The sequence below is a fragment of the Deltaproteobacteria bacterium genome (genome assembly GCA_029210625.1).
Lineage (GTDB): Bacteria > Myxococcota > Myxococcia > SLRQ01 > SLRQ01 > JARGFU01.
Window position 1 is genome coordinate 57672 of record JARGFU010000016.1, and the last position, 57671, is coordinate 115342.

The window sequence follows — 57671 nt, forward strand, 5'->3', positions numbered from 1 at the left end:
CGACGGGCGGCAAGAGCCGCAAGTCCTTCGCCTCGACCTCCATGATCCTCACCGGGGCGGTGCTGATCGTCTTCGTGATCCTCCACGTCGGCACCATGAAGTTCGGCTGGGGCTACACGATCACCGAGACCCCCGAGGGCATCCGCGACCTGGCCACCCAGATGCGGGCCGCCTTCTCGAGCCCCCTCGTCGTCCTCGCCTACGAGGTCGTGATGGTCCTGGTGGGCATGCACCTCTGGCATGGCTTCTCCAGCGCCTTCCAGTCGCTGGGCGTGAGCCACCCGAAGCTGGAGAAGGTGCTGCAGCCGGCGGGCTGGCTCTTCGCCATCTTCGTCGGTGGTGGCTTCCTCGCCATCCCCTTCGCCCTCTACCTGAACCTCTTTTAGAAAGCGCGATCAGCCATGCAACTCGATGGAAAGTGCCCCGATGGCCCGATGGCGACTCGCTGGAGCCGCTACAAGCAGTCCCTGAAGCTCGTCGCGCCCGCCAACCGGCGCAAGTACGAGGTCCTGGTGATCGGCACCGGCCTGGCCGGCGCATCGGCCGCCGCGACCCTGGCCGAGCAGGGCTACCACGTTACCGCGCTGACGATCCTCGACAGCCCCCGGCGGGCCCACAGCATCGCCGCCCAGGGCGGGATCAACGCCGCGAAGAACTACCAGAACGACAACGACTCGGTGTACCGGCTCTTCTACGACACCGTGAAGGGCGGCGATTACCGGGCGCGTGAGGCGAACGTCCACCGCCTGGCCGAGGTCAGCGCGAACATCATCGACCAGGCGGTCGCCCAGGGCGTGCCCTTCGCCCGGGAGTACGGCGGCACCCTGGCCAACCGCTCCTTCGGCGGCGTGCAGGTCTCCCGCACCTTCTACGCGCGGGGTCAGACCGGCCAGCAGCTCCTGCTGGGCGCCTACTCCTCGATGATGCGGATGGTGGGCACCGGCAAGGTGACCCTCAAGTGCCGCCGCGAGATGCTCGACCTCGTCGTCGCCGACGGCAAGGCCCGGGGCGTCATCGCCCGCAACCTCGTCACCGGTGAGCTCGAGCGCTACGTCGCCGACGCGGTGCTGCTCTGCACCGGCGGCTACGGCAACGTCTTCTACCTGTCGACGAACGCCAAGAACTGCAACGCCACCGCGGCCTGGCGCAGCTACAAGCGCGGCGCCTACATGGCCAACCCCTGCTACACGCAGATCCACCCCACCTGCATCCCGCAGGCGGGCGATCACCAGTCGAAGCTCACCCTGATGAGCGAGTCGCTGCGCAACGACGGCCGGGTGTGGGTGCCGAAGAAGGCGGGCGACAAGCGCCCGGCCACCGAGATCCCCGAGGAGGAGCGCGACTACTACCTCGAGCGCCGCTACCCGGGCTTCGCCAACCTCGTGCCTCGTGACGTGGCCTCCCGCGCCGCGAAGACCGAGTGCGACGCCGACAAGGGCGTGGGCGCCACCGGCCGGGCCGTCTACCTCGACTTCGAGGAGGCCATCGGCCGCCTCGGCGAGGACGTCGTGCGCGATCGCTACGGCAACCTCTTCGACATGTACGAGCGGATCACCGCCGAGAACCCCTACAAGACGCCGATGCGGATCTACCCCGCCTCCCACTACACGATGGGCGGCCTCTGGGTGGACTACGACCTGCAGAGCACCATCCCCGGGCTCTTCGTCCTCGGCGAGGCGAACTTCTCGGACCACGGCGCGAACCGCCTCGGCGCGAGCGCCCTGATGCAGGGGGTGGCCGACGGCTACTTCGTCATCCCCTACACCCTCCCGCACTACCTGGCCCAGCAGAAGGCGGGCGGGATGGACGACGCCCACCCGGCCTTCGAGGAGGCCGAGGGCGACGTGCGCGAGAACGTCGAGAAGCTGCTCTCGATCCAGGGCCAGACCACCGTCCTCGAGCTCCACCGGGATCTGGGCAAGATCATGTGGAACAAGGTCGGCATGTCCCGGAACGCGGAGGGGCTCACCGAGGCCATCTCCGAGATCCAGGACATCAAGAAGACCTTCTGGAGCGACGTGCGGGTCCCCGGCACGAAGGGTGAGTTCAACAAGGAGCTCGAGTTCGCCGGCCGGGTCGCCGACTACATCGAGGTCGGTGAGCTGCTCGCCCGCGACGCCCTGGCCCGCGAGGAGTCGTGCGGCGCCCACTTCCGCGAGGAGCACCAGACGGAAGACGGCGAGGCCAAGCGCGACGACGAGAACTTCATGTACACCGCCGCCTGGGAGTTCAAGGGCGACGGAGTCGAGCCGGCCCTCCACAAGGAGACGCTGACCTTCGACGAGTGCAAGCCCACCCAGCGCAGCTACAAGTAGGCGAGGACGACATCATGGAGACCACGATGAACCTGAAGCTTCTCGTCTGGCGCCAGCCGGGGCCCGACGCCCCGGGCAAGATGGAGGAGTACGACGCGAAGGAGATCTCTTCGGACTGCTCCTTCCTCGAGATGCTGGACCTCGTGAACGAGGACCTGATCAAGGCTGGCAAGCAGCCCATCGTCTTCGACAACGACTGTCGCGAGGGCATCTGCGGGTGCTGCGGCATGATGGTCGACGGCGTGGCCCACGGCCCGGATCACGGCATCACCATCTGCCAGCTGCACATGCGGCACTTCCACGACGGCGCGACGATCGTCATCGAGCCCTTCCGCTCGCGGGCCTTCGCCGTGATCAAGGACCTCGTCGTCGACCGGACGGCCTTCGACATGATCCAGGCCGCCGGCGGCTACGTGTCCTTCCAGACCGGCTCCGCCCAGGACGCCAACGCGATCCTGGTGCCGAAGGAGAAGGCGGACCTCGCGATGGACGCCGCCGCCTGCATCGGCTGCGGCGCCTGCGTCGCCCAGTGCAAGAACGCCTCGGCGCTCCTCTTCACCTCGGCCAAGGTCTCGCAGTTCGCCCTGCTTCCCCAGGGCGATCCCGAGCGCAAGGCCCGGGTGAAGAACATGCTGGCCGCCCACGACGCCGCGGGCTTCGGCTCCTGCAGCAACGAGGGTGAGTGCGAGGCGGTCTGCCCGAAGGAGATCTCGATCTCCAACATCGCGCGCCTCAACCGCGAGCTCATCCGCTCGAACTTCTAGGGCTGGGTGATTCCCCCGCTTCCCGCCGGGGCGATTCGATGGGGTTCGTTTATTTGCGAACCCCTGTCTCACTCATGGCCTGATAGGGCCACCGTAGAAGACGAAGACGGTCGAATTCATGACGAGAGGGTGCGTTGCACCGACACCGCTGATGAGGCCACCTCACCGTGAGGGCATTCGAGGGCCTCGGCGACTGGTGTGAAGCCGAGGGCGCCGATCAGAACTGCCAGAAGAAGCGAGAGTCGTCGGGGGGGGGGCAAATGCCATGCCATGACCTTTCCTCGTGCTGGGTGGGAGCGATCGACCAGGCGCAGTAGCCGGGTCGAAGAAAGGCAAGGCGTGGGTCCCCCCGACGTGCAGAAAGAGTCTAGGAGATCGAGATCGGCCTCGTCAAAGCGGACCTAGGCGAGCAGGGTAACCGCGGCCCGGGCGATCACCTCGGGCTCGCTCATCCGGCCGACGGCGCTGTAGCCCTCGGCGAGCTCGCCCTCCTCGGGGCCGACGAGGGTCGCGCCGCGCTCCTTCAGGAGCGCGAGGTTCGCCACGGTGGCCGGGTGCGCCCACATCGCGTCGTTCATGGCCGGCGCCACCAGCACCGGGGCCCGGGTGGCCAGCGCCATCGTCGAGGCCGCGTCGTCGGCCAGGCCGTGGGCCATCTTGGCCAGGAAGTTGGCCGTCGCCGGGGCGACGAGGAGCAGGTCGGCCCACTGGCCCCAGCTCACGTGATCGATCCCCTGCTCGTCGGCGGCGAAGAGGTCGAGGAGCACCGGGGAGCCGGAGGCCGCCTCCAGGCTGGCCGCGCCGATGAAGTGGGTGGCGTTGTGGGTCATGGCGCAGCGCACCTCGGCGCCGCCGGCCCGCAGGGCGCCGACCAGCCCCGGGGTCTTGTAGGCGGCGATGCCGCCGGTGACGATCAGCAGGATCTTCTTCTCGCCCTCGGCCATGGCCCCTTCTACTCCTTTTCGCGCCGGGAGGCGTAGGCCTCGACCTCGGCGAGGAAGGCCCGGCAGGCGGCGGCGCCCGGAAGATCGGTGTCCTCCCGCACGGGCAGGCCGGGGTGCGTCGCCAGGAGGACCTCGGCGAAGAGGCCCGTGCCGTCCCGCAAGGGCTCGCTCTCCCGGCGCTCCCGGCGCCAGCAGCTGCCCACGCCGCAGCTCGGGGAGCGGGACTGGAGCACGAAGCCGTGGAGCTCTCCCACCCCCAGCAGCCACCCCCGGGCGAAGGTGCGCAGCCGCTCTCCGAAGGTGCGGCCGCTCTCCTCGCCGAGGACCTCGGGGGCCTCCCGGGGGCCCACGAGGAGGATCTTCTCCCGGGGGACGGGCAGCCCGATCTCGACCTCGGGGCAGACCGGGATCAGGACGCAGCGGGCGCCGAGGATCTCCTCGAGGAGGCGAAGCTCGGCGCTGCCCCCGTCGTAGCGGCAGGCGGCGCCGAGGAGGCAGTGGGAGACCCCGACCCTGAGACGATCCGCGCTCTTCATCATCACCCTCGAGGAGAAGAGGGTAGACGCGAAGCCCGCCGCCTTGCCAGCCGGCCGGGATGCGGGCTAATCGAACTCCTCGTGGCCGTCGTCGACGCGCAGAGGGGCGCACTGCAGCTCTCCCGCTATGAGGCGGTGAAGCTCGCCTTCCACCGCTGGCTCCACCGGCCCACGACCGACCTGCTGGTGGCGGTGCTGATCCTGGTCTCGGTGGTGCTCATCGTCCTGGAGACCGTGGAGGGGCGCGACAGCCCCCTGCGGGTCACCCTCGAGGAGCTCTCCGACCTCATCACCTGGGCCTTCATCGTCGAGCTCTCCCTGCGCTTCTGGGTCGCGCCGAAGAAGTCGGTCTACTTCCGGCGCTACTGGATCGACCTCCTCTCGGTCCTGCCGGTCATCCGGCCCCTGCGCCTCTTGCGGGTGCTGCGCCTGCTGCGCCTCTTCCGGCTCGGCCTGATCCTCAACCGCCGCTTCTCGCTCCTGCGCGGCGCCATCTCCGGGGCCACCACCGAGCTGATGCTCCTCGGGACGGTCACGACGGTGCTGGTCCTGGCCGGCGCGATCACCCTCTATCTGGCCGAGCGGACGGTGGGGACGGGCTTCGCGAGCCTGCCCCAGGCCACCTGGTTCTCGATCTACTCCCTCATCGCCGGCGAGCCGGTGGGCGGTGAGCCGGTCACCCTGCTGGGCCGCGTGATCACCCTGACCCTGATGCTCGGCGGGCTGACGGTCTTCGGCATGTTCGTCGGCACGATCTCGGCGACCATGGTCGGCCGGCTCTCCCAGCGCATGGAGGTGAACCCCATGGACGTGGACGATCTCTCCGGACACATCATCATCTGCGGCTGGAACCACGCCGGACCCCTCGTCGTCGAGGAGATGATGGTGGGGGAGGGGGCCGAGGACCTCCCGGTGGTGATCATCACCGAGGCCGAGGGCCTGCCCGAGGACCTCCCCCTCGACCGGCTGCGGCGCGAGCTGCTCTACCACGTCTCCGGGGACTACACCCGGGTGGAGGTCCTGGAGCAGGCCGCCGTCTCCCGGGCCTCCAAGGCCATCCTCCTCTCCGACAAGACCCAGCCCCGCTCGGACCAGGATCGGGATGCCCGCACGGTGCTGGCGGCGCTGACCGTCGAGCGCCTCTGCCCGGGGATCTTCACCTGCGCGGAGCTGCGCAGCCGGCAGAACGAGGGCCTGCTGCGCCGCTCCGGGGTCGAGGAGATCGTGATCGCCGACGAGTACAGCGGCTTCATCCTCGGCTCGGTGGGGCGCACCTCGGGGCTGGTGGCCACCTTCGACGAGATCCTCTCGGCGCGCTACGGCAACGCCTTCCACAAGGTGACGGTGGGGGAGGCGCAGGCCGGCCAGAGCATCGGTGACCTGCACCGCTCCCTGAAGAAGGAGCACGACGCGGTGCTCGTCTCCCTCGAGCGGATGGAGGCGGGCTCACCGAAGGTCACGGTGAACCCCCCCTCGGAGCTCGTGGTGAACGCGGGCGACGCCCTGGTGGTCATCGCCCGGCGCCCGGTGAAGCTCTAGCTAGCCTCGCAGCAGGTCGTTCCCCTCGCGCTGGAGCTCGAGGGTGCGCTGCACGTAGTCCCGCCCGCGATCGACCCACTCGCGGTCGACCTTCAGGGCGTCGGCGACCGCCAGGATGGCCTTGACCTCGGCCTCGTGGAGGTTGTTGTCGGCCAGGGCCACGCCCATCATCTCCAGGAGGAGGGAGTGCCGGGCCACCGGGGTGTCGAAGCGGTCGAGGAGGGCCTCGACGGCGTCCTGATCGTCGGCGGTCGCCGGCATCGTGTCGAGGGAGGTCTCGGCGAGCAGGGCCGAGATGAGCAGCTCCTCACGGGCGTCGTCCGCGCCATCGATCTTGGCGACGAACTGGATGATCGAGCAGAGCGCTTCCTGCTGCTCCTTGTTCAGAAGTCCGATGAACATGCGGCCTCTCCTCTGGCTGATGGGCGTTGGGTCTATTTCCGGTCGTAGCCGACCCGGTAGTAGGGCAGCTCCAGGGGGCCAAAGCTACAGTGATCCTCCTCGAAGGTCACCCCCGGAACCTTGTCGCCGATGGCCCGGTGGGCCTCCTCGGTGAGCAGGATCTCGTCGGCCCGGGCGATGTCCTCGCCGAGCTTGGAGGCGTAGTTCACCTCCCGGCCCCAGACGTCGTCGTCGCCGATCTTCAGGGTGGGACCGAAGCCGATGCCCACGCAGAGCTCGACCTTGTCCTCGGGGCGGGCGCCCTCGTTGTAGGCCTGGCAGGCGTGCTGGCAGGCGATGATGGCCTTCAGCGCCGTCTCGGGCTTGCGGAAGATGACGATCCACGAGTCGGCCTCCTCCTTGAGGATCAGGCCGCCGTGCTCGTCGACGATGGGCCGGCAGAGCACGCCCTTCTGATAGATGATCCCGAGGAAGTGGACGATTCCGAAATCACGGGTCGTCTTGGAAAAACCGACCAGGTCGGTGAAGACGATGGTCCACTCCTCCTCGAAGCGCTCCCGGATGGCCTCGTCGATGGCCTGGCGATCCTCTCCGGGGGTATTCCTGCGCTCGAGAAGCCGCTCGAGGGCTCGCTGCGATGCTCCAGACACTTGACTCTCCCTTCCAAAAGAGATTTGTCACTCAATTATCGATTGGGAACGGGGGGGAAAACCCGTACAGGAACATATAAAAAATGCCGAAAACCTATATCATCATCGACGGCCGGGGCCGGGCCACCCTCCACGACGAGCGCGAGGTGCGCAGGGAGATTACCACGCGCCTCGGCTCGGGCGAGAGCTACCAGCTCTTCGAGGCCCAGGCCCTCGAGGTCAAGATCGACTTCGGGGCGGCCAGCGGCCCGGCCCGGATCGGTGGTGGCAAGAAGCGCGGCCGCCCTGCCAGCCGGAAGAAGGGAGCCGCCCGGCGGGGCGGCACCAAGGCTGCGAAGCGGGCCGGCAAGAAGACCGGCAAGGTCGGCCGCCCCCGCCTCAACGTCGGGGACTGCACCCAGGAGGGCTGCAAGAACCCCTCGAAGACCCGGGGCCTCTGCTCGGCGCACTACCAGAAGCACCGCCGGCTGGTGCAGGAAGGCAAGACCGGCCTGATCTCCAGCGGGGTGACCCCGAAGAAGGCCGGCCGCCCGGCGAAGAAGAAGGCGGCCCCGAAGACCGCGCGCAAGGCCGGCAAGAAGGCCGCGAAGAAGGCCGCCGTGAAGAAGCCGGCCGCCAAGAAGGCCGCGAAGAAGACGGCCGCGAAGAAGAGCGTGCGCAAGGCCAACAAGCAGGCCGCGCCCCAGGCCGAGGCCAAGTAGCGGCGCGCCTCTTTCAGTCCTCGCCGAGTGACCTGGCGTCGAGGTCGTACTTCTTCGCCAGGCGCTCGATGGACTTGCGGTGGAGCCCGCTGCGGCGGGCCGCCTCGGAGATGTTGCCTCCACAGGCCTTGAGGATGTTTCGGATGTAGTCCCGCTCGAAGTCCTCGAGCAGGGCCTCCTTGGCCTCCTTGAAGGAGACCTCGGGCATCGCCTCGACGTCCCCCTCGATGGGCGGGCCCTCGGGGGTGTCCACCTGGACGATCCGCTCCGGGAGATCCTCGAGTCCGATGATCTCCCCCCGGTTCAGGGTGGTGGCCCGCTCGAGGACGTTGAGCAGCTCCCGCACGTTCCCGGGCCAGTCGTAGGTCTTCAGGGCCGAGAGGGCCTCGTCGGAGATATCGATCCGGCCCCGGCTGGCGATGACCCGGGGGCTCTCGAGGAAGTGCCGGGCGAGGACCTCGATGTCCCCCCTCCGCTCGCGCAGCGGCGGGATGGCGACGTTGATCACCGAGAGGCGGAAGAAGAGATCCTCGCGGAAGTTCGAGGCCTGGATCTCCTTCTGCAGGTCCCGGTTCGTCGCGGCGATCACGCGGACGTCGATCTCTCTGACCTTGTTGCCGCCCACCCGGCGGATCTCGCGGTTCTCGAGGACCCGCAGGAGGCGCGGCTGGAGATCCAGGCGCAGCTCGCCGAGCTCGTCGAGGAAGATCGTCCCTCCATCGGCGCGCTCGAAGGCGCCGGCCCGGGCCTTCTCGGCCCCGGTGAAGGCGCCCCGCTCGTGCCCGAAGATCTCCGACTCGATGAGGTTCGGAGGGATCGCGCCGCAGTCGAGCACCACGAAGGGGCCGTCCTTGCGGGTCGAGTAGTCGTGGAGGGCGCGGGCGACCAGCTCCTTGCCGGTGCCGGTCTCGCCGGTGACCAGCACCGTCACGTCCATCGGGGCGATCTTCTGGATCAGCCCGAAGGCCTGCCGCATCGCCAGGGACTCGCCGACCATGGCGCCCAGGCGGCCCTCGTGGCCGGCCTCGATGGGGATCTCCTCGTCGACCGCGTTGAAGGTGAGGATCGTGGCCCCGATCTTGATGTTGCTGCCCGGGGCCAGGTAGGCGCGCTCGACGCGCTGCCCGTCGAGGACCGTACCGTTGGTGCTCTCCACGTCGACCAGGAGGTAGCCCCGCTCGGTGAGCTGGATCTCGGCGTGGGTCCGGCTGACCGTCTGGTCGCGCAGCACCAGATCGGACTGCGGGTGAGAGCCGATCCGGATCCGCTCCCGCTCGCTGACCAGCTCCCGGCCCTGCTCCGGACCGGCGACCACCGTGAGCCGGACCCGCCTCACCCGCAGCATGGTGCGGGTCTCGACGATCATGGTCTGGGTGCGGGTGGCCTCGCGCTCGCCCGAGAACTCGAGGCTGTGCTCGTCGGAGCCGGGGTTGGTGACGATGTCGTCTTCGGTGTCGTAGCGGCGGACCATGCAGCCTGGGACTATACCCGCGTCCGCTGGTGAAGCCACCGGATCCTCGCCAGGTCCCGGAGCATCTGGGCGCTGTGGACGACCGGGTTCACCGAGCTGACCTCGTCGTTGACCCAGCGCACCGGCACCTCGGCGATGGAGAGGCCCGCCTTCCGGGCGAGGAAGAGGACCTCGACGTCGAAGGCGAAGCCGTCGATGAGCGAGGCGGCGAAGAGCCGCGCGGAGGCCTCCCGGCGAAAGAGCTTGAAGCCGCACTGGGAGTCGACCACCGGCAGGAAGGTCATCAGCCGCATGATCTTGTTGAAGGTCTTCCCCATGGCCATCCGGTAGAGGGGCTGGCGCTTCTCCACCCGGGCCCCGGAGATGGAGCGCGACCCGATGGCCAGGTCGGCGCCGGCCTCGATGGCGGCGGCGAGCTTCGGGAGCTCCTCGAGGTCGGTCGAGAGATCGGCGTCGCAGAAGAGCACCAGGGGGGCCTCGGCCGCCAGGACCCCGAGGCGCACGGCGTGGCCCTTGCCGCGGTTCGGGGGGCCGCCCAGGAGCTGGAAGCGCACGCCCTCCGGCAGCCCGGCGCCGGCGGCCCGGGCCACCCCGGCGGTGTCGTCCCGGGAGCCATCGTCCACCACGCAGAGGGTCGAGCCCGGCCGGTGATCGGCCAGGTAGCGGCCGGCCCGCTCCACCGTCCTGCCGATCAGGCGGGCCTCGTCGAAAGCCGGGATCACGACGTGGACCGGGGTAGAAGAGTTGATCATCGGGGTGGGCCCTTGTACCACGGTGGCAGACGGGGGGATCATCGAAGGACATGGATCTCGAGCGTCTAGCCTCAGCCTGGGAGCGCTTCCACCGGGAGGCCCGCGGCAGTGCGCGCGTGCTCATCGTGGACGACGAGCCCTCGGTCTGCATGACCCTCTCGGCGATCCTGGGCGCCGCCGGCCTGGAGTCGGACTCGGCCGGCAGCCTGGCCGACGCTCGCTCCCTCCTGGGGGCTCGCAGCTACGACCTGATGGTGATCGACAAGAACCTGCCGGACGGGTCGGGGGTGGTCCTCATCGAGGAGGTCTGCTCGGGCGCCGACTACGTGCCCTCCGTGATGATCACCGGCTTCCCCTCGGCCTCCACCGTGGTGGACGCGCTCACCGCCGGCGCGGCGGACTACATCGCCAAGCCCTTCGATCACCTCGACGTGGTCACGGGGAGGCTGATCTCGGTGATGGAGCGGCACATCTCCCGGCGCCTCTCCGATCAGATGGTCGCCGATCTCTCCCGGGAGCTCGCCGCCGGCGAGGCCGGACAGGAGGTCGTGACCTGGGTCGCCCGCCAGCTCTTCGGCTTCAAGAAGGACCTGGCCCGCCGCCCCTCGGTCCTCGTGGTGGAGGACAACCTCGCGGTCGCCTCGGTGATCGAGCAGACCCTGGAGGAGAGCCGCCTGCGCTGCGAGGTGGCCCACCACCTCGAAACGGCGCGCAGCTGGCTCGGGCGCCCCGACAGCCCGCTGGCCGCCCTGGTGAGCGTGGATCTGCCCGAGGCCCTGACCCTGGTGCGCACCCTCAAGGGGATCGATCCCCGGGTGGAGATCGTCGTCACCAGCGGTGGCTCGGACACCCGGATCGCGCTGGAGGCCGTCCGGGCCGGCGCCTCCGACTACGTGGTGCGCAGCCTGGAGAGCGTCGAGGTCCTGCGGACCCGGATGCAGCGGGCCGTGGGGCGCTCCCGGCGCCGCCACCTGCACCTGCACCTCTTCGGCACCCTCTACCGGGCCGCCCAGCAGGTGGGCGTCACCCTCTCCTCGGAGCTCTTCGCCGCGGCCAACGCCCGGGCGGGCAAGGCGAACTGGGTCGAGTCGGACGAGGGCTTCCCGATCGAGATCGAGGGCGAGGAGCACCTGCCCCCCGAGGAGATCGATCTCTCCGATCTCTTCGACGGCGAGGAGGAGCTCAGCACCCAGGTCGTCCGTGGCGCCCGGCCCGGCCTCTCGGTCACCGTGCGCCCGGCCGCCCCCGGGGACGAGACCCTGCCCCTGGTGGAGGTCGAGGACCTCGGTGACGACCGGCGCCGGGCGGAGCGGCTCGCGGCGAACCTCGAGGTGCGCTTCCAGGTGGGCGGCGGCGCGGACATCGTCTACGGCCACCTCAAGGACGTCTCCACCGGGGGGCTCTTCCTGCCCATGCGGGAGCCCCTCGCCATCGGCTCCCGCCTCTCCATCGAGATCCGCCCCGGCTGGAACGTCGAGCCCATCCAGGTGGTCGGGGAGGTGGTCCGTCAGGTCCACGCCGCCGGCGACGCCGGAGCCCAGTCTGGCGTCGGGGTGCGGCTGATCGCCGGCCAGACCGAGCTGCAGCGGGTGATCGAGGGGCTGGCCGCGCGCCGCCCGGCCGGAGGACGTGGGTGAGCGTCGGCTCGCGCCTCTTCCGCGCCCTGCGAGCCAACGTGGGCCACGCCGTCCGGCGCCTCGGCCGCGACCGGCTCGAGGCGGATCCGGAGCTCGAGCTCCCGGAGCTCGACGCGGAGGGCCCCTCCGCCGAGGAGCGGGCGCACTACCAGCGGCAGCGCCAGAGGGCCGCCGCGGCCCGTAGCCGCCGGGACGAGCTGGAGAAGGCCTACCGGGCCCTCGAGCTGGACTGGGGAGCGGACGCCGCGGCGATCAAGCAGGCCCACCGCCGGCTGCTGCGGCAGTTCCACCCCGATCGCTTCGCCAACGATCCCGAGCGCCTCGAGGACGCCACCCGGCTCTCCCAGGAGCTGACGATCGCGCGGGACACCCTCCTCGATGCGATCGAGAAGGGTGTGATCAGCCCGAGCTGACTACCAGCGGGCGCCGAGGGAGAGGGCGAGGCCCTTCTCGGTCGGGACCGCGCCGAGGACGAAGGCGCCCTCGGCGTTGGCCGGCACGCCGTTGAGGTAGGCGTCGAGCAGGTTGTAGGCCCAGAGGCCGCCCGCGATGATCAGGAAGGTGTTGCGGGTGCGGTAGTTCTGGGCGGCCGAGGTGCGCAGGTTCTCGGCGATCTCCGAGAGGGTGAGGCCCGAGCTGTCGTTGGCGAACTTCGTCTCGAACTGGTCGCGGGGCAGGTGGTAGTCGCTCTCGTCCTGCATGCCGAGCAGGTGGAAGGTGGTGGCCACGCCGAAGAGGGCGAGCTCCGCGCCGAGGAAGACCGAGCCCTTCACCGGCTCGCGGTTGTAGAACTGGCCCCAGCCGGGGATCAGGATCGAGCGGAAGGCCGCGCCCGAGCGGGAGCGCAGCACCACGGCGTCCGCGGAGAGGGCGATCAGGCTCGCCGAGGGCAGCGAGCGGTTGTCCGAGGCGACGACCTTGCCGTTCTCGGCGCTGACCACCTTCGCGTCGACCCGGAAGTGGTCGCCCACCTCACCCACGGTGCCGAGCACGAGGTAGTCGACGCCGAGGATCTTGCCCATCTCGGCCGCGGTGTTCTCGTCGATGAGGCCGCTCTGGCCGCGGGCCTGCTCGTCCACGACCTTGCCGATCTGCTGCCGCTCGACCAGGAGGACGCCGTGGTCCCGGCGCAGGATGGTCGAGATCTCGGAGGCGACGACCGCGCCGAGCTCCTTGGACTTGGTGCTCTTGCCCTTCTCCTCGAAGGGGATCACGCCGGCCCGCAGGTAGCGCAGATCCACGTCGGGCAGGGCCTTGCGCAGCTGGATCACCAGGCCGTCGGTGAGGCGCCGCAGGGCGACCTCCACCCGCTCGTCACTCGCGCCGCCGGTGTAGGCCTTGGTGGAGGGCTGCTTCTTGCTGGCGAAGAGCGAGAGGGGGAGCTTCTGGTCGGTGGCGCCGACCACCTGGGCGGTGGAGGGATCGAGGGCCTTCACGTCCAGCACCAGGGTCTCGCCCAGCGCGCCGAGCTGGGTCACCAGGATGGTCTTCGCGCCGAGGGACTGCTGGATCTTCTCGAGCTTGTCCGAGTCACCGCCGAGGGTCTCGGACATCGCCGCCTCACCCAGGAGGTCCTTGATCGTCGACTCGTCCCTCACCTCGAAGTCCGCCTTGCGCAGGGCGTCGACCAGCGCCGCGCCGAAGGAGGCGCCGAGATCGAAGGGCTTCGCGTCTCCCATCGAGACCACCGGCGCCACGGCGATCACGCCGCCGCGCTTCTTGAGGCCGGCCCGGAGGGACTCGACCGCGAGCTCGGCCTTGGCGGAGATGGCCGCCGAGCCGTCGTCGGCGCGGGCGGAGGTGGCGGGCAGGAGGGCGGCGAGGCCCAGGGCCAGAAGAGCGAAGGTGAGGCGCTTCACGAAATGATCCTCTCTAGACACCGCTGAACCCCCTTCCATGCCCTCGGCGTTCGCGAGGGCCCCCGCGGGGCCAGCATGGGTCCCCACGTCGTAGCACCCCCGGCCCCTCCCGAACAAGGCAGGAGGTCACCCCCCGGACCCCCCCGAGGGGCCCCCGGGGGTTTGCCCTGGGTCGGGGGCGAAAACTACAATGACTTCGGGCATTTCTTTGCCCGGGAGGCAGCGATGAGGAAGCTCGGGGCGAGTCTCGCGATCGTGTTCTTCGCCGGCATGGGCTGCGTGACCGACGTGGGTGGTGAGCCGGCGCCGGTGGCGGTGGTGGGAGCGGACGGAAACGTCGCGCTGGAGACCGAGGTCACCCTCGACGGCAGCGGCAGCCACGTCCCCGGCAACCCCGGGGCCGTCCTCTCCTATGCGTGGAGCATCTCGGTGGAGCCGAGCCCGGGAGCGGGCACCCTCGGCACGCCGGCCGCGGCGACCACCTCCTTCCTCGCCAGCGCACCCGGCCACTACGTCGTCCGGCTGGTGGTGAGCCACGAGGGCCGCGACTCGAAGCCGGACTACGGCAACGTGCGAGTCTTCGAGCTCGCCCTGCCCCCGGCCGCCAACGCCGGCCCCGACCAGACCGTGGATCCGGGGGTGACGGTCACCCTCGACGGCACGGGCAGCGCGGACCCCAACGGCGGCGCCCTGACCTACGCCTGGACCCAGACCACCGGCGACCCCGTGACCCTCTCCGACCCGGCCGCGGCCCAGCCCACCTTCACCTCGCCGCAGCCCGCCGGGACCCTCTCCTTCTCCCTGGTCGTCACCGACAACACCGCCCTCGCCAGCCAGCCCGACACCGTGGTGGTCACCGTCTCCGACCTGCCGCCGGTCGCCGTGATCACCGCCCCCGCCACCGGGGACGAGGGCGCCGCCGTCGCCCTGGACGGCACGAGCTCCTACGATCCGAACGGCGATCCGGGCACGGCCTTCACCTACGCCTGGACCGTGCAGTCGAACCTCGGGATCACCCTCACCGATCCGGCCGTCGCCCGTCCGGCCTTCACGGTGCCCAGCTTCTGCGGCGCCGAGCAGGTCACCGTCGGCCTCACGGTCACCGTCGGCGGGCAGGCCTCGGCGCCGGTCAGCGCCGTCGTCGATCTGCAGGACATCGTGAACAACGCGCCGACAGCCAACGCCGGCGGCACCCAGACGGTGGGAGAGGGCGACACGGTCACCCTCGATGGCAGCGGCTCGGCCGACTGCAACGGCGACGCCCTGACCTACGCCTGGACCCAGACCTCGGGGCCGGCGGTCACGCTCTCCGACACCACCGCGGCGCAGCCCACCTTCACCGCGCCGACGGTCCTCGCCGACACCTTCCTCGGCTTCCTGATCACGGTCACCGACCCCGCCGGCCTCACCGACACCGCCGCGGTCACCGTGAGCGTGCGGAACAGCGTGAACGAGCCGCCGATCGCGAACGCCGGTCCGCCCCAGTCGGTGCAGGTGGTGGCCACCGTCACCCTCGACGGCTCCGGCTCCAGCGACCCCAACGGGGATGCGCTCACCTACGCCTGGACCCAGCTCGCCGGCACCGGCGTGACCCTCTCCGACGCCACCGCCGTCCAGCCGACCTTCACCGCCCCGACCACCCCGGGCGACCTCGAGTTCCAGCTGGTGGTGAACGACGGCGCGGCGGACTCGGCGCCGGCGAGCGTGACCATCGTCGTCAACCCGGCGGGGCCGGACCTGACGGCCTCGACCATCACCACCGCCGATCCCTCGCTGGTGGCGGACGGCGCCGCGACCACCGGCGTGACGGTGAGCGTGGTGGACGGAGTGGGCAACGCGCTCATCGGCCAGGCCGTGGTGATCGGCACCACCGCCGGCACGCTCCTCGGCTCGGTCGTCGATCAGGGCGACGGCACCTACACCCAGGTCCTCCGGGCGCCGACCACCACCGGCCAGGCCCTCCTCGACTTCACCATCGGGGGGCAGGCGGCCAGCGACACCGCCACCGTCGACTTCGTGCCCGGGACGCCCTCCGGCACCATCGACCTCTTCCCGGCGCCCTCCGCCATCCCCGCCGACGGCAGCAGCACCTCCACCATCACCAGCGGGACCATCACCGACGACAACGGCAACGCCGTGGCCGACGGCACCCTGGTTACGGTGAGCACCGATCTGGGCACCATCACCACCGTCGACGCCGACGCCGGCTTGCCGGGGATCCAGGTGGCCACCAGCGGCGGGGTCATCGTCTTCGTGCTCCGGTCCCAGGTGGGCGTGGGCACCGCCAACCTCCAGGCGAACTCCGTCACCGGCACCGCCTCGGGGAGCGCGACCGTGCCCTTCCAGACCGGCCTGCCCGAGGGCACCATCGCGGTGGTGGTGGCCAGCCCGATCCGGGTCGCCGACGGCAGCTCCACCACCCAGGTCACCGGCGGCCCGGTGACCGACGCCTCCGGCAACACGGTGCCCGACGGCACCCTGATCACCGTGACGATCGACGGGGTCGGCGCTCCGGGGACCCTCCTCGACGCCGACGAGGATCCGGGCACGCCCGGCCTCCAGGTGAGCACCACCGGCGGGACCTTCGTGATCACCGTCCAGTCCGGCACCCAGGCGGGCACCCTCACCGTGAACGTGGCCAGCGCGCAGGGGAGCGCCACCGGCAGCGCCGACGTCACCCTGATCCCCGGCCCGGCCGCCGGGACCATCACCCTGACGGCCTCGCCCGATCCCATCGCCGTGAGCGGCACGACCTCTCCGCTGCCCACCACCACCACCGTGACCAGCGGGGTGATCACCGACCTCAACGGTAACCCGGTTCCCGACGGCACCCTGGTGACCGTCACCGCCGATCTCGGGAGCACCATCAGCACCCTCGACGCGGACCTGGGCCAGGCCGGGATCCAGGTCGCCACTGTGGGCGGAGTCATCGCCTTCGACATCGACTCCGGCACCCTGGCCGGCACCCTCACCGCCGGCGCCTCGGTGGACGGCGCCACCGGCAGCACCACCCTCACCGTCGCCCCCGGCCCGGCGACGAGCATCGTCTACGTGAGCGGGAGCGGGCAGAGCGGGACCGTGGGGTCGGCGCTCACCGGTCAGCTGGTCGTCCGCACCGAGGACGCGAACCTCAACCCGGTCCCGGGAGAGAGCGTCGCCTTCGCCGCCACCGCGGGCGGGGGCGGGGTCTCGTCCCCCACCGTCACCACCGACGCCGCCGGCGAGGCGAGCGTCACGGCGACCCTCGGCACCACCGCGGGGACGGACAACAACACCTACGAGGCCACCGCGGCCCTGAGCGGCTCGCCGATCACCTTCACCGCCTCGGCGGATCCCGACGTGGCGGTGAGCCTCGAGGTCACCGGGCACCCCTCGCCGAGCACGGCGGGCACCAGCCAGACGGTGACGATCACCGCCCGGGACCAGTACGGCAACGTGGCCACCGGCTACACCGGCACCGTCACCTTCACCTCCAGTGACGGCTCGGCGGTGCTGCCGGGGAACACCACCTTCACCGGCGGCGACGCCGGGGTGATCACCGCCAGCGTCGAGCTGCGCACCGCCGGCAGCCAGAGCGTGACGGCCACCGACACCGTCACCGGCAGCATCACCGGCAGCCAGACCGGCATCACCATCCAGGCGGCGGCGGCGGACGTGATCGTCTACGTCAGCGGCGACGGGCAGAGCGGGCAGATCTCCAGCGCCCTGGGGCAGCCCCTGGTCGTGCGGGTGGACGACGCCTTCGGCAACCCGGTCGCGGGAGAGACCGTGAGCTTCGCGGCGACCGCCGGCGGTGGTGGGGTCTCGCCGGCCAGCGCTTCCACCGACGCGGCGGGCCTGGCCCAGACCACGGCCACCGTGGGCAGCACGGTGGGCACCGACAACAACACCTTCGAGGCGACGGCGGCCCTGACCGGCTCGCCGATCACCTTCACCGCCTCGGTGACCTCCGGCCCCGCCGACCACCTCGTCTACGTCAGCGGCGACGCCCAGACCGGCACCGTGGGCGCGGCGCTCACCTCCGAGCTGGTGGTGCGGGTCGAGGACGCCGGCAACAACCCGGTGACCGGCTACACGGTCGCCTTCGCGGCCACCGCCGGCGGCGGTAGCGTCCTGCCCACCTCGATCGCCACCGACGCGGCGGGTGAGGCTCGGACCACCGCGACCCTCGGCACCCTCGCTGGCACCGACAACAACACCTACGAGGCGACGGCGGCCCTGACCGGCTCGCCGATCACCTTCACCGCCTCGGCGGATCCCGACGTGGCGGTGAGCCTCGAGGTCACCGGGCACCCCTCGCCGAGCACGGCGGGCACCAGCCAGACGGTGACGATCACCGCCCGGGACCAGTACGGCAACGTGGCCACCGGCTACACCGGCACCGTCACCTTCACCTCCAGTGACGGCTCGGCGGTGCTGCCGGGGAACACCACCTTCACCGGCGGCGACGCCGGGGTGATCACCGCCAGCGTCGAGCTGCGCACCGCCGGCAGCCAGAGCGTGACGGCCACCGACACCGTCACCGGCAGCATCACCGGCAGCCAGACCGGCATCACGGTCGATCCGGGCGCCGCGAACAAGCTGGCCATGGCCGTCGAGCCCAGCAACGTCGCCTCCGGCGCCAGCATCTCGCCGGCCATCGAGGTCGAGGTCCAGGATCAGTTCGGCAACCGGGTCACGACCGGCAGCCACGACGTCACCATCGCCTTCGCCAACGACGCCTCCGGGGGGAGCGCGAACCTCACGGCCAGCAGCCCGGTCGCCACGGTCTCCGGCGTCGCGACCTTCAGCGGGGTCAGCGTCGACGTCGCGGCCTCGGGCTACACCCTGCAGTTCACCGCCCCGACCCTGACCGCCGTCGTCTCCGCGGCCTTCGACGTCGTGGCCGGGGCGCCCGCCTCCCTGGCCTTCGACGTCCAGCCCTCGAACACGAGCGCCAGCGGCACGATCACCCCGGCGGTGACCGTCCGGATCCTCGACGCCAACGGCAACCTCTGCGCGACCGCCACCCACTCGGTGACGATGGCCATCGACAACGATCCCAACGGCAGCTCCGTCCTCTCGGGCACCCTCTCGGTCTCCGCGGTGAGCGGCGTGGCCACCTTCGCGGACCTCTCCATCGACCTCTCGGGCACGGGCTTCACCCTCCTGGCCACCGCCACCGGGCTGGCCTCGGCCACCAGCGGCGCCTTCGACATCGGCGGCTGCACGCTGGCGGCCCTGGCCTCGGCCAGCGGGGTCGGGGCGGCCACGACCGCCTTCCCCTGGGACACCATCGTCCTCGACGGCACCGGCAGCACCGACTGCGGGGCCAGCGTCACCTACAGCTGGTCGGTGGCGGTGACGGCCACCGACGGCACCGCCGATCAGGTCGGCGGCTTCGCCCCCTGGGCCACCCTGCCCACCACCGGCGCCGGCGGCACCACGATCTACTACGTGCAGGAGCCGGGCTCCTACGTCTTCACCCTCACCATGGACGACGCGGGTACCCCCTACACTTCCGACGCCACCATCACCGTGGCGAGCTTCGCCCAGATCCCCTACGGGGGCGCGAACGAGGCCGCGGCGGACTCCCGGAGCCTCAAGTTCGATCCGGTCTCGGGGCGTCTCTTCATCGGTACCGAGGGGGGCGGAATGGTCTACGACCAGGTCGCGGGGACCATCCAGAACCTCCCCTGCATCCCCGGCAGCCAGGTGAGGACACTGGCCGTGAGCCCCGGGGGGGTGCCACACTTCGGGCACGCCAACGCGCGCACGATCGAGCGGGTCGACGACGTGGCGGCCTGCATCGCCGACACCGGCGGCGTCACCACCCTCGATCCGAACGGGGTGGCCGCCAGCAACCCGGCCCGGACCCGGGACATCTTGTTCCCGGACGGCAGCGAGGACTTCTTCTTCGCCACCGACAACGACATCTTCTTCTGGGACGACTCGGCCACGAGCTTCACCGAGTACGCCTACGCCACCAACGGCGACAACGCGGAGTACCGCGCCCTGGGGCGGGATCACGACGGCGACTACTGGTTCGCCTCCTGGGAGAACGCCAACTCCGACCGCACGGTGAAGACCGCCGATCCGAGCACCGAGACCGCGACCCTCGACCTCTTCACGAGCGCCAACGACAAGGCTCGCTGCATCGTGCGCGGGCTGCTGATCCCCAGCTTCGTCAACGAGATGTGGGTGGGGACCGACATCAACGGCATCGCCTACTATCCCGACGCCGCCACCGCCTCGAGCGGCGGGGCGACGGTCTTCGACCTGGCCAGCGGGGATCTGCTGAGCAACGAGGTCTGGGGCGGCGTGCTGGAGAACGGCACCGGGGACCTCTGGTTCGTCACCAACAACGGGATCGCCCGCTACAAGAGGGACGTCGGCGACTTCGCGACGGTGGCCATGGGTGGCTTCGGCCTCCCCGCGTTCGGGGGCGGGCGCGAGTTCCAGGGTGTGGCCATCGACGAAGGCACGGCCCGCGGCCGGATCCTCTTCTTCTCCCTGCGCTCGGACGGAATCTACGAGATCGTCGCCCCCTAGAGCGCCGTTGACAGCGGGGGAGGGGGGCGCTACTTGCCCCACCCCCGATGTCCGCCCCGACCTCCATCTTCGAGCGCATCGCGAGGCGCGCCGGAGCCCTCGCGCCCGGTGAGTCCCTCTCGGCCTCCGGCTTCGCCGGGGACGCCGAGGCCCTCGCCCTCGCCCGCCTCTCGGTGGAGCGGCCGGTGGTGGCGGTCTGCCCGGACGGCACCCAGGCCGACGCCCTCTACCGGGCCCTGCGGGCCTTCCTCCCCGGCGGGACGGCCGACGCGCCGCGGGTGCTGCGCCTGCCCGCCGACGAGATCCTCCCCTACGACGCCCTCTCGCCGGATCCCCAGGTGGCCCAGGCCCGCCTCGGCGCCCTCTTCCACCTGCGCTTCGAGACCGGGGCGCGGGTGCTGGTCCTCTCGGTGGCCTCCCTCTACGGGCGGGTGCTCGCCCCGGCCACCCTCGACCGTCACGCCCGGGCGATCGCCCTGAAGGACCTCATCGACCGGGACGAGCTGGCCCACGCCCTGCTCGAGGCGGGCTACCACAACGTCCCCCTGTGCGAGGACCCGGGGACCTACGCCCTGCGCGGCGGCATCCTCGATTGCTTCTCGCCCCTCTACCGCTGGCCCCTGCGCATCGAGTTCTTCGGGGACGAGATCGACTCCCTGCGCTTCTACGACCCCGCCACTCAGCGCACGGTCGAGACGGTGGCCGACGCCTTCCTGCCTCCGGCGCGGGAGGTCCTCTTCGACGCCCGCTCGATCCGCAACGCCACCCTGGCGGCGCGGGAGCTGGCCGACGAGATGGACCGCCCCTCCCGCCAGATCCGCGGCCTCCTCGACGAGATCGAGCGGGGCCAGGCCGGCTTCGGCATCGAGGCCCTCCTGCCGGGCTTCTACGACGAGGGCCTGGTCTCCCTGGGGGAGTACCTGCCCGAGGGCGCGGTGCTCGCGCTGGTGCGCGCCGACGCCTGCGAGGAGGCGGCCGCCTCCCTCGATGCGCACCTCGAGCAGGAGTACGCGGCGGCCCGCGATCGCAGCGAACTGGTCTACCCCCCGCAGGGCTACTTCATCGGGGGCGAGGAGCGCGAGGCCCTCCACGCCTCCCTGCCCACCCTGCGCCTGGGTGAGCTGATCCTCGCCGGCGACGCCCTGCATCAGGAGGTCGAGGAGGCGGCGGACGAGGACGAGGGCGTTTCGCCGGCGCGGGTCCCGGAGGGGGAGCGCCCCCTCAAGGCCAACCAGCAGCCCACCGCCCTCCTGCGCCAGGAGATCCTCGCCGGCCGCGATCCCGAGGGCGCGCTCGCCCCCCTGGTGAGCCGGCTGAAGCGCTGGCGGGACGCCGGCCACACCGTGATCCTGAGCGCCTCCAGCGCCGGCCGGGCCGATCGCCTCAAGCAGCTCCTCCTGGGCCGGGCCCTGATGGTGAAGACCCTGGCCTCCAGCGAGGAGGCGCCGGCCTTCGATCCGGCCCGCCCCCGGGCCTTCCACGACCCTTCCGTCCACGCCCACCTCCTGCGCGGAGAGCTGGAGGGGGGCTTCGTCGACGGCGAGGCCGGGCTGGTGGTCCTCAGCGACGCCGAGATCCTGGGCAAGCCGAAGGAGGGTCGGCACCAGAAGAAGGCCGGCGCCAAGCCCGAGGAGATCTTCGCCGAGCGCTTCCGGGACCTGGCCGAGGGCGACCTGGTCATCCACGTCGAGCACGGCATCGCCCGCTACGGCGGCCTGACCCGGCTCTCCCTGCGGGGGGTGGAGGGCGACTTCCTCGAGCTCCACTTCGCCGGCAAGGACAAGATCTACCTGCCGGTGCACCGCCTCGGCCTCGTCCAGAAGTACGTGGGGGGCAAGGAGGAGGCGACCCGCCTCGACAAGCTCGGCAGCCAGGCCTTCGCCGTCCGCAAGAAGAAGGTGAAGGAGGAGCTGCTGAAGATGGCGGCCGAGCTCCTCGAGATCTACGCCGCCCGCAAGGCCCACCCGGGCACGGCCTTCTCGCCCCCCGACACCGCCTTCCGTCACTTCGAGACCGGCTTCGCCTACGAGGAGACCAACGACCAGGCGCGGGCGATCCACGAGGTGATCGTGGACATGCAGCGCGATCAGCCCATGGACCGGCTGGTCTGCGGCGACGTGGGCTTCGGCAAGACCGAGGTCGCCATGCGGGCGGCGATGAAGGCGGTGATCGACGGCAAGCAGGTGGCGGTGCTGGTGCCCACCACCGTGCTGGCCGCCCAGCACGAGAGCAGCTTCAAGGAGCGCTTCGCCGGCTTCCCGGTCAGCGTGGAGGGGGTGAGCCGCTTCCGCCCGAAGGAGGAGATCCGGGACGTCCTCGCCCGGGCCAAGGAGGGGAAGGTCGACATCCTCATCGGCACCCACCGGCTGCTCTCCAAGGACGTGGGCTTCAAGGATCTCGGCCTCCTCGTCGTGGACGAGGAGCAGCGCTTCGGGGTGAAGCAGAAGGAGGCCCTGAAGAGGCTGCGCAAGCAGGTGGACGTCCTCACCCTCACCGCCACCCCCATCCCCCGCACCCTGAACATGTCCCTCTCGGGGATCCGGGACCTCTCGATCATCGCCACGCCCCCGATGGATCGGCGGGCGATCCGCACCTTCGTCACCCGCTTCGACGGGCCGACGATCAAGGAGGCCGTCGAGCGCGAGCTCGCCCGGGGCGGGCAGGTCTTCTTCGTCCACAACCGGGTGAAGTCCATCGGCGGCGTGTACCGCTACCTGCGGGAGCTGCTCCCGGACGTGAAGATCGAGGTCGCCCACGGTCAGATGACCGAGACCAAGCTCGAGACGGCGATGACCCGCTTCGTGAAGCGCGAGGCGGACCTGCTGCTCTGCACCGCGATCATCGAGTCGGGCCTCGACATCCCCTCGGTGAACACCATCCTCATCTCCCGCTCGGACATGTTCGGGCTGGCGCAGCTCTACCAGCTGCGCGGGCGGGTCGGCCGCAGCCGGGAGCGGGCCTACTGCTACCTCCTGGTCCCCGCCCGCCGGCCGATCACCCCCGACGCCCGCAAGCGCCTCACGGTCCTGCAGGAGCTCGGCGAGCTGGGGGCGGGCTTCCGCCTGGCCAGCCACGACCTCGAGATCCGGGGGGCGGGCAACCTCCTGGGCCACCACCAGTCCGGGCAGATCGAGGCGGTCGGCTTCGACCTCTACAGCCAGATGCTCGACGACGCCGTGAGGGAGCTGCGGGGGCAGCCGCCCCGGGAGCACTTCGAGCCGGAGGTCACCCTGCCGGTGCCGGCCTTCCTCCCCGACGACTACATCCCCGACATCCACCAGCGCCTGACCCTCTACAAGCGAGCGACCTCGCTGGAGGGCGAGGAGGAGATCGCTGCGTTCCGCGAGGAGCTGGTGGACCGCTACGGCCACCTCCCCGGGGAGGCCGAGAACCTGCTGGCCATCAGCCGGATCCGCCACCACCTGGCCCGCCTCCACCTGCGGAGCCTGGAGAGCGGCCCGGGGCGGCTCGTCATCACCCTGGGGGACGAGGCCCGGCTGGACCCCCTGCGGCTGGCCGCCCACATCGAGAAGGTCGACAAGGGGCACCGGGGGCGCCTGAGGCTCTCGCCGGAGCTGCGCCTCTCCCTGAAGCTGCCCGGGGTCCTGGAGGGGGAGGCCCTCTTCGAGGCCGCCGTGGCCTTCATCGAGGAAATCGATCGGGCCGCCGGAGGTTGAGGCCCTGCGACCGGCGCGGATCGGCCCTTCCTTGCCGCCCTGGCTCGGGGTGGTGTAAACCCCTGATTCCGTTTCGATAACCGGTAGGCCCGGAGGCCCAAGAGCCCGATGAAATCCACGATCCTCACCAGCTTCTTCGCCCTGATGCTCTCCCTCACCCTGACCGGCTGCCCGCCGAAGAAGGATGGCGGCAAGACCGACGGCAAGGGCGGCGAGTCCGGCGGTGTCACCCAGACCGAGAAGGCCGGCCCGGCGCTGGCGACCATCGGCGACACCAAGATCACCGTCGACGAGTTCAAGGAGCGCCTCATGCGCCAGAGCCCCTTCCTGCGGGCTCGCTACAACACCACCGAGCGCAAGAAGCAGTTCCTGGACAACATGGTGCGCTTCGAGCTGCTGGCCCGCGAGGCCGAGCGGCGGGGCCTGCAGCAGGACCCCGACGTTCAGGAGACCATGAAGAAGGTCATGGTGCAGAAGCTCATCCGCCAGCTCAACGAGGACGACCAGGCCGCGCTGCCCGACGCGGAGCTCAAGGCCTTCTACGACGCGCACCTCACCGACTACGTGAAGCCCGAGCGGGTGCGCCTGGCCCACATCCTGGTGCAGGCCGAGGACCCGGCGAAGAAGGGTGAGGCCAAGAAGAAGATCCAGGCCATCGGCAAGGAGCTGGCCAAGCGCAGCGCCGAGGCGACCGCCTTCCAGATGATCGCCCGGGAGAAGAGCGACGACGCCGGCACCCGCTCGGTGGGTGGTGACCTGGGCTACCACACCAAGGAGGAGCTGGCCGACATCTGGGGTGGGGCCCTGGCGGACGCCGCCTTCGCCATGGAGAAGGTGGGCGACGTGAGCACCGTCGTGGAGAGCGAGAAGGGCCTCCACCTCCTGAAGCTCACCGGCAAGCAGAAGGCCCTGGATCGCAGCTTCGACCAGGTGAAGATGCAGATCGAGGGGCGCGTACGCCGCGAGAAGCGCACCACCCTCTTCGACGACTTCGTCGACGGGCTGCGCACCAAGGAGGCGGTCAAGGTCGACGAGGCCCTCCTCGAGAGCATCGAGGTCAGCGCCTCGGGCGTCGACGGCGAGGCCGGCCCCGAAGGAATGGCGGGCCCCGGCGGCATGCCTGGCCCCGGGGGCGCCCCGGGCGGCCTGAACCCCCCGATGCCCATGGGCGAGGGCGACGAGCCGCCGCACGTCATCCCCTCCCAGCCCGCGGACCAGTAGGCTCGCCCGCTCGCGACGATGGTGGTCCTTCCCTCAGCGCGGTGGCTCCGGAGGAGCCTCTCCCCCGGCGCCACCGCTGCGCTCCTCTCGCTCGCGCTCCTCGCCGGGGGCTGCCCCGAGGGGAGCGAGGGCAAGGCCCCGGCCGATCCGGTGGTCGCCAGCGTGAGCGGCCAGGAGGTCCCGGCCTCCGAGCTCGCCCGGCTGATGGATCGCTTCCGGCAGGAGCACGGTGACCTGGCCTTCCGCTCCGACTCCGACCGGGTGCAGGTGCGCGACCAGCTCCTGAAGGATCGCATCCAGGAGCTGCTGCTCCTGCAGGCGGCCGAGGCCCGGAAGATCGAGATCTCCGAGGAGAAGATCGACCGCGCGATGATGCGGCTGCGGGCCGGCTACCCCGAGCGCTCCTTCGAGGAGCACCTGGCGGAGGAGGGGCTCCCCGAGAGCCAGGTCCGCCGGGACCTGCGGGACCGCCTCATGATCCGGGAGCTGCTGCGCACGGAGGTCAACGCGCGGGTCGCCGTCTCCGAGCAGGAGATCGAGACCTACTTCCAGGAGAACGAGAAGAAGCTCGAGCGCCCGGAGGAGGTGCGCGCCTCGCAGATCGTGGTGCGCACCGAGGAGGAGGCCCAGCGGATCCGCCGGGACCTGCAGCGCGGAGAGGACTTCGCCGAGCTGGCCCGCCAGCACAGCGTCGCCCCCGAGGCCGCCTCGGGCGGGGATCTGGGCTTCTTCGCCCGGGGCATCATGCCCAACCCCATCGACTCGAGCTGCTTCTCCCTGGGCACCGGCAAGGTCTCCGAGGTGGTCGAGAGCCCCTACGGCTACCACCTCTTCATGGTGCACGAGCGCCGCGGGGCCGAGGCCCGCAAGCTCGACGACGCGCTGCGAGAGAAGATCGAGCTCGAGCTGCGTCAGGAGAAGGAGGCCGCCGCTCAGCAGCGCTTCATCGAGGAGCTCCAGAAGGCGGCCAAGATCACCATCGACGACACGCGTCTGGCGGAGGTCCACTGATGACGACCTGGAATCAACGGCTGCTCTGCCTCGCTCTGGCGCTCGGCCTGGGGCTCCCTGCGGCCGCGAGCGCGGAGCAGGTCATCGACCGGGTGGTCGCGGTGGTGGGTAGGAAGGTCGTGACCCTCTCCGAGGTCGAGACCCGGGTGCAGCTCTCCCGTCAGCTCGGCACCATGGCGGGCAGCGACACGAAGGCGCAGCAGCGCCGCGCCCTCCAGGAGCTGATCGACGAGGCCCTGCTGGAGGCCGAGGTCGAGGGGATGCAGATCGAGGTCGCCGACGCCGAGGTGGAGGCCGCCATCACCGAGCTGCGCCGCCAGAACGGCCTGGACGAGGCCTCCTTCGCCCGGGCGATCGCCATGCAGGGCTACACCCTCGACGCCTACCGCAAGGAGGTCGCGGCCCAGCTGCGGCGCGCGCGCCTGATCAACTCCGAGGTGCGCTCCAAGGTCCAGATCAGCGACGCCGACATCGACGGCGTCCTCCGGCAGCGGGGCACGAAGGAGAGCTTCGAGATCCGGGCGCGCCACATCCTCCTGAAGGTCGACGAGGACGCCCCGGCGGCCGAGGCCAAGGCGGTCGAGGAGAAGCTCCTCGGGCTCCTCGCGAAGGTGCGGGCCGAGGAGGTCCCCTTCGACGAGCTCGCCCGGGCCGAGTCCCAGGACGGCACCGCCAAGGACGGCGGTGATCTGGGCTGGTTCGGCCGGGGCCTGATGGTCCCCCCCTTCGAGGAGGCCGCCTTCGGCGCGGAGCCGGGCACGATCGTCGGCCCGGTGCGCACCCGCTTCGGCTACCACCTCATCCAGGTGCTCGCGCGCCGGGAGAAGGCGGCGAAGAGCAAGGACGCCGAGCGCCAGGCCGCCCGGGCCGAGCTCTACGGCAAGGCCTTCGAGGCCGAGATGCAGCGCTACCTCGAGCACCTGCGTGAGGGCGCGGTGATCGAGATCAAGGTCGCCGAGCTGGCGACGCCGTGAGCCCGGAGCGCCCGCTCGTCGCCATCTCCCTGGGGGACCCCTGCGGCATCGGCTGCGAGGTCACCCTGCGGGCGCTGCTGCACCCCGAGGTGCAGGCCTCCCTGCGTCCCCTGGTCTTCGGGGACGCCTTCCTCTGGCGCCGGGCCGAGGAGGCCCTCGCTCGGCGCCTCGATCCCGCCTCGCTCGGCGGTGCGCTGCGGGAGGTCACCTCCCTGGCGCCGGGAGACGCGCCCCTCGGCGGCGCGAGCCCGGCCTCGGATCGGGCCCAGAAGGCCTACCTCGAGGCCGCGACCGCGTCCGTGCTCGCCGGCGAGGCGCGCGCCCTGTGCACGGCGCCGATCACCAAGGCCGCCGCCGCCCGCGCCGGCTTCCACCACCCCGGACAGACCGAGTACCTGGCGGAGGCCGCCGGGGTCGAGCAGGTGACGATGATGCTCGCCGGGCCGCGCCTGAAGGTGGCGCTGGTCACCACCCACCTCGCCCTCGCCGAGGTCTCCGGCGCCCTCGAGGAGGCGACGGTGATCGCCACGGTGCGCCGCACCGCGGCGGCGCTGCGCGACTGGTTCGGCGTCGCCGAGCTGAAGATCGCGGTCTGCGGCCTGAACCCCCACGCCGGAGAGGGCGGGCGCTTCGGCCGGGAGGAGCTGGAGCTCCTCGGACCGGCGGTGGAGAAGATGAAGGCCGAGGGGCTGCCCGTGGAGGGGCCGAAGGCCGCCGACGCCGCGCTCGCGCAGGCGGCGATGGGTGCCTACAGTGCGGTCGTGGCGATGTACCACGACCAGGGGCTGACCGCGGCCAAGGCCGTGGATCAGGCCGAGAGCGTCAACCTCACCCTGGGGCTTCCCTTCGTCCGCAGCAGCCCCGATCATGGCTCGGCCCTCGACATCGCCGGGCGCTTCGCCGCCGATGAGGGCTCGATGGTCGCGGCCCTGCTCCAGGCCGCCCGGCTCTCCGCCTGAACAGGAGGTTCGACATGCCTCGTCTCCCGCTCCGCTCCGCTCGCCGAGGGTCGATCTCCCTGTTCGCCGCCGCGCTCCTCCTCGGGGGCGCCGCCTGCAAGGACGAGCCGGCCCCGAAGCCCGCCCCGGCGCCGACCCCCTCCGCGCCCGCGCCCGCGCCCGCCGCGAGGCCCGCGACGGGAGCCGAGCCCGCGCCGGTGGTGCCCGCCCTCTCCGGCCTCGACCTGGAGGCCTTCCTCGAGGATCACGTGCGCCGCTGGGCGCTGAAGGATCCGAAGAACCCCTGGGCCCTGGCCCACGCCCTCCCCATCACCGGCCCCGAGGTCGAGCTCGCCGACGGCCAGACCCTCCTCGAGGCCATCCTCGCCAACGCCAGCTGGCGCACCGAGAAGGGGCGCACCTTCCCGGCCTTCGTCGGCAAGGCCCCGGACGGCACCCCCCGCGAGCCCCACCGCAACCTCACCATCGCGGCCCTCTACCTCGCCGGCGTCGACCCCGAGACCGCCTTCACGATCGACGACGAGCCGGCCACGGTGGGCGAGATCTACCGCGGCGCCCTCTGGCTCTTCGAGGAGCCCAAGGACGGCCACTTCGGCCCCGACGCCTGGACCCTCTCGGCGATGGCCGTCGCCCCGGGCAAGCCCGAGAAGCTGATCAACCTGCGAGGGGTCACGGTGAAGGTCCGCGACCTGCCCGCGCGGGCGGCCGAGGACTTCGAGACCCAGAACGCCTTCCTCCACCAAGTGCGGGCCAGCGGCGAGCCGCTGGTGAAGCAGCGCCAGGGGGTCTTCTCCGAGCCCTGCGGGGGCTGGCACTACTACGAGGGCCTCGCCCGCTGGCTGCCCGACAAGCACGCTGGCAAGAAGGTGCGGCCGATCCTCCAGCGGATCACCGAGCTCTCGGCCTTCCGGATCCGGGCCGAGGCCGAGCTCTACGACCGGACCCACGAGCGGGCCCCGGCGCACCTCCAGCGTCTGCTCTGGATCCAGGAGCTGAAGTTCTTCGGGCACTACCTCGAGGCCATGAGCATCGGCCGGGACGGCGGCATCGCGGTGCGCCCCGAGGACGTCGACTTCGCCCGCCGCCGCCTGCATCAGGCGATCGAGAAGCTGCGGGAGCTGAAGGCCTTCGAGGAGATGGAGCAGGTGAACGCCGAGCGGCACCAGTCCTACCTCGACCTGATCGGCGACTCCTCGCACGCCCTCCAGGGCCTGCGCGCCTGGCGCTGACCGGGCCCCGCCTTCAGATCCCGGCGGGGGTCTCGCTCGCGCCCGGGGCCTCCTCCTCGCCCTCCGGGGCGCCGGCCGGCGGCTCGGGGGAGAGCAGGGGCGGGCGGCCCCGCTCGAGGGCCTCGGCGGAGAGGCTCGCCTTGTCCATCACCTGCCGGGCCACGAAGATCGGCGCCCGGGAGCTCACGGCCAGGGCGATGGCGTCGGAGGGCCGCACGTCGAGGCGGGTCGACCCTCGATCGGAGAGCAGGGTGAGGGTGGCCACGAAGGTGCCGTCGTGGACGGCGTCCACCCGCACCTCCCGCACCCGGGCGTCGAAGAGCTCCAGGAGCTGATCGATCAGGTCGTGGGTGAGGGGTCGCTCGAAGCGGCGCCGGTCCAGCCGCAGCTGGATCGACATGGCCTCGGTCTGCCCGATCCAGATCGGCAGCAGCCGGCGGGTGAGCGGCTCGACCAGGAAGAGGGCGTGCCCCTCCGGGCCCGGGATCACCCCGAGGATGTCCACCCGGAAGAAGCCCTCCGGGGTGGGGATGGCCCCCTCGTCGGCCTCCGCGCTGGCGGCCGTCGCCGGCTCCGTGGCGGCGGGGGCGCTGGAGGTGTGAGCGCAGCCCACCGGGAGGGTCACGAGCGCCAGGGAGAGGAGGAGGGACCTCACCACTTCACGTTAGCACGCAAAAGAAAGAGGCCGGCGCCAGGATTCATCGAATCCCGCGCCGGCCTCGAGAGAGACGTGAGGGCGCTGGCAGGGCCTTCGCGTCAGGCCTCGGCCGAGGGCAGCTCCTTCAGGTAGGCCTCGACCAGCTCCCGCTGGCGGGCCTCGTCCATCTGGCTCTTCAGGAGATGCCCGGCGGCGCCGATGGCGAGATCGACGGCCACCTTGCGGACCTCGGCGAGGGCCTGCTTCTTCTCCTCCTCGATCTGGGATCGAGCGGAGGCGATGAGCTTGTCGGCCTCTTCCCTGGCCTTGGCCAGCTGCTCCTCGCGCGCCTTGCCCACCTCCGCCTTGGTCTGGCGAACCACCTCGGCGGACTCCTTGCGGGCCGCCTCGAGGGCGGCCTGGTTGTCGGCCATCATCTTCTCGACCTCGGCCTGACCTTGCTCGGCCGCGTCGAGGGCGTCCCGGATGCGCTTCTCCCGGGCCTCGATGGTGGAGAGGATCGGACCCCAGGCCTTCCACCGCAGGATCGCGAGCAGCAGGCCGAAGGTGACCAGTGTCCAGATGATGAGGCCGGGCTCGACGTCGACCAGGCCACCAGCACCCAGCAGGATGGGCAGGGCGTTCATGGGTACAGCCTTCCTACTTCAGGGCGAGGAGGATGCAGATAACCTCGGCGAAGAGGGTCACGCCCTCGATGAGGGCCGCGGCGATGATCATCGAGGTCCGGACGTCGCCGGCGACGGAGGGCTGCCGGCCCGTGGCGTCCATGGCAGAGGCGGCGAGACGGCCGATGCCGTAACCACCACCGACGACCGCGAGACCGGCCCCGAGGCCAGCGGCGAGATAAGCGAGTGCGAGCTCCATGATGAGTTGCTCCTTCCCCTGTGGGGAGATCAGTGGTCGTGGGAAGCCAGGCCGATGAACAGCGCGGTCAGCATGGCGAAGATGTAGGCCTGCAGGAGAGCGACCAGGATCTCCAGCAGGTAGATGAACAGCGCGAAGGGGACCGACACCGGCACCCACACCAGGCTCTTCTGCACGAAGATGAGCCCGAGGAGGGAGAGGATGACCACGTGGCCCGCGGTCATGTTGGCGAAGAGCCGCACGGTGAGGGCGAAGGGCTTGGTGAAGAGGCCGACGAACTCGATGGGCCACATCAGGGGCCAGAGGGCCGCCGGCACGCCGGAGGGCACCAGGGCCTTCCAGTAGCCGAGGGTGCCGTGGGCCCGCATCCCGGCCAGGGTCGTCATGAAGAAGGCGATCAGCGCCAGGGCGCCGGTCACCGCCAGGTTGCTGGTGGCGGTGGACATGTAGGGGATGAGCCCCACGAAGTTCATGACCAGGATGAAGAGGAAGAGGGTGAGGAGGAAGGGCACGTAGCGCGGCCCGTCCTTCTTGCCGATGTTCGCGATCGCGATCTCGTCGCGCACGAAGATCACCAGCACCTCGAGGAGGTTGCCGAAGCCCCTCGGCACGCCGCGCTCGTCGTACTTCCTCGGGGCGATGACGCCGTAGAGCACGAAGAGGATGAACGCCGAGAGCCAGAGGAAGAGGACCAGCTTCGACGGGGTCATGTCGATGGTGGTCTCGCCGAGCTGGAAGCTCCAGGTGCCGAAGGTCTCGCGCAGGTCGATCTTGTGGCCGAGGTGCCCGTTCGGCGCCGGCACCTCCACGTCGTAGCCGTTGGTGATGTGGTGCATCATCACGTCGGCGTAGGGCGTCTCCTCGCCGGCCGCGCCGTGACCCTCGCCGGGGGCGTCACCGTGGGTGTCACCGGACGCGAAGGCCGGGGCGCCCAGCAGCAGGGCGGCGAGAGCGACGGAGGTCGTCAGCAGGCGCGCGAGCTTCATTTCAGTTCCCCTCGGCGGGCTGGATGGACCGGGTGCGCAGGGCGAGCCGGACCTCCAGGGCCTGGGCGATGACGTAGAGAGCGAAGAAGGAGATGACGATCCAGGCCGGCGCGACGCCGAGGACCTTGACCCCGAGGATCAGGCCGGCGCCCAGGACGATGGCGCGCCCCAGGAAGGTGCCGACGATGGCGCCCATCACGGCGTTCTGGGCAGCGGTGGGGTTGAGCCCCGGCGCCCGGGCGATCGCCTCGGAGACCTTGAGCAGCCCGTAGAGCCCGCCCGAGAGGCCGAGGAAGGTGCCCAGGCCCACGGCGGTCCACTCGCCGGAGAGCCCGCCGAGGAGGGCGAGGACCAGGGCAGAGGCGGCGGTCAGCACGATGGTGTCGTTGCGGCTCATCTACAGTCGTTTCACGGTTCGGAAGAGCTCCACCATGCCGCTCGTGATGCCCAGCAGCGCGCCGGTGATCGTGAGCCAGGGGGTGGTGCCCCACTTTTTGTCCAGCCAGTAGCCGCCCAGGGTGAAGATCGTGAGGGCCCCTGCCATCGTCCAGCCCAGGTGGAGGAAGGGGCCCACCGAGCGGTAGGCCTTGGCGAGCTCGGAGAGACCCTCTTCAGGGTCCGCCGGCTCACCCTTCTCCCCTCTGGGATCATCGGGGGCAGAAGGCATCAAAAACTCTAGTTATAACGAGCGCTTAGGTACTGCTTCCGCGTCGGCGGGCCGCATACGTAGCATGGGGCCGCGCAAACGGTCAAGCGAGGGGGAATCGGGCCCCGGAGGGCCCGGATCCGGCCTTTTCGGGCCCCTCTAGGCGAGGGTCTTCATGACCTCCCGGGCGGCCGCGATCGTCGCGTCGATCGTCGCGTCGTCGTGGGCCAGGGAGACGAAGCCGGCCTCGAACTGGGAGGGGGCCACGTAGACGCCCTTCTCGAGCATGGCGGCGTGCCACTTGCCGAAGCGCCCGGTGTCGCTCTTGCGGGCATCGTCGCCGTTCAGGACGGGGCCCTCCTGGAAGTAGAAGCCGAACATGGCCCCCACCCGGGCGGTGCAGATGGGGATGCCGGCCTCGGCGGCGGCGGCCTCGAGGCCGTCCACGAGGCGGTCGCAGGTCTTGCCGAGCCGCTCGAAGACCCCCGGCTCGGCCAGCTTCTTCAGGGTGGCGATGCCCGCAGCCATGGCCAGCGGATTCCCGGAGAGGGTGCCGGCCTGGTAGATGGGGCCGGCCGGGGCCATCTGGTCCATCAGGTCGGCCCGGCCGCCGTAGGCGCCCACCGGCAGGCCGCCGCCGATGACCTTGCCGAAGCAGGTGAGGTCGGGGCGGATGTCGAAGCGGGCCTGGGCGCCGCCGAGGGCGACCCGGAAGCCCGTCATGACCTCGTCGAAGATGAGGATCGCGCCGTGGGCGTCGCAGAGCTCGCGCAGGCCCTCGAGGAAGCCCTCCACCGGCGGGATGCAGCCCATGTTGCCCACGACCGGCTCGAGGATCACGCAGGCGATCTCCTTCCCCTTCTGCTCGAAGAGGGCCTTCGCGGCCGCGAGGTCGTTGTAGGGGAGGGTGAGGGTGTGCTTCGCGAAGTCGGCGGGCACGCCGGGGGAGTCGGGGAGGCCGAGGGTCTCGACCCCCGAGCCGGCCTTCACCAGCAGGCTGTCCGCGTGGCCGTGGTAGCAGCCGTCGAACTTCACGATGTCGTCCCGGCCGGTGGCGCCCCGGGCCAGACGCAGGGCGCTCATGGTGGCCTCGGTGCCGCTGTTCACGAAGCGCACCTTCTCGAGGGAGGGCATCAGCTCGATGACCAGCTCGGCCAGCTCGTTCTCCCGCACGCTGGGCGCGCCGAAGCTCGTCCCCTGCTGCGCCGCGGCGGTGATGGCCGCGATGACGTCGGGGTCGGCGTGGCCGAGGATGGCCGGGCCCCAGGTGCCGACGTAGTCGATGTAGCTGTTGCCGTCGACGTCGGTCATCCGGGCGCCGGAGGCGCTGGCGATGACCAGGGGGTTGCCGCCGACGGCCTTGAAGGCGCGCACCGGCGAGTTGACCCCGCCGGGCATCAGCTGGCGGGCGCGGTCCATGATCTCCTGGCTGCGGCTGTGATCGAGCAAGGTGGTCTCCTAGTGGCCGGGGCGTTGATAGGACTCCTCGTCGGGGACGAGGGCCTTCTTGCGGGTCTTGAGGCGGGCGATCTTCACCTGCACCGCCCGGGGGTCGGGGTGGGTCTCGAGGGCCCGGATGTAGGCGGCGATGGCCTCGTCGGTCTTGCCCTGGCGGGCGAGGCAGTTGCCCTCCTCGACCCAGGCGCGGGGGACGAGGATGGAGGAGGCGTGCTCCTCGTGGAGGCGGGAGTAGGCCTTCAGGGCCTCGTCCAGCTTCTCCTCGGCCTGGAAGGCGCCGCCGATGAGGAAGAGGGCGTCGTCCACGTACTCCGAGTCCTCGTGCTTCTCGAGGAGGACCTGGGCCTCGGTGCGGGCCTGGGTCCAGTTGCCCTGGGCGTAGTAGCCCAGCGCCACCTCGTGCTGCCAGCGAGGGGCCTCCGGGGAGTCGGTGTCGGTGGCGATCAGCGCCTGGTAGAGGCCGACCGAGGCCGGCCGGTCGTCGAGGTCCTCGACGTGGATCCGGGCCATCCGCTCCCGGGCCCGCAGGGCCTCGGGGGAGGTCGGGTAGTCCTCGACCAGGGTCTGGTAGTAGCGCAGGGCCACCCGGGGCTGGTGGAGGTAGAGGTGGGTGAGCCGGCCGGCGGTCCAGAGAGCCTCGATGCGCAGGGGCCGGGCCTCGGCGCTGTTGTCTCCGCGGAGCGACTCGAGGGCCTTCTCGACCTGCGACATGGCGGCCTCGTGCCTCCCCTTGAAGGAGAGGTCGTCCGCCCGATCGAGGCACTGCCTCGCCTCGGGCTCACAGGAGGCCCCGCCGACAGCGAGCACGAGGAGGAGGGTCAGGCTGACGAGCCCGGCGCGCTTCACGCGCCCTCCTCCTCGCCGCCCTCGTCGCCCTCGTCGTCCATCTCGGTCTCCACCACCGGGGCCACGCCGGTGACCTTCTCCTCCCGGGAGCCCAGGGAGATCAGCCGCACCCCCTGGGTGTTGCGGCCGATGATCGAGATGTCGGCGGTGGCCATGCGGATCAGCATGCCGGTGTTGGTGATGAGGATGATCTCGGCGTCCTCCTTCACCTGCACGGCGCCCACCACCGGGCCGTTCCGGTCGGTGGTCTTGATGGTGATGATGCCCTTCCCGCCCCGGGACTGCGTCCGGTACTCGTCCAGGGCGGTGCGCTTGCCGTAGCCGTTCTCGGTGATCGAGAGGATGGGGTCGTCCGAGCGCAGCACCTCGGCGCTGACCACCTGGTCTCCCGTGCCCAGGGCGATGGCGCGGACCCCGCGGGCGGTGCGGCCCATGGGGCGCACCTGATCCTCGGAGAAGCGGATGGAGAGCCCCCCGGCGGTGGTCACCAGCATCTCGCTCTTGCCGTCGGAGATCTGGGCGGTGATGAGGTCGTCGCCCTCGTCGATCGTCAGGGCGATGATGCCGCCCTGCCGCTGGTTGGCGAAGGCCGAGAGCGCCGTCTTCTTCACGTAGCCGCCGTGGGTGAACATGGCGATGAAGTGCTCGTCGTCGAAGCTCTCGATGGGCAGCACGGTGCGCAGCCGCTCGTCGCCGCGCATGGAGATGAGGTTCACCACCGGCTTGCCCCGGGCGGCCCGGCTGGCCGCGGGGATCTCGTGGACCTTCAGCCAGTGGCAGCGGCCGTGGGAGGTGAAGAGCAAGAGCTGGGTGTGGGTCGAGGCGACGATCAGCTGCTCGACGAAGTCCTCTTGCTTCACCGAGGCGCCGGTCTTGCCGCGCCCGCCCCGCTTCTGGGAGCGGTACTCGTCCAGCGGGATGCGCTTGATGTAGCCGGCGTGGCTGACGGTGACGACCATGTCCTCGTCGGCGATCAGGTCCTCGATGGCGATCTCGCCCACGTCGGCCTTGATCTGGGTGCGGCGCTCGTCGCCGTACTGCTCGCGGACCACCTTCAGCTCGCCGATGATCTCGTTGAGGAGGAGGCGGTCGTGGGCCAGGATCTCCTTGAGGCGGACGATCTCGTCGCGCAGGGTGAGCATCTCCGCCTCGAGCTTCTCGCGCTCGAGGCCGGTGAGGCGGGAGAGGCGCATCTCGAGGATGGCCTGGGCCTGGATGGCGTCGAGCTGGAAGATGCCGCTCGCGATGGCGGCGTCGATCTGGGCGTCGTGGGCGTCGACCAGCTGGGCGAAGCGGGGCTCGAAGCCCTTGAACTTCTCGGCGACCAGGAGGGCCTTGGCCTCGTCGGGGTCCCTCGACCCGCGGATGATCTCCACGACGCGGTCGATGTGGTCGGTGGCGACCACCAGGCCGGCCAGGACGTGGAAGCGGGCCTCGGCCTTCTCCAGCTCGAAGCGGCAGCGCCGGGTGACCACCTCGCGGCGGTGGTCGATGAAGCGCGCGATGCACTCCTTGAGGGTGAGCACCTTCGGCTGGCCCTGATCGATGGCCAGCATGGTGATGCCGAAGGTGGTCTGGAGCTGGGTCTGCTTGAAGAGGTTGTTGCGGACCACGTCGGCCATCGCGTCGCGCTTGAGCTCGATGACGATGCGCATGCCGTCGCGATCGGACTCGTCGCGAAGATCGGAGATGCCGGTGAGCTTCTTGTCGCGGACCAGCTCGGCGATCTTCTCGATGAGCTTGGCCTTGTTGACGTAGTAGGGGATCTCGGTGACCACGATCCGCTCGCGGTCCTCCTTCTTGCCGTAGATCTCCACCTCGGTCTTGGCGCGCACCTTTACGCTGCCCCGGCCGGTCTCGTAGGCCTGCCGGGCGCCGGAGACGCCCAGGAGGATGCCGCCGGTGGGGAAGTCCGGGCCCTTCACGAAGCGCATCAGGTCGGTCACCGACGCGTCCGGGTGATCGATGAGGTGCATCGTGGCGTCGATCACCTCCCGCATGTTGTGGGGCGGGATGTTCGTCGCCATGCCGACCGCGATGCCCGACGCGCCGTTCACCAGCAGGTTCGGGAAGCGGGCCGGGAGGATCAGCGGCTCCTCGAGGGTCTCGTCGTAGTTCGGGCCGAAGTCGACGGTCTTCTTGTCGATGTCGGCGAGCAGGTCGCTCGCCAGCCGCTCCATGCGCACCTCGGTGTACCGCATGGCCGCCGCGCGATCACCGTCGATCGAGCCGAAGTTGCCCTGCCCGTCGACCAGCGGGTAGCGCAGGGAGAAGTCCTGGGCGAGGCGCACCAGGGTGTCGTAGACCGCCTGGTCGCCGTGGGGGTGATACTTGCCGATGACGTCGCCGACGATGCGCGCCGACTTCTTGTAGGCCCGGCCGGCGGTGTTGCCGAGGTCCTGCATGGCGAAGAGGACCCGGCGGTGCACGGGCTTGAGGCCGTCGCGCACGTCCGGCAGGGCGCGGCCGATGATCACGGACATGGAGTAGTCGAGATACGACCGCCGCATCTCGTCTTCGATGTTCACCGGGCGGGTGCTCGAGCCCTCGGTCATCTTGGTGCTTCTCCTTCGGTGGGCCCATCGGCGGGCCGGCCCCGTGCTCGCCGCTGGCGGCGGATCCACGGGGCGCGGGCACCCCGGATCGGGGTGCCTCGAGAGGACGCGGAATAATGCCCCGCCGGGGGCCTCCGGTCAACGCCTATGTGACCAATATTCAAGGGCTTTTTGCCGATTTCGGCCCTCTCCAACCCCCCGGAATCGGGGGGGCTTCCCCGGGCCTCGAAAAACTGTGGGGGATCGCGGAGAAGGTGGCGTGGATCGCGGCCTTGGCCGGCTCAGGCAAACGTGATTTCAGGTACTTGCGGGTGGCACGGGGCCTGCTTTGATCCGGCTTCGAATCCATCCTCGCGCCCCGCAAGAGCGCCCAAGGGAGACCGCCATGAAGATCGCCAAGCTGACCCTCGCCGCCGCCGCCGCGACCCTCCTCCTCGCCCCCGGCTGCAAGAACCTGGATCCGCCCTACGCCCTCGAGTCCGCGGACACCTGCGAGAAGCTGGAGAAGGAGATCAAGCTCCAGGCCCAGACCCAGATCCGCCTCAACTACGGCTGGATCAGCGGGCTGAACTTCATCAGCTGGGGGAAGGGCGGCGGGGGCTTCCTCGGCGGGATGGCCGAGGCCGACATGGCGGCCGGCGCCGCCCCCCGCAGCAGCAACAGCTCCTCCACCCCCCGCCTGCACTCGGACACCAACGTGCAGGTCGAGGGCGTGGACGAGGCCGACCTGGTCGAGACCGACGGCACCTACCTCTACGCCCTGGCCGGTGACCACCTGATCATCACCGAGGCGTGGCCGGCCGCCAGCGCCCACGAGGTCGGCCGCCTGAAGATCGAGGGCCAGGTGCAGGGCATCTACCTGCGCGAGGACGAGGACCGGGTGGCGGTGCTCTCCCAGCTCTGGAGCGCCCCGCAGCCCATCGCCGGCGGCAGCGCGCAGCTCTCCGGCGCCACCAACTCCGACATCACCAAGGTGACCCTGGTGAGCGTCGCCAACAAGGCCGCCCCGGTGGTCGAGCGCGAGACCTACCTCGAGGGCTTCCTCCACGACTCCCGGGTGGTGGGCGATCGCCTCTTCGTCGTCTCCTACGTCGATCTCTACTTCGACGACCTGATGTGGGCCGACTCCCAGGCCGAGGCCATGCGCCTCTCCAAGAACAGCACCCTGGACCAGTGGATGCCCAAGCGGGCGGACAACGTCCTGCGGGGCGGCAGCTGGAGCTCCGAGGAGACCGACATCTGCAACTGCGCCGACGTGAACGTCTCCATCCGCCAGAGCGGCACCCACATGATGACCATCTCCTCCTTCGACGTGACCGACCCGACCTCCACGGTCGACGCCACCTCGGTCCTCGGCTCGGTGGAGCAGGTCTACGCCAACGGCCGCAGCCTCTACATCTTCTCCGAGGAGCACGCGGACGGCCCCTGGCGCTCCTTCGACGGGCTGCGCGAGACCATCATCCACCGCTTCGACATCCCCGAGAACGGCACCAAGCCGACCTACGACGTCTCGGGCAAGGTGCCCGGCACCCTCACCAACCAGGGGGCCGCCGCCGCCCAGTTCTCCTCCGACGAGTTCGACGGCAAGCTGCGCATCGTCACCAACCAGATGGACGACGACTGGAACACCTCGGTCGGCCTCTACGTCCTCGAGCCCGGCACCAACCAGCTGCGGATGGTCGGCATGGTCCCCGAGCTGGTGGAGAACGAGGAGGTCTACGCCGTGCGCTTCATCGGCGAGAAGGCCTACGTGGTGACCTTCCGCCAGATCGATCCCCTCTTCATCGTCGACCTCACCGACCCGCGCCGTCCCGAGGTGAAGGGTGAGCTGGAGATCCCCGGCTTCTCGAACTACCTCCACCCCATCGACGCGGACCACCTGCTGGGCATCGGCCTCGATGGCAGCGTCCAGGTCTCCCTCTTCGACGTCAGCGACGACATGAACCCCGTGCGCGACTCCCAGCTGGTCCTCCCGAACACCGGCTGGTCCGAGGCCCAGAACGATCACCACGCCTTCAACTTCTTCGCGCCCCACGACGCCCTCTTCGTGCCGGTCTCCGACTGGGGCAGCAACGGCTCGAAGGTCAGCGTGATCCACGCCAAGGTGGACGAGCCCCTGGCCGAGCTCGGCCGGGTGAGCAACGCCACCCTGCGGACCGCCGCCGGCTTCGCCTCCAGCCAGTACGACTGGTGCGTCGACCAGCGCCGCTCGGTGGTCATCGAGAACGCCCTCTACGCCGTGAGCGGCGCGGGCATCACGGTCACCGAGGTGCGCAACCCCACCGCCGAGCTGGCCACCGTGCCCTTCGCCGGCATCGATCCCTGCGCCGACACCATCTACTATGGCGGCGGCTGGGACGAGGGCTGGTAGGCCCGGACCTGACGCTCCGGGGTGGGGGAGCTATCTGTGCGAGGGGCGATTGGCCCCTCCACCTCGAGCCCCCGCACCCCGAAGATGGCCTACTGCTCCCGCTCCCCTCGCAGGCCGCCCGGCATTCCGTCCGGGTGTCTCCTCCTCCTGTTCGCGCTCTGGCCCGGGCTCTCCCGGGCCGAGGCGCCCGCGGACGAGCCCTCGCCGGCCGCCGCGGAGGAGACGGCCCTGGCCTCGCCCGGGCTGGTCTACTGGCTGACCGCCCGGCAGGGCTACCGCCTGCGGGACGCGCGCCCCGGCGATGAGGCCGCGGCCGATCCCCTGGCGCCCGTCGCGCCGGCGACCGATCAGGACCTGCACCTCGCCCTCGACGCCGGCCTCCTGAACGGCGCGGGGACCCTCGGCGCCGACCTGGCCCTGGGGGCCTGGCTGGACGCCGACGGGATCGCCGGCGATCCGGCGCCCCTGGCCTTCGCCTCGGTGCGGGACGGGGCAGCGGGCCGGGCGGCCAGCCTCTACCTCGCCTCGGTCTTCTACCGCCCCGGCGGCTGGCTGAAGGAGGTGCGGCTCGGCCGGATGAGCACCGGCTTCGGGACGCGCACCGTCTTCGACGGGGCCTCCCTCTCCCTGCTGCCCCTGCGCGGGCTGCGCAGCCCGGCGCTCGCGCGGCTCGAGCTCGTCGCCCTCGGCGGCCGCACCGCGCACCTCTACGAGCTCGACGGCGAGCACTTCGAGGACTGGCTCGGCGCGGTGGCCCTGCGCCTGCGGCCCCTGCGGGATCTGAAGCTCGCCCTGGACTACCGCCTGATGATCGAGGACTCGGCCAGCGCGGGGCTCGACCACGGCTACGGCCTCGAGGCGCAGTGGCGGATCAGTGACTTCCTCGGCGCCCGGCTCGAGGTGCGGGGGGTCGACGACGCGCTCTCCCGCCTCGCGCTGGCGGGGCGCTACTGGCACGAGGCCCTCGGCTTCGGGCTCGACGCCCGGATCGATCTGCAGCTCTCGACCCTGGAGGCCCTCAACGAGCGGGACGATCCCCTCTTCGCCATCCTCGGGCCGAGCCACCCCAACCTGCGCTGGGACCTCGACCTCTTCGAGGAGTTCGAGACCGGCCACGCGGACTACGTCCTCCACCTGGGCTGGCAGGGCCGGGAGCCCCTCGACGGGATCAGCGCCCCCTTCAACCGCCGCCAGGGCCGGCTCCACCTCACCGGCGACGCGCTCGAGCTGGTGATCCCGGGCCTGCAGGCCTCCCTCTCCCTCGAGTACCACCACGACGGGGGCGACCTGGGCGAGGGCCTGCTGACCCTCGGCGGCGCCGCGGGCTACCGCTCCGAGGCGCTGCGCGGCCTCGGGGGCGAGCTCGGCAGCTACTACCAGCGCTTCAAGTACGACTACTACGCGGACGTCGAGGAGCGGCAGGACGTGCGGACCTTCTTCGTCGCGGCCTTCGTCGACGCGCTCCCCTGGCTGGAGGTCCGCCTCCGCTACACCCTGGAGCACTTCGACCGCACCGCCCACTCCTTCCACTTCCTCCTCACCCAGCGCCTCGAGGGGGGACGGTGATGCGAACGACGCTCCTCCGGGCCCTCCTCCTGGCCCTCCTCCTCTCCGCCGGCCCCGGCCGGGCCGAGGAGGGGCCGGTCTTCTCCCACGCCGACCACATCGGCCGCGAGCCCGATGGGCCCTGTACGGCCTGCCACGCCGTCGAGGCGCCGAAGCCCACCCTGAAGGCGGAGCGCTGCATCTTCTGCCACGACGAGGACGACACCGCCCCCACGCGCTATCGCCTCCTCGACCGGGCGAAGCCGCTCCCCCTCGCGCTCCCCCACGAGCGCCACGCGAAGGAGGGCGACTGCCGGACCTGCCACGCCCGGACCGTCCGCGATCAGCTGGTGCAGGGCGAGGCCTTCATGCCCTCGTCGCTCTGCTTCGACTGCCACCAGGAGCGCCAGGTCGTCGCCGCCACCGACCGCTGCGAGAGCTGCCACGGCGAGGGGAAGCGCCTGACGCCTCCGGCCGGTCACCGCGCGTCCAGCTGGATGCGGCGCCACGGGGAGGCCTCTCGCTGGACCGGCGGGATCCACGGCGAGGACTGCGCCCTCTGCCACCGGGCCGACGCCTGCCAGACCTGCCATCAGCAGCGGGCGCCCGCCGATCACAACGGCCTCTGGCGCCTGCGCGGCCACGGCCGGGTGGCCGCCTGGGATCGGGAGGGCTGCAAGACCTGCCACGAGTCGGGGCAGTGCGTCGCCTGCCACCGCAGCACCCAGCCGCTCAACCACCAGGGCGCCTGGACCTCGCTCCACGGCGCCGTGGCCGGGGACCGGGAGAACCCCTCCTGCCTGACCTGCCACCGGCCGACCGCCTGCGTCGCCTGCCACGCGGGAGCCACGCCATGAGCGCGAAGATCACGAAGATCACGTGGGGTCCGCTGGGCGTGGGGCTCCTCCTCTTGCTGCTCTGCGCGGCCTGTGAGGGCGCGCCCCTCGCGGACGGGGTGCCCGACGATCTGAGCTGCTCCACCTGCCACGGGGGCCCCGAGAGCAGCGCGCCCCCCTCCGCCCTCTCCGGGGAGACCGCCACCGAGGCCATCGGGGTGGGCGCCCACCAGGCCCACCTCCAGGACGGCGCCATCCGGGCGGCCCTCCCTTGCGAGAGCTGCCACGTGGTGCCCGCCGAGATCGGCGCGGCCGGCCACGTCGATCCCCTCCCGGCCGAGGTGAGCTTCGAGGCCGGCCTGGACAAGGCGACCGGTCAGGGCACCTGGGACCGGACCACCGCCACCTGCAGCGAGGTCTACTGCCACGGCGTGACCCTCGCGGGGGGGACCACCAAGACCCCGGTCTGGACCCTCGTGGACGGCTCCCAGAGCCAGTGCGGCAGCTGCCACGGCAACCCCCCGGTGACGCCCACCCACCCGGCGGCGAGCCAGTGCCACCTCTGCCACCGCGGGACGGTGGCCGCCGACGGCAGCATCGACGTCGCCGGCGGGATGCACATCGACGGCAAGCTCGACGTCGACGGCACCGCCTGCGACTCCTGCCACGGCGGGAGCGGCGAGCCCGCGCCGCCGCTGGACCTCGCGGGGAACACCGAGACCACCGCGCCCGGGGTCGGCGCCCACCGCGAGCACCTCGCCGCCTCGAGCTGGCACCGCACGATGATCTGCGACGACTGCCACCTCGTGCCCGGGCAGATCGACGCGGCCGGGCACCTCGACACGCCGGCCCCGGCGGAGCTGACCTGGGCGGGGATCGCGATCGCCGACGGCGCGGCGCCCACCTACGATCGGACGACCGGCGCCTGCGCCGACGCCTACTGCCACGGCGGCACCCTGAAGCTCGGGCCGGGCACGGTGCCGGCCCCGGTCTGGACCGTGGTGGACGACAGCCAGGATGCCTGCGGCGCCTGCCACGGGGTGCCGCCGGGCGGCAGCCACCCCCCCGTCTCGCCCACCGAGTGCGGCAGCTGCCACCCCTGGAGCGGGCTGACCCCCGACGATCCGGCCACCCACATCGACGGCAAGGTCGACCTCGCCTCCATGGCCTGCGACGCCTGCCACGGCGGCGGCGGGGTCGCCGCGCCGCCCCTCGATCTCTCGGGCAACGTCGCGAAGAGCGAGCCCGGGGTCGGCGCCCACCGGGAGCACCTGGCCTCCTCGGTCTGGCACCGCACGATGGCCTGCGACGACTGCCACCTCGTGCCGCAGGCCGTCGGCGATCCGGGGCACCTCGACACCCCCCCGCCGGCCGAGCTCACCTGGGCCGGGATCGCCGTGGCCGGGGGCGCGGCGCCCGTCTACGATCCGGTGACCGGCCGCTGCAGCGACACCTACTGCCACGGCGCCACCCTCCCCACCGGCCCGGGCACCGTGCCCGCGCCGACCTGGACCACGGTGGACGGAAGCCAGGACGCCTGCGGCACCTGTCACGGCTTGCCGCCGGGCGGGGTGCATCCCACCCTCCAGAGCTTCGAGTGCGGCCCCTGCCACACCTTCAACGGCCTGAACCCGGCGGATCCCACGACCCACGTCGACGGCAAGATCGACGTCCTCTACTGCGACGGCTGCCACGGCTTCCCCCCGGCGACCGGCGCGCACCCGCTCCACGTGGGCGACGCGGACGCCACGAGCTGGGCGAGCTACGGCGGCCTGCTCCACGCCGCCGACGTGCGGGCCGGCGCGGCGACCTACCTCTTCGACTGCGGCCAGTGCCACCCGCGCGACGTGGCGCGGCACGCCGACGGCACCGTCGACGTGGAGGTCGGCTCGACCGGTGTCCCCGGGGGCACCCTGCGCTCCCTCTCGACGCCGACGGCGAGCTACACCGGCGGGGTCTGCCGCGAGGTCTACTGCCACTCGACCGGCCAGGAGACCCCGGCCTACGTCGACTCGCCGCCCTGGACCGGCGGCTTCACCGGCCCGCGCTGCGCGAGCTGCCACGAGAACCCACCCTCCTACGCCAGCGGCGGCGCGGGCACGGCGACGGCGAACACCCACCTCCAGATCGCCGACGACGGCGTCGAGTACGGGCACTTCGGGGGCCTGCCGGGCCCCTGGCACACGAGCTACCACGGCGGCGGCAGCCCGGGCGACGCGGCCTCGCCGCTGACCTGCCAGACCTGCCACTACGACACGGTCGATCCCGCGGCGGTGGGGCCCGGCGGCTTCTACTGGCTGAACACCTCCGGCAGCTACGAGCGCGGCTCGGGCCACTGGATGGACTGCACCCGCTGCCACACCGGCGCCGGCGGCGCGCCGGCGCAGGGGGTCGGAGGCGTCCAGCCGGCGGCCCACGTCAACGGCGTGCGCGACGTGGTCTTCGAGCAGCGCACCTCGATCCCCGCGGGCACCCCGGGGATCCCCGCGGCACCCAACCGGCCGACCTACCCGACCTGGGTCACCGCCGCCCCCAGCGCCGCGGATCGGCCGCCGGGCTCGGTCGTCGACGGGATCACCTGGTCGGTGGACCTGACCCTCTCGACCTACGATCCCGCCGACAAGAGCTGCCAGAACGTCGGCTGCCACATCCTCCAGTCCTTCGGGACCGGCATGGCCCAGTACGAGCCGCTGCAGTGGGGGGTGACGCCCGTCGGCTGGTCGACCTGCAACGCCTGCCACCAGAACTGAAGGCCTGGAATAGCCCTCGGGGTGGCCGGTTCCAGCGACCGGCACTAGAAGTGGTGCACCCATGACCGCACTGGCTCGCCTCATCCCCGCCTCGCTGGGCCTCCTCCTCCTGGGGTCACTCCTGGGGCTGGGCAACCACGCGCTGCGCTTCGAGGGGCTCTTCCCCGCGCCCGCCGAGGCGGCCGCCGCCTGCGGTGAGGGGACGACGGGGGCGCCCGTGCTCCAGAGCGCCGAGGAGGCCGGCACCCTCTGCGCCGGCGGCCACATCCTCATCCTCGACGTCCGTGACGCCGAGACCTTCGCCCGGGGGCACGTCGCCGGGGCGGTGCACCTGCCCTGCTCGGTGGGGAAGATCGAGGCGGAGATCGAGGGCCAGCTGATGGGCTCGGAGACGGTCCTGGTCTACGGCGCCGACACCGAGAGCGCCCTGCCGGTGGCCTCCTCCCTGCTGCTGCGGGGCATCCACGACGTGCGGGTGATCGACGGCGGCTACCCGGCCTGGGAGGCCGCGAGCCTCGCCTGCGCCTCCGGTCCCTGCGCGGCCTGTGGCGCGGGCCACGAGGGCGGGCCCAGCCATGAGGGGCACGACCATGAGTAGGTCCCTCCCCGAGCGCGGCGCGGTCTGGGTCCTGAAGCTCTTCCTGGCCGTCGTCTGGCTCTGGGCCGGGATCGCCAAGCTGGGGGATCCGGCGGGCTTCGCCGAGGAGATCGCCAACTACCAGCTGCTGCCCTGGGTGGCGCCCTACGTCGCCTCGATCCTGCCCGGCGTGGAGATCGTCCTGGGGCTGGCCCTGCTCCTGCCCCCCTGGACCCGGATGGCCCGGGCCTCGGCCCTGCTCACCACCGGGGCCATGGCCGGCTTCACCTTCGCCGTGACCACCGTGGTGGCCCGGGGCATCGACATCTCCTGCGGCTGCTTCGGCACCGGCACCGGGCCGGTCACCGGCCTGACCGTCCTGCGGGACGTGGCGCTGACCGCGGCGGCCGCGGCGGCGCTCTGGCTCTCCCAGCGGGCGGCGCGAGAGCGCGAGGGCTAGCCCAGCTTCTTGAGCTGGGCGATGGCCTGGCGGCCGACCTCGCCGTGGGGGTCGAGATCGCGGGCCTTGCGGAAGGCCTCCCGGGCCCCCTCCTTCTCGCCCCGCAGCTTCTTGCAGACCCCCACCTGGAGGTGGGCGCTGGGCAGGTCGCGGTCGATGGCGAGCGCCCGCTGGAACTCCTCGAGGGCCTCGTCCACGTCGCCGTCGAGGAGGTGCTCCTGTCCCCGGGCCAGGTGGGGCTCGGCGTCGGAGATCAGCTCGACGTCGAAGAGGGCGCGCCCGCCGACGTTCATCACCAGGGCCCGCAGGAGGCCCGTGTACCAGAAGGTGGCGGCCTCGGCGGCGAGGAAGGCCGCCATGGGCAGGTCGGGCAGGAGCGGCTTGCCCCGGAACTTGAAGCGCACCTTGGTGTAGACGCCCTTCTTGGCCCAGTAGGTGACCTCGCCGCGGACCTTCTCCAGCACCTGATCGAGGCGCTCGAGCTGCCGATCGATCTCGATGACGATCGGCTCGGTGGGCAGCGCCTCCTTCGGATCGGCCTCTTCTTCGATCTCGGGGATCTTGGGATCGTCGCCTTCGCTCATGATTCGCCTCCAGACTCTAGCACGGGGTGGGGGAGGGCGGATCGCGTCCGGGTGCCCCGTTGACCGGCATCGAGCGCCTGTCCTAGCGTCTTCGGCATGGGAATGTACGAGGAATCACTACGCCACTTCCTGAAGCCCATCGGGGAGTTCCTGGACGACCCCAAGGTCTCCGAGATCATGATCAACGGTCCCGAGGAGATCTGGATCGAGAAGGGGGGCAACCTCACCCTCACCCAGGCCAAGTTCACCAACGAGGGACTCGAGGCCGCCGCCCGGAACATGGCGCAGTTCGTCGGCCGGATCCTCGACGACGAGCGGCCCCGCCTCGACGCCCGGCTGCCGGACGGCTCGCGGATCCACATCGTGATGCCGCCGATCGCCCGCAAGGGCTGCACCATCGCCATCCGGAAGTTCTTCCCGGACAAGCTGACGGTGGCGAACCTCGTGCAGTTCGGCTCGATGTCGCCGGCCATGGCGAACTTCATCGACGCCTGCGTGCAGCTGAAGGAGAACGTCATCGTCTCGGGGGGTACCGGCTCCGGCAAGACCACCATGCTCAACTGCGTGGCGGCCTACATCCACGATGAAGAACGCATCATCACCATCGAGGATTCCGCCGAGCTGCAGATGAACCAGGAGCACCTCGTGCCCTTCGAGTCGCGGCCGCCGGACAAGTTCGGCAAGGGCAAGGTGGACATGGGCGATCTGCTCCAGTCCTCCCTGCGGCTGCGCCCCGACCGGATCGTCGTCGGCGAGGTCCGCGGCGGCGAGGCCTTCCACCTGATGCAGGCGATGAACACCGGCCACGGCGGCTCCCTGGCCACCGTCCACGCCAACACGCCCACCGACACCCTGCGGCGCCTCGAGTCCCTCTGCCTCCAGAGCGGCATCGACCTGCCGATGGTGGCGGTCCGCGCCCAGGTGGCCTCGGCCATCAACATCACGCTCTGCTGCGCCCGCCTCTCCGATGGCTCTCGGCGCACCACCCACATCTCCGAGGTGCTGCCCCTCAACGAGAAGGGCGACTACCGCACCCAGGACATCTTCGTCTTCACCCAGACCCACAAGGACGCCGACGGGAAGATCCACGGCTACCACTCGCCCACCGGGCTGATCCCGACCTTCTTCGAGCAGCTCAAGGCCTTCGGCTTCGGCTACATGGACGAGGAGTTCTTCGATCCGGCGACCTACGGTCAGGTGCCGCCCCCGAGCTTCGTGGGCGCGGGCTTCAAGCCCCGCTGGTCCCCCAGCCTCAAGCACCGCGAGGAGGGGCTGCCCGATCCCGAGCACAACCCCGTCGCCGACGCGCTGCGCGAGAAGGGGAAGACGCGCGAGATCATCGTGCGCACCGGCATGGAGGGCAAGGAGCCGCCCAAGCCGATGGCGCCCCCGAAGGCCGAGGCCACCGACCTGGGCGACGACGCGGACGCGGCCCCGGCGGCGGCCACCCCGCCTCCACCCGAGGACGAGTACGACGAGCCCTCCACCCGGATCGGCGCGGCGCCGGCGGCGGTGAAGGCCCAGGCCCGGGGCGACGAGCTCGGCGCGGCCGTGCCGGCCACCGCCGAGAAGGAGGAGTCCACCGACCCCGGCGCCGACGACGCGCCGGTCGGCCTCTCCGACGAGGAGGCGGCCATCGCCGCGGCCCTCGCCGCGGCCGAGGCGGCCGAACAGCCCTCGATCCAGCTCGCCGACGACTTCGCCGAGGAGGCGAAGGCCTACGAGGATCAATCCTCCAATGGGCCGGAGGGGCGGCCCCGGCGCAGGCGCGGGGGGACGATCGGCCGCAAGTAGGCTGCGAGCTACGAGCTACGAGCTACGAGCTCGGGCAGCGCTGTGCGCCCGGTTGCTCGCAGCTCACAGCTCATAGCCAGGAAGTCAAGCCGCGGCCGCTCACCGAGCGTCCGTGGAGCCCGGCTGCTTGCTACTGCGAGGCGCGGACCTCTGCACACGAGATCCCCTCATCCGGCGCGCAGTTCTTCCCGATGACGCAGCCGCCGATCCCGTCGATGTTCACGCAGGAGAGCTGCCCGCGGCACTGATCCCCGCCGAGCTGGCAGGGCGCGCGGGTCATCCCGCAGGAGCGGGTGGTGGTGTCGCAGGTGTCCTGGGGGCAGTCGGTGTCCTGCACGCAGGAGCAGAAGCCCGTGCCCGAGGCGCCGCCCTCGTGGCCGATGCAGCGGCCGGCGCACTGGCCGATGGTCTCGCCCGCGGCGATGGCGCAGCGGCCGCCGGGGCACTCGTCGTCGGTGGTGCAGCTGGCGCCGGTGGGGGCGCAGTCCTCGTCCCGGCCGCAGAGGCTCTGGGTGAGGATCACCACGAAGTGGCAGTCGAAGCCGTTGGGGCAGGGCTGATCGTTGCTGCAGTCGACCCCGCAGAAGGAGGCCCGCCCGCCCGGGACCGAGGTGTCGACCAGGCAGTAGTTGCCCGGGTCGTCGCAGAGGGAGAGGCCCGAGCCCGCCGAGAGCTGGCACTGCTCGCAGTAGGGGCCGCGGGTGTCGTCGACGCAGACCGTGTCCTCCTCGACGGCGTCGTACTCGCAGAGCTGCACGTAGTCGCAGAAGCTCTGGTCGTCGCAGAGGCCGGCCTTGCACCGGCCCACGTCGCACTCGGGGTCGTCCACCGGGCAGCGGCAGACCTGGGCGAGCGGGCAGTCGCCGTTGACCCGGCAGCCCGGCTCGCAGCGGAAGGTCACCAGGTTGCAGAGGGTGCCGATGGGGCAGTGGATGTCCGAGGTGCAGTGGCTCTCCTCGATGCACTGGTTCTGGGCCGTGTCGCAGAAGTTCTCGCTCGGGCACTCGGCGTTGGTCTCGCAGCCCACCCGCGGCTGGCAGGTGCCCGCCTGGTTGCAGAAGGCGTCCGAGCCGCAGGCGGCGTCGGTGGTGCAGAGGCAGACCTTCGGCTTGAACTTGTCGGAGCAGACGAAGCCGTCGCCGTTCTCGGCCACGCACTGGGCGTCGTCGACGCAGCCGCCGACCAGGTCGGGGTCGTTGGGGCAGCCGGCCGAGAGGAGGAGCAGGCCGAGGCAGGCGGTGAGGATCGAGCGCATCATGGAACGACGAAGATCTGGCTATCGAGGGTGAAGGAGTTCCAGGAGAGCGCCGAGAGCTGCGAGTAGGAGAAGTGGTCGTAGTCGAAGCGCGGCGAGAGCGCGGTGGTCGCGGTGATCTGCAGCATCGGCGACTGGCGCAGGACGGTGAGCACCTGCTCGGGCACCTCCACCGAGGTCTCCGAGCCCGGCAGGATGATCGACCAGAGGGGCTTGGGCACGAAGCCGGGCTCCTCGACGTCGATCTGCACCAGGTCGGGCTCGGGGCTGCCGTCGTAGGCCCACTGCACCCGGCCCCCCACCAGGCTGCCGCCGGGGACCGGCGAGATGAAGTGGGTCATCGGCTGCATCGGCCCGAGGTCCACGCCGAGGGCGAGGTCGCCGATCTGCCGGCGGAAGTAGAGGGAGAGGGGGTAGCCGCCGCCGCTGGTCGCCATGTCGAGGAAGACGAAGCCGTCGCCGGGCAGGCGAGGGTGGCGGGGGAAGTCGAAGCGGTCACTCTGGTTGACCACCTCGCCGACGTAGACCGTGCCCTCGCCGCCGAGCTCCAGGTAGGAGTAGGTGACGTGGATGGCGCCGGCGGCCGGCTGGGGCGCGTTGACCAGGCGGATCGGGACGTCGAGGTCCATGTGCATGGAGAGGATGACGTCCGCCTCCAGGGGAGGCTGGCAGCCGCCGGCCGCGTTGCAGAACTCGCCGGTGCCGCAGGCCGCGTCGACCTGGCAGAGGCAGTAGCCGAAGTCGTTCGGGTTCTCCGGGTCGAACTCCGACTTGCCGCAGGCGAAGCCGCCCGGGCAGGCCTGGTTCGGGGTGCAGACCGGCGGCACGATCGCGGGCACCTCCAGCCCCCGGGTGATGCCCATCAGGTGGGGCTCGAAGCTGTCGAGGGTCTCCCCGGTGGTGGGATCGATCTCGGTGGAGGCCACCCCGTAGAAGGCGTAGACCGCGACGTTCCCGGCCCGCGAGGCCATGGTGAAGGTGCCGCAGTCCTGGCTGACCACCTGGAAGCTGGGCGGGAAGCCGAAGGGGGGCAGGTAGAAGGAGCTGCGCGAGGTGATGTAGACCCGCGCCTCCTCGCGCTCGCCGGGCATCAGCGCCCGGTTCGGCGGGAGCTTGAAGCCGCAGACCCGGCCGAGGGAGCCGTCCTCGCCCGAGCCGCCCACGAAGGCCGGCGGCGCGAAGACCGGCGGCGGCCCCGGCTCACCCTCGTTCGGGGTGATGAAGATCGTCAGGTCGCGGGTGTCGACCCGGCTGACCGTCGTCGAGGCGAAGCCGGCCGCGCTGGCGGTGACGTCGGTGGCCTTCACCAGCGAGGGATCCGAGAAGGTGATCTGGCCGCGGGTGTCGGTGAGCCCCTGGAAGGGGGTGGTGGGATCCGCCCCGAGGATCACGAAGGCGTCCTGCACGGGCAGGCCGGCCATCGAGTCGAGGACGGTGATGTTCAGGGTGCCGGCCATCGGGCCGCCCGAGGCGCCGCCCCGCAGGTTCGTGGGGTCGTAGTACTGGAAGGCGTCGGGGAGGAGGGCCGGGCCGGCGCCCTCGCTCACGCTCACGTCGACCAGCCCCGGCGCGCCCGGGGGGCTGCGCACGGTGAGGATGGCGTCGCCGAGGAGCGCCTCGACCGTGGCGGTGCGCAGGCCGAAGGTGACCTGCGAGCCGGTGGTGAAGCCGCTGCCGTAGAGGGAGACCAGGGTCCCGCCGGCCTGGGCCCCGCGCTCGGGCTCGACCCGGGAGAGGTCCAGCGCTCCCTGGTAGGTGAAGCCGCCGGCCAGCACGCCCTCGAGGCGATCGAGGCCGCTGCCCAGGCCCACCACGACGTCCGACGCGCCCGGGCTGCCCGCCGCGGTGGTCGCGGTGAGGGTGTTCGCGTCGACCACCACCAGATCGGTGACCGGCAGGGCGCCGATGCGCAGGTCGACGCCGGCCGCGAAGCCGCTGCCGGTGATCGTCACCGGGGTGCCGCCGGTGTCCGGGCCGGTGACCGGATCGATGGCCGAGACCACGACGGCCTCGTAGTAGGTGAGCGCGCCGGGGAGGAGGGCGCCGCCGCGGTCGTTGCGCACCTGCACGTCCACCGGGCCGACGGCCGCGCCGGCGGGCACGGTCGCGCGCAGGCGGTTGCCGTCGACGAGGGTGACGCCGGTGGCGGGCAGGCCACCGAAGGTCACCTGGGGCGCGGGCCGATCGAGGCCGGTGCCGATCAGCTCGACCTCGGTCCCCCCGGCCAGGGGCGCCCGCCGCGGCTGCACCGCCAGCAGGGAGAGGCTCCGGTCGGAGGGGTCGACGTAGGTGAAGGCCCCGGGGATCGTGAGGTCGCCGCGGGGGTGCTGGAGGGTGAGGTCCACCACGCTGCCGGCGGCGCCCGCCGGGGTGGTGACGAGGAGGGTGGTGTCGCCGATGGCGGTCAGGCCGGTGGCCGGCGCGCCGCCGAGGAGGACGCCGGTGGTGCCGGTGAGGCCCGCGCCCTCGAGCTGGACGACGGTCCCGCCCGTGCTGCGGCCCACCGGGGGCGCCAGGCGGTCGACCCTCGGCGCGACGAAGTAGTGGAGCGAGCGCCGGAGGGTGGCCCGGCCGTTCTCGTTGAAGACCACCACGTCCACCGGGCCGGGGCCGGCGGCCGGCGGCGCGATGAAGGTCAGCAGGCGGGGATCCTGCACCTGCACGTCGATGGCCGAGCGATCGCCGACCAGGACCCGGCTGCCGGGGACCAGGCCGTCACCGGAGAGGGCGAGGAGCGCGCCGCCGCTGACCGGCGACTCTCCGGGGGCCAGGGAGTCGGCCCGCACGGGGGTGTAGTAGGTGTAGCAACCCTCACAGCGGGCCTCGCCGTTGGGGTTCTGCACCACGATGTCCCGGGCGCCGACCAGCCCCGGAGGGGCGAAGACCTCGAGGGTGTCGTCGTCCACCACCGTGAACTCGATGGCGGTGTTCGAGCCGAAGAGCACGGCGGTCTGGGACTCGACCCCCTCCCCGAGGCGGGCGAAGGGGAAGACGAAGCCGCGGCCGGAGAGGGTGACGCGGTTGCCGCCGGCCGAGGGGCCGCGGGCGGGCATCACCCGGTCGATCTGGAAGGGCGGCGGACCGGCGTCGGTGCCGCCGTCGTCGCCGCCGTCCGGCATCCCGCCGTCGTCGCCGCCGTCGGGCAGCCCACCGTCGTCGCCGCCGTCCGGCGTCCCGCCGTCCACCGTGGCGTCCGGGTTGCCGCCGTCGGTCTTGCCGCCGCCGCAGTCACCGCAGCCGCCGAGGGCGAGGCCGAGGAGGAGGGCGAGGGAGAGGGTCGGGAGGGTGTGAAGCTTCATTGGATCACCCATTCGAGATCGTAGGCCGCCTCGCTGCGCGCGGAGCCCGTCACCTGGATGAAGGCCCGCCCGGCGCTGGTGGTGGTGAGGTTCACCACCTCCTCGGGGTCGGCGGTGGCCGAGCGGCCCAGGAGGGTCACGCCGTCGGAGTCGAAGACCGAGAGGTCGAGGTCGCCCTCCAGCGGGTCGTGCTGGAGGCGGACGGTGCCGCTGCGGCCGCGCTCGAGGAGGACCTCGTACCAGTCGTCGTTGCTGGCGCAGCGCTGCAGGTTGAAGAGGGAGCCGGGCTGGAGCAGGGTCGCCGCCGTGAAGCCGTCGTTGGGCTCGTTGCCGTCGTCCTCGCAGGGGATGCCCCGGGAGACGAGGAGCTGGATGCTGTAGGTGCCCCGCAGGTCGGTGGCCGTCACCAGGAGGGGGTGGTCCCCGGTGACCGCGGCGATGAAGTCCAGCTGGAGGTTGCCGGTGGCGATGACGCTGGTGCCGGTGGGATCGAAGGCGCGGGCCGAGTAGTTCGAGCCCGAGAGGGCCGGGGGGTTCACCGTCAGGCTGACCCGGTCCCCGGCGCCGAGGGAGACGAGGTAATGGTCGTCCTCCTGGTTGCAGAGGGTCAGGTTGGAGATCAGCCCGGGCGAGACCGGGGCGGCCTCGCTGATGAGGTCGTTGGGCTCGAGGGCGTCCGGCAGGCACTCGGCGTCGACGCAGAGCCCCGAGCGGATCTCACAGACCTCGGTGGGCAGGCAGTCGTCGTTCGAGACGCAGGGCGGCGGCTCGTCGGTGCACTGGCCGGTGGCCCGGTTGCAGACCAGGGGGCGGACGCAGTCGCGGTCGGTGAAGCAGGTGGCCTGGGCGGCGCAGCGGCCGGCCAGCAGATCGCAGGTCAGCCCCGTGCCGCAGTCGGCGTCCGCGGAGCACTCGACGCAGCGGCCGCTCACGCAGTTCCAGGCGTCCGGGCAGATCTCGAGCTCGGTCTCGGCGGTGCAGGCCTGCCGGCAGGTGTTGGTGCCCAGGTCGCAGTAGGTGCCCGCCGCGCAGGCGCCGTCGCTGAAGCAGCCGGTGTCCAGCTCGCAGACCAGGGTCTGCTCGTTGCAGCGCTCGTCGGCCTCGCAGTCGGTGTCGTTGCCGCAGGCCCGCACGGTCCCGCACTCGGGGTCGCCCGCCGGCAGGCGGCAGAGCCCCTGGACGCAGAACTCGCCGAGGGCGCAGTCGCCGTGGGCCTCGCAGTCGCCGCCGAAGCAGGGGATGAACTCGCAGCGGTGGATCACCGGGTTGCACAGCTCGGTGCCCAGGCACTGGCGGTCCCGCAGGCAGTCCTCGCAGAAGCCCTCCACGCAGACCCGCCCGTCCTCGCAGCCGGTGCGGTCGGTGCAGGGGATGCCGGCGTCGACACCGGCGTCGGGGCCGGCGTCGAGGCCTCCGTCGGCGTTCCCATTCCCCCTGGGACACCCGGCGGAGAAGCCGAGCACGAGGACGAGCACGTGCACGGGTACGAGGAGGTGGAGGGCGCGGGACATCAGTAGGCCACCAGCTGATCGACGGCGGTGACCTCACCGCCGGGCCACGCGACCTCGCCCACCTGCCAGAGGACCTGGTCGGTCACCATCGTGCGGGTGAACTCGGCGGCGATGATCCCGTACTCGTAGACCCGCAGGGTCACGTCGCTCGAGGGGTTGGCGGCGCCGTTGTCCTTCACGAAGTCGACGACGATCGCGTAGGTGCCAGGCCCCGGATCGGGGAAGGTCACGATCTCCGGACCGAAGCCGGCGAGGTCGTCCCGGGAGAGGTAGGGGTCGTCCGCGGGGTCGCCCGCCACCCCGAAGTCGGGGTTCGGGTTGCCCCAGTAGCAGTCGCCGGGGCTGCCCACCGAGGCGCCGGTCTCGAGGAAGTGCAGGTCGAAGTCGGTCTGGGGGTGGTTCCAGACCAGCTCGACGTAGAGCTTCTCGGCGGGCACCGAGCGGATCTTGGTGCGGCAGCAGTCGAGGGAGGGCACGCCCAGGGCGTCGGTGACGCACAAGCCCACCTCCCAGAGGCCGGGCACGTCCAGCTCGAGGGAGGTGGTGGGGCCGGTGGTGTCCGAGAGGTCGGTGTTGCTGTTCACCGGCCGCTGCTCCACCTGCCACTGGTAGGTGACCGGCTCGTGGCCGTCCGGGTCGCTGGAGGCCGAGCCGTCGAGGGTGATCACGTCGCCGGGCGCGCCCAGCAGCTCCTCGCCGGAGCATGAGGGGGTCGGGGCGTGGTTGACCTCCCCCTCCAGCGAGACCTCGACGGTGCGGTTGAGGGGGTCGGTGGAGGTGATGCGGATGGTCCCGGTGGTGCCGGGCCGCTCGGGAGAGGGCGAGAAGCCCACCGAGAGGGGGATGCTCGCGCCCGCGGCGAGGGTGCCCGAGCCCCAGGAGCCCACCGGGATGAAGGCGATGGAGGAGCCCTCGACCAGCTCGACCGACTCGACGATCAGGGGGGCGCTGCCCACCGAGCGGATCTCGAAGCCCTCGACGGCGGTGAGGCCCTCGCCCACCAGGCCGAAGTGGATGGCGGCGGGCTCGACCTCGATGGCCGCGATGGTGTCGCCGACGCCGAAGAGGGTGATCACCGCCGTGCCCTCGGTCTCGTCGTTGGTCGCGACGGTGAGGGTGGCGGTGTAGGAGCGCTCCTCCTCGGGCCGGAAGCGGACGACGATCTCGTCCTCGTTGCCGAAGGGGATGGCCTCGGCGGGCTGCGCCTCGACCCAGTAGAAGGCGGCGTCGTCACCGCCGATCTCCAGGGAGGTGATCTCGAGGCCGGCCTGGCCCCGGTTCTTCACCACCAGCACCTGCTCGCCGACGTTGAGCACCGGCAGGCGCCCGAAGTCGAGGCGGTCGACCTCGATGAGCAGATCCGGGCGGACCCGGCCCAGGTCGTCGGGGCCGCAGGCCAGGGCGCCGGCGGCGAGGGGGGCGAGACAGAGCAGGCTCGCGAGGAGCAGGTTTCGCATCGACGAGGTCATCAGCGGGTCAGGGGATCCTTGGGCTGGAGGTAGATCACCTCGACGGTGGCCTTCAGCGGCGGCACCGAGGAGCCCATGAAGAAGATGGAGTTGGTCTCGCTCTCGTAGACCCAGCCGTCGTTGGGGCCCTCGGGCGGCGTGCAGAAGAAGTCCTGGTCCTCGGCGCGGGAGGCGCCGCAGCTGTCCTGCACCTCGCCGCACTCGCCCAGGTCGGCGGGGATCTCGTCGCAGTCGAAGTGGAGGTAGACCTCGATCGTGTCGGGGTCGGGCTCGTAGGAGAGGAAGAACTTCCGCTTGAGGCCGACCGCCTTCGCGCCGAGGGCGTCGAGGGTGTCGGCGAAGGAGGCGTCGCAGATCGAGCCGAAGATCCCGCCGGTCTCCTCGGTGAGGAGGGCGTAGCGGTCGCCGGGGGAGGCGACGCCGGCCGTCGAGGAGCAGCCCCCGCCCTCGCCGCTCACGGGGTCGTTGGGCGGGCCGATGATCGCCGAGAGGCTCACGGTGTCCTCGTTGCCGATGCCCTTGAGCTGCTCGAAGACCCGCCAGTAGTAGCGCAGCTCTCCGAAGGAGTGGTCGTCCTCGTCGGAGACGAAGATCACGAAGAGGTGGGCGTCCTCCCGGACGAAGCCGGGGTTCTGGCCCCCCAGGGCCAGCTCGGCGGCCTGCAGGCCCTGCTCCTGGGCCCGGCCGGTGATCCCCACCCGGATGTTCTGCTGGAAGGCGGTGAAGACGTCGGGGGTGGTGGGGGAGAGGAGGGTCGGGCTGCCCACCAGCCTCCCCGCGTTGCTCACCGCGTCGGTGGTGGTGACGCCGATCTGGTAGTCGACGTCACCCTCGTCGAGGAAGCGGTGGAAGGAGGAGAGGTTGTCCGCCAGGTTCTGCTGCTCCTCGGTCATCGAGGCCGAGTCGTCGATCACCCAGAGGATGTCGATGCGGGAGACCTCGGCCTGGGCGAAGGTGTCGATGATCGCCCCCGGCGGCAGGGCCCGCGAGAGGGAGGGATCGTCGCAGCGGCAGCCCCCCACCGCCAGGAAGGCGAGGAGGAGGGCGGTCAGCAGACGCCTCCCGGAGGAAGCATGACAGAGGTGGCTCAAGACGGACCCCCGACCAAGAGAAGAACGAGCCTGTGGCCCCAGCGGATTCATGGTCGTCTAACGTGCCTCCCTCGACCCGGTCAATCGCGGGTGATCCTCAAGCAGTAGCAACGAGCGTGCCGCCTCGCCGCGACCGAAAGAGGCAGTGTAACCCACTGAAATCAGGTTTGCGAGGTGCGGCCTCTCCGGCGCGGCCGTCCACGGGCGATCACCCCCCTGACGCCCCGATCAGGGATTTTCGTGGCGGTCGCCCGCCGGCCCCCTCCGCGGCCGGGGAGCCCCGCTTGACAAGGCCGCTCCGCGGTAGCACTCACCCCATCAGATGGCACCCCCCTCCCCCAAGCAGGCCCGGGCCGCCGGGCTCACCCGACCCGACCTCTCCGATCGGGGCCTGGAGGTCCTGCGGGCGGTGGTGCGGGACTACATCGACTCGGCCGAGCCGGTGGGCTCGAAGCACCTGGTGGAGGGGGTGGGCCTCTCGGCCTCCCCGGCCACCATCCGGGCGGTGATGGCCGATCTGGAGCAACTGGGCTACCTCGCCAAGCCCCACGCCTCGGCCGGGCGGGTGCCCACCCCCAAGGCCTTCCGCTTCTACGTGGACACCTTCCTGGAGGCCGAGCCCCTGCCCGACGCCGCCAAGGTCGCGGTGCGGCGGGCCTACCAGCCCCCCCGGGGCAGCGTGGACGAGCTGATGGCCCAGACCGGCCGGATCCTCTCCCGCCTGACCCACCACGCCGCGGTGGTGGCCGCCCCCCTCCTCTCCCGGGCGGTCTACCGGCAGATCCGCTTCGTGAAGCTGCGGGAGGACCGGGTGCTGGCCATCCTCGTCTCGGAGAGCGGGATGGTCCAGAACCGGGTGCTCGTCCTCGAGGAGGAGATGAGCCAGGAGGAGCTCGACCGGGCGACCACCCTCCTCGACGAGCACTTCGGGGCCCTGACCCTCA

44 protein-coding genes (2 of these 44 cut by a window edge) are annotated in these 57671 nt (G+C 71.3%); 22 read left to right on the top strand and 22 right to left on the bottom strand.

All coding sequences use genetic code 11. From position 1 onward, the window contains the following. The 3 genes in view from P1V51_15810 to P1V51_15820 are tightly spaced (at most 15 nt apart) and all read left to right on the top strand, a layout consistent with a single transcriptional unit that may run on beyond the window. Nucleotides 1-386, top strand: the 3' portion of a protein-coding gene (locus tag P1V51_15810) for a succinate dehydrogenase cytochrome b subunit (protein ID MDF1564510.1). It extends 292 nt beyond the left edge of the window; 386 of the gene's 678 nt are visible here — the last part of the coding sequence; its start codon lies off the left edge, out of view; its stop codon occupies nt 384-386. 15 nt (nt 387-401) lie between these two features. Beyond that, nucleotides 402-2315 (top strand): fumarate reductase/succinate dehydrogenase flavoprotein subunit, encoded by a 1914-nt coding sequence (locus P1V51_15815; protein ID MDF1564511.1) that lies wholly within the window; start codon nt 402-404, stop codon nt 2313-2315. Nucleotides 2316-2329: 14 nt separating this feature from the next. Then, entirely contained in the window at nt 2330-3079 is a 750-nt protein-coding gene (locus P1V51_15820; GenBank protein ID MDF1564512.1) for a succinate dehydrogenase/fumarate reductase iron-sulfur subunit, read from the top strand. A gap of 401 nt (nt 3080-3480) precedes the next feature. Here the strand turns inward: P1V51_15820 and P1V51_15825 are convergent, their stop codons facing one another. Further along, nucleotides 3481-4023, bottom strand: coding sequence for a flavoprotein (locus P1V51_15825; GenBank protein ID MDF1564513.1), 543 nt, complete (start codon nt 4021-4023; stop codon nt 3481-3483). An 8-nt stretch (nt 4024-4031) separates the two neighbouring features. After that, a complete protein-coding gene (locus P1V51_15830; protein MDF1564514.1) occupies nt 4032-4562 on the bottom strand; it encodes a DUF523 domain-containing protein in 531 nt (176 codons plus the stop codon). A 78-nt stretch (nt 4563-4640) separates the two neighbouring features. Here P1V51_15830 and P1V51_15835 point away from each other — a divergent pair, with 78 nt between their 5' ends. After that, a complete protein-coding gene (locus P1V51_15835) occupies nt 4641-6098 on the top strand; it encodes an NAD-binding protein (GenBank protein ID MDF1564515.1) in 1458 nt (485 codons plus the stop codon). Here the strand turns inward: P1V51_15835 and P1V51_15840 are convergent, their stop codons facing one another. Both P1V51_15840 and P1V51_15845 read right to left on the bottom strand, forming a co-directional pair. After that, entirely contained in the window at nt 6099-6500 is a 402-nt protein-coding gene (locus tag P1V51_15840; protein ID MDF1564516.1) for a TerB family tellurite resistance protein, read from the bottom strand. A gap of 32 nt (nt 6501-6532) precedes the next feature. Then, nucleotides 6533-7150, bottom strand: a complete 618-nt coding sequence (locus P1V51_15845; protein MDF1564517.1) for an adenylate/guanylate cyclase domain-containing protein — start codon at nt 7148-7150, stop codon at nt 6533-6535. Between the two features lie 83 nt (nt 7151-7233). Between P1V51_15845 and P1V51_15850 the strand changes: the two genes are divergently transcribed. After that, complete coding sequence (locus tag P1V51_15850; GenBank protein ID MDF1564518.1) at nt 7234-7851, top strand: hypothetical protein; 618 nt, start codon at nt 7234-7236, stop codon at nt 7849-7851. 13 nt (nt 7852-7864) lie between these two features. Here the strand turns inward: P1V51_15850 and P1V51_15855 are convergent, their stop codons facing one another. Continuing rightward, nucleotides 7865-9217 carry a sigma 54-dependent Fis family transcriptional regulator gene (locus P1V51_15855; protein MDF1564519.1) on the bottom strand — a complete coding sequence of 451 codons (1353 nt, stop codon included), beginning with the start codon at nt 9215-9217 and terminating at the stop codon, nt 7865-7867. Nucleotides 9218-9333: 116 nt separating this feature from the next. Then, on the bottom strand, nt 9334-10074 hold the full coding sequence (locus tag P1V51_15860; GenBank protein MDF1564520.1) for a glycosyltransferase family 2 protein: 741 nt from the start codon (nt 10072-10074) through the stop codon (nt 9334-9336). A gap of 50 nt (nt 10075-10124) precedes the next feature. Here P1V51_15860 and P1V51_15865 point away from each other — a divergent pair, with 50 nt between their 5' ends. Continuing rightward, complete coding sequence (locus P1V51_15865) at nt 10125-11711, top strand: response regulator (GenBank protein ID MDF1564521.1); 1587 nt, start codon at nt 10125-10127, stop codon at nt 11709-11711. Next, nucleotides 11708-12124, top strand: a complete 417-nt coding sequence (locus tag P1V51_15870) for a J domain-containing protein (protein MDF1564522.1) — start codon at nt 11708-11710, stop codon at nt 12122-12124. The genes P1V51_15865 and P1V51_15870 overlap by 4 nt, the downstream gene beginning before the upstream one ends. Here the strand turns inward: P1V51_15870 and P1V51_15875 are convergent, their stop codons facing one another. After that, nucleotides 12125-13570 carry a FlgO family outer membrane protein gene (locus P1V51_15875; protein ID MDF1564523.1) on the bottom strand — a complete coding sequence of 482 codons (1446 nt, stop codon included), beginning with the start codon at nt 13568-13570 and terminating at the stop codon, nt 12125-12127. A 225-nt stretch (nt 13571-13795) separates the two neighbouring features. On the opposite strand from P1V51_15875, the gene P1V51_15880 reads away from it, so the two are divergent. The 7 genes from P1V51_15880 (at nt 13796) to P1V51_15910 (ending at nt 29172) form a co-directional block, all read left to right on the top strand. Next, nucleotides 13796-20101 (top strand): invasin domain 3-containing protein, encoded by a 6306-nt coding sequence (locus tag P1V51_15880; GenBank protein ID MDF1564524.1) that lies wholly within the window; start codon nt 13796-13798, stop codon nt 20099-20101. Nucleotides 20102-20148: 47 nt separating this feature from the next. After that, nucleotides 20149-23778, top strand: coding sequence for a transcription-repair coupling factor (gene mfd / locus P1V51_15885; protein MDF1564525.1), 3630 nt, complete (start codon nt 20149-20151; stop codon nt 23776-23778). 108 nt (nt 23779-23886) lie between these two features. After that, complete coding sequence (locus tag P1V51_15890) at nt 23887-24999, top strand: peptidyl-prolyl cis-trans isomerase (protein ID MDF1564526.1); 1113 nt, start codon at nt 23887-23889, stop codon at nt 24997-24999. A gap of 18 nt (nt 25000-25017) precedes the next feature. Further along, entirely contained in the window at nt 25018-26010 is a 993-nt protein-coding gene (locus P1V51_15895; GenBank protein MDF1564527.1) for a peptidyl-prolyl cis-trans isomerase, read from the top strand. Further along, on the top strand, nt 26010-26984 hold the full coding sequence (locus P1V51_15900; protein ID MDF1564528.1) for a peptidylprolyl isomerase: 975 nt from the start codon (nt 26010-26012) through the stop codon (nt 26982-26984). Before P1V51_15895 ends, P1V51_15900 begins: the two co-directional genes overlap by 1 nt. Further along, nucleotides 26981-27943, top strand: coding sequence for a 4-hydroxythreonine-4-phosphate dehydrogenase PdxA (gene pdxA, locus P1V51_15905; GenBank protein ID MDF1564529.1), 963 nt, complete (start codon nt 26981-26983; stop codon nt 27941-27943). The genes P1V51_15900 and pdxA overlap by 4 nt, the downstream gene beginning before the upstream one ends. Nucleotides 27944-27957: 14 nt before the next feature. Continuing rightward, nucleotides 27958-29172 carry a hypothetical protein gene (locus P1V51_15910; protein ID MDF1564530.1) on the top strand — a complete coding sequence of 405 codons (1215 nt, stop codon included), beginning with the start codon at nt 27958-27960 and terminating at the stop codon, nt 29170-29172. A gap of 13 nt (nt 29173-29185) precedes the next feature. Here P1V51_15910 and P1V51_15915 read toward each other — a convergent pair whose 3' ends face one another. The 9 genes from P1V51_15915 to gyrA all read right to left on the bottom strand — a co-directional run bounded on the left by P1V51_15915 (nt 29186) and on the right by gyrA (nt 37185). Then, nucleotides 29186-29827 carry a bifunctional nuclease family protein gene (locus P1V51_15915; GenBank protein ID MDF1564531.1) on the bottom strand — a complete coding sequence of 214 codons (642 nt, stop codon included), beginning with the start codon at nt 29825-29827 and terminating at the stop codon, nt 29186-29188. 101 nt (nt 29828-29928) lie between these two features. Beyond that, nucleotides 29929-30456, bottom strand: coding sequence for a F0F1 ATP synthase subunit B (atpF, locus tag P1V51_15920; GenBank protein MDF1564532.1), 528 nt, complete (start codon nt 30454-30456; stop codon nt 29929-29931). A gap of 13 nt (nt 30457-30469) precedes the next feature. Beyond that, nucleotides 30470-30697 (bottom strand): ATP synthase F0 subunit C, encoded by a 228-nt coding sequence (locus P1V51_15925; GenBank protein MDF1564533.1) that lies wholly within the window; start codon nt 30695-30697, stop codon nt 30470-30472. A 26-nt stretch (nt 30698-30723) separates the two neighbouring features. Then, on the bottom strand, nt 30724-31680 hold the full coding sequence (gene atpB, locus P1V51_15930; GenBank protein ID MDF1564534.1) for a F0F1 ATP synthase subunit A: 957 nt from the start codon (nt 31678-31680) through the stop codon (nt 30724-30726). A gap of 1 nt (nt 31681) precedes the next feature. Further along, nucleotides 31682-32077 (bottom strand): hypothetical protein, encoded by a 396-nt coding sequence (locus P1V51_15935; protein MDF1564535.1) that lies wholly within the window; start codon nt 32075-32077, stop codon nt 31682-31684. Next, complete coding sequence (locus tag P1V51_15940; GenBank protein MDF1564536.1) at nt 32078-32347, bottom strand: AtpZ/AtpI family protein; 270 nt, start codon at nt 32345-32347, stop codon at nt 32078-32080. A gap of 138 nt (nt 32348-32485) precedes the next feature. Continuing rightward, a complete protein-coding gene (gene hemL, locus P1V51_15945; GenBank protein ID MDF1564537.1) occupies nt 32486-33745 on the bottom strand; it encodes a glutamate-1-semialdehyde 2,1-aminomutase in 1260 nt (419 codons plus the stop codon). A gap of 39 nt (nt 33746-33784) precedes the next feature. Then, nucleotides 33785-34630, bottom strand: a complete 846-nt coding sequence (locus tag P1V51_15950; protein MDF1564538.1) for a tetratricopeptide repeat protein — start codon at nt 34628-34630, stop codon at nt 33785-33787. Next, nucleotides 34627-37185: a DNA gyrase subunit A gene (gyrA, locus tag P1V51_15955; GenBank protein MDF1564539.1), complete on the bottom strand. Its 2559-nt coding sequence runs from the start codon at nt 37183-37185 to the stop codon at nt 34627-34629. Before gyrA ends, P1V51_15950 begins: the two co-directional genes overlap by 4 nt. 385 nt (nt 37186-37570) lie before the next feature. On the opposite strand from gyrA, the gene P1V51_15960 reads away from it, so the two are divergent. The 6 genes from P1V51_15960 (at nt 37571) to P1V51_15985 (ending at nt 45724) form a co-directional block, all read left to right on the top strand. Continuing rightward, a complete protein-coding gene (locus tag P1V51_15960) occupies nt 37571-39556 on the top strand; it encodes a beta-propeller domain-containing protein (protein MDF1564540.1) in 1986 nt (661 codons plus the stop codon). 84 nt (nt 39557-39640) lie between these two features. Next, nucleotides 39641-41122 carry a hypothetical protein gene (locus P1V51_15965; GenBank protein ID MDF1564541.1) on the top strand — a complete coding sequence of 494 codons (1482 nt, stop codon included), beginning with the start codon at nt 39641-39643 and terminating at the stop codon, nt 41120-41122. Further along, a complete protein-coding gene (locus tag P1V51_15970) occupies nt 41122-41958 on the top strand; it encodes a cytochrome c3 family protein (GenBank protein MDF1564542.1) in 837 nt (278 codons plus the stop codon). The genes P1V51_15965 and P1V51_15970 overlap by 1 nt, the downstream gene beginning before the upstream one ends. Further along, on the top strand, nt 41955-44687 hold the full coding sequence (locus P1V51_15975; protein MDF1564543.1) for a CxxxxCH/CxxCH domain-containing protein: 2733 nt from the start codon (nt 41955-41957) through the stop codon (nt 44685-44687). The genes P1V51_15970 and P1V51_15975 overlap by 4 nt, the downstream gene beginning before the upstream one ends. A 61-nt stretch (nt 44688-44748) precedes the next feature. Further along, nucleotides 44749-45285, top strand: a complete 537-nt coding sequence (locus P1V51_15980; protein MDF1564544.1) for a rhodanese-like domain-containing protein — start codon at nt 44749-44751, stop codon at nt 45283-45285. Then, nucleotides 45278-45724: a DoxX family membrane protein gene (locus tag P1V51_15985; GenBank protein MDF1564545.1), complete on the top strand. Its 447-nt coding sequence runs from the start codon at nt 45278-45280 to the stop codon at nt 45722-45724. Before P1V51_15980 ends, P1V51_15985 begins: the two co-directional genes overlap by 8 nt. Here P1V51_15985 and P1V51_15990 read toward each other — a convergent pair. Continuing rightward, nucleotides 45721-46308 carry a tetratricopeptide repeat protein gene (locus P1V51_15990; protein ID MDF1564546.1) on the bottom strand — a complete coding sequence of 196 codons (588 nt, stop codon included), beginning with the start codon at nt 46306-46308 and terminating at the stop codon, nt 45721-45723. The two genes, P1V51_15985 and P1V51_15990, sit on opposite strands and share 4 nt — an antisense overlap. A 96-nt stretch (nt 46309-46404) precedes the next feature. Here P1V51_15990 and P1V51_15995 point away from each other — a divergent pair, with 96 nt between their 5' ends. After that, complete coding sequence (locus tag P1V51_15995; GenBank protein ID MDF1564547.1) at nt 46405-48102, top strand: CpaF family protein; 1698 nt, start codon at nt 46405-46407, stop codon at nt 48100-48102. 130 nt (nt 48103-48232) lie between these two features. On the opposite strand, the gene P1V51_16000 is transcribed toward P1V51_15995, so the two are convergent. Genes P1V51_16000 through P1V51_16020 form a run of 5 tightly spaced genes read right to left on the bottom strand, consistent with a single transcriptional unit; the run spans nt 48233 to nt 56727 of the window. Beyond that, entirely contained in the window at nt 48233-49360 is a 1128-nt protein-coding gene (locus P1V51_16000; protein MDF1564548.1) for a hypothetical protein, read from the bottom strand. Further along, nucleotides 49357-52656 carry an IPT/TIG domain-containing protein gene (locus tag P1V51_16005; protein MDF1564549.1) on the bottom strand — a complete coding sequence of 1100 codons (3300 nt, stop codon included), beginning with the start codon at nt 52654-52656 and terminating at the stop codon, nt 49357-49359. The genes P1V51_16000 and P1V51_16005 overlap by 4 nt, the downstream gene beginning before the upstream one ends. Next, on the bottom strand, nt 52653-54167 hold the full coding sequence (locus P1V51_16010; protein MDF1564550.1) for a PPC domain-containing protein: 1515 nt from the start codon (nt 54165-54167) through the stop codon (nt 52653-52655). Before P1V51_16010 ends, P1V51_16005 begins: the two co-directional genes overlap by 4 nt. After that, entirely contained in the window at nt 54167-55624 is a 1458-nt protein-coding gene (locus P1V51_16015; GenBank protein ID MDF1564551.1) for a choice-of-anchor D domain-containing protein, read from the bottom strand. Before P1V51_16015 ends, P1V51_16010 begins: the two co-directional genes overlap by 1 nt. An 11-nt stretch (nt 55625-55635) precedes the next feature. After that, the gene (locus tag P1V51_16020; GenBank protein MDF1564552.1) at nt 55636-56727 is read right to left on the bottom strand and encodes a VWA domain-containing protein; all 1092 of its coding nucleotides are present in this window, start codon (nt 56725-56727) and stop codon (nt 55636-55638) included. Nucleotides 56728-57049: 322 nt separating this feature from the next. Between P1V51_16020 and hrcA the strand changes: the two genes are divergently transcribed. After that, a protein-coding gene (gene hrcA / locus P1V51_16025; GenBank protein MDF1564553.1) for a heat-inducible transcriptional repressor HrcA crosses the window boundary here: on the top strand, nt 57050-57671 show its 5' portion. It continues 458 nt past the right edge of the window; the window shows 622 of its 1080 coding nt (coding positions 1-622); the start codon lies at nt 57050-57052; its stop codon lies beyond the right edge, outside the window.

Coding starts and splice junctions, on each gene's coding strand:
- P1V51_15815 (MDF1564511.1), top strand. CDS start 402: ATGCAACTCGATGGAAAGTGCCCCGATGGCCCGATGGCGACTCGCTGG.
- P1V51_15820 (MDF1564512.1), top strand. CDS start 2,330: ATGGAGACCACGATGAACCTGAAGCTTCTCGTCTGGCGCCAGCCGGGG.
- P1V51_15825 (MDF1564513.1), bottom strand. CDS start 4,023: ATGGCCGAGGGCGAGAAGAAGATCCTGCTGATCGTCACCGGCGGCATC.
- P1V51_15830 (MDF1564514.1), bottom strand. CDS start 4,562: ATGATGAAGAGCGCGGATCGTCTCAGGGTCGGGGTCTCCCACTGCCTC.
- P1V51_15840 (MDF1564516.1), bottom strand. CDS start 6,500: ATGTTCATCGGACTTCTGAACAAGGAGCAGCAGGAAGCGCTCTGCTCG.
- P1V51_15850 (MDF1564518.1), top strand. CDS start 7,234: ATGCCGAAAACCTATATCATCATCGACGGCCGGGGCCGGGCCACCCTC.
- P1V51_15855 (MDF1564519.1), bottom strand. CDS start 9,217: ATGATCGTCGAGACCCGCACCATGCTGCGGGTGAGGCGGGTCCGGCTC.
- P1V51_15860 (MDF1564520.1), bottom strand. CDS start 10,074: ATGATCAACTCTTCTACCCCGGTCCACGTCGTGATCCCGGCTTTCGAC.
- P1V51_15865 (MDF1564521.1), top strand. CDS start 10,125: ATGGATCTCGAGCGTCTAGCCTCAGCCTGGGAGCGCTTCCACCGGGAG.
- P1V51_15880 (MDF1564524.1), top strand. CDS start 13,796: ATGAGGAAGCTCGGGGCGAGTCTCGCGATCGTGTTCTTCGCCGGCATG.
- mfd (MDF1564525.1), top strand. CDS start 20,149: ATGTCCGCCCCGACCTCCATCTTCGAGCGCATCGCGAGGCGCGCCGGA.
- P1V51_15890 (MDF1564526.1), top strand. CDS start 23,887: ATGAAATCCACGATCCTCACCAGCTTCTTCGCCCTGATGCTCTCCCTC.
- P1V51_15895 (MDF1564527.1), top strand. CDS start 25,018: ATGGTGGTCCTTCCCTCAGCGCGGTGGCTCCGGAGGAGCCTCTCCCCC.
- P1V51_15900 (MDF1564528.1), top strand. CDS start 26,010: ATGACGACCTGGAATCAACGGCTGCTCTGCCTCGCTCTGGCGCTCGGC.
- P1V51_15910 (MDF1564530.1), top strand. CDS start 27,958: ATGCCTCGTCTCCCGCTCCGCTCCGCTCGCCGAGGGTCGATCTCCCTG.
- atpF (MDF1564532.1), bottom strand. CDS start 30,456: ATGAACGCCCTGCCCATCCTGCTGGGTGCTGGTGGCCTGGTCGACGTC.
- atpB (MDF1564534.1), bottom strand. CDS start 31,680: ATGAAGCTCGCGCGCCTGCTGACGACCTCCGTCGCTCTCGCCGCCCTG.
- P1V51_15935 (MDF1564535.1), bottom strand. CDS start 32,077: ATGAGCCGCAACGACACCATCGTGCTGACCGCCGCCTCTGCCCTGGTC.
- P1V51_15940 (MDF1564536.1), bottom strand. CDS start 32,347: ATGCCTTCTGCCCCCGATGATCCCAGAGGGGAGAAGGGTGAGCCGGCG.
- hemL (MDF1564537.1), bottom strand. CDS start 33,745: ATGGACCGCGCCCGCCAGCTGATGCCCGGCGGGGTCAACTCGCCGGTG.
- gyrA (MDF1564539.1), bottom strand. CDS start 37,185: ATGACCGAGGGCTCGAGCACCCGCCCGGTGAACATCGAAGACGAGATG.
- P1V51_15960 (MDF1564540.1), top strand. CDS start 37,571: ATGAAGATCGCCAAGCTGACCCTCGCCGCCGCCGCCGCGACCCTCCTC.
- P1V51_15965 (MDF1564541.1), top strand. CDS start 39,641: ATGGCCTACTGCTCCCGCTCCCCTCGCAGGCCGCCCGGCATTCCGTCC.
- P1V51_15970 (MDF1564542.1), top strand. CDS start 41,122: ATGCGAACGACGCTCCTCCGGGCCCTCCTCCTGGCCCTCCTCCTCTCC.
- P1V51_15975 (MDF1564543.1), top strand. CDS start 41,955: ATGAGCGCGAAGATCACGAAGATCACGTGGGGTCCGCTGGGCGTGGGG.
- P1V51_15980 (MDF1564544.1), top strand. CDS start 44,749: ATGACCGCACTGGCTCGCCTCATCCCCGCCTCGCTGGGCCTCCTCCTC.
- P1V51_15985 (MDF1564545.1), top strand. CDS start 45,278: ATGAGTAGGTCCCTCCCCGAGCGCGGCGCGGTCTGGGTCCTGAAGCTC.
- P1V51_15990 (MDF1564546.1), bottom strand. CDS start 46,308: ATGAGCGAAGGCGACGATCCCAAGATCCCCGAGATCGAAGAAGAGGCC.
- P1V51_15995 (MDF1564547.1), top strand. CDS start 46,405: ATGGGAATGTACGAGGAATCACTACGCCACTTCCTGAAGCCCATCGGG.
- P1V51_16000 (MDF1564548.1), bottom strand. CDS start 49,360: ATGATGCGCTCGATCCTCACCGCCTGCCTCGGCCTGCTCCTCCTCTCG.
- P1V51_16005 (MDF1564549.1), bottom strand. CDS start 52,656: ATGAAGCTTCACACCCTCCCGACCCTCTCCCTCGCCCTCCTCCTCGGC.
- P1V51_16010 (MDF1564550.1), bottom strand. CDS start 54,167: ATGTCCCGCGCCCTCCACCTCCTCGTACCCGTGCACGTGCTCGTCCTC.
- P1V51_16015 (MDF1564551.1), bottom strand. CDS start 55,624: ATGCGAAACCTGCTCCTCGCGAGCCTGCTCTGTCTCGCCCCCCTCGCC.